Source organism: Flavobacterium plurextorum, assembly GCF_002217395.1.
Classification (GTDB): Bacteria; Bacteroidota; Bacteroidia; order Flavobacteriales; family Flavobacteriaceae; genus Flavobacterium; species Flavobacterium plurextorum.
In genome coordinates this window covers 60,860-102,273 of record NZ_MUHD01000033.1, presented here as the reverse complement: position 1 = coordinate 102,273, position 41,414 = coordinate 60,860, and the positions used below count along the sequence as shown (strand labels likewise).

29 protein-coding genes are annotated in these 41,414 nt (G+C 33.6%); 19 read left to right on the top strand and 10 right to left on the bottom strand.

What is annotated here, in order from left to right:
• The 9 genes from B0A81_RS17530 to B0A81_RS17485 form a co-directional block, all read left to right on the top strand.
• The coding region (locus B0A81_RS17530) for an Ig-like domain-containing protein (protein WP_123922205.1) at positions 1 to 4,323 on the top strand (4,323 nt) is incomplete at its 5' end.
• A gap of 59 nt (positions 4,324 to 4,382) precedes the next feature.
• On the top strand, positions 4,383 to 5,291 hold the full coding sequence (locus B0A81_RS17525; RefSeq protein ID WP_089059210.1) for a PorP/SprF family type IX secretion system membrane protein: 909 nt from the start codon (positions 4,383 to 4,385) through the stop codon (positions 5,289 to 5,291).
• Between the two features lie 2 nt (positions 5,292 to 5,293).
• On the top strand, positions 5,294 to 7,234 hold the full coding sequence (locus B0A81_RS17520; RefSeq protein WP_089059209.1) for an OmpA family protein: 1,941 nt from the start codon (positions 5,294 to 5,296) through the stop codon (positions 7,232 to 7,234).
• A 331-nt stretch (positions 7,235 to 7,565) separates the two neighbouring features.
• Positions 7,566 to 8,471 (top strand): carbohydrate kinase family protein, encoded by a 906-nt coding sequence (locus tag B0A81_RS17515; protein ID WP_089059208.1) that lies wholly within the window; start codon positions 7,566 to 7,568, stop codon positions 8,469 to 8,471.
• Between the two features lie 158 nt (positions 8,472 to 8,629).
• Entirely contained in the window at positions 8,630 to 9,733 is a 1,104-nt protein-coding gene (locus tag B0A81_RS17510) for a fatty acid desaturase family protein (RefSeq protein ID WP_089059207.1), read from the top strand.
• 964 nt (positions 9,734 to 10,697) lie between these two features.
• Positions 10,698 to 11,804 (top strand): efflux RND transporter periplasmic adaptor subunit, encoded by a 1,107-nt coding sequence (locus B0A81_RS17500; protein ID WP_089052784.1) that lies wholly within the window; start codon positions 10,698 to 10,700, stop codon positions 11,802 to 11,804.
• A 33-nt stretch (positions 11,805 to 11,837) separates the two neighbouring features.
• Positions 11,838 to 14,951 (top strand): efflux RND transporter permease subunit, encoded by a 3,114-nt coding sequence (locus B0A81_RS17495; protein WP_089059205.1) that lies wholly within the window; start codon positions 11,838 to 11,840, stop codon positions 14,949 to 14,951.
• Positions 14,952 to 16,463 (top strand): TolC family protein, encoded by a 1,512-nt coding sequence (locus B0A81_RS17490; RefSeq protein WP_089059204.1) that lies wholly within the window; start codon positions 14,952 to 14,954, stop codon positions 16,461 to 16,463. It begins immediately after the preceding gene.
• Between the two features lie 414 nt (positions 16,464 to 16,877).
• Positions 16,878 to 17,522: a M15 family metallopeptidase gene (locus B0A81_RS17485; RefSeq protein ID WP_089059203.1), complete on the top strand. Its 645-nt coding sequence runs from the start codon at positions 16,878 to 16,880 to the stop codon at positions 17,520 to 17,522.
• A 4-nt stretch (positions 17,523 to 17,526) separates the two neighbouring features.
• Here B0A81_RS17485 and B0A81_RS17480 read toward each other — a convergent pair whose 3' ends face one another.
• The 8 genes from B0A81_RS17480 to tsaD all read right to left on the bottom strand — a co-directional run bounded on the left by B0A81_RS17480 (position 17,527) and on the right by tsaD (position 24,493).
• Positions 17,527 to 18,093, bottom strand: coding sequence for a hypothetical protein (locus B0A81_RS17480; RefSeq protein ID WP_089059202.1), 567 nt, complete (start codon positions 18,091 to 18,093; stop codon positions 17,527 to 17,529).
• 1 nt (position 18,094) lies between these two features.
• Positions 18,095 to 19,279, bottom strand: coding sequence for a THUMP-like domain-containing protein (locus B0A81_RS17475; RefSeq protein WP_089059201.1), 1,185 nt, complete (start codon positions 19,277 to 19,279; stop codon positions 18,095 to 18,097).
• A gap of 2 nt (positions 19,280 to 19,281) precedes the next feature.
• On the bottom strand, positions 19,282 to 20,373 hold the full coding sequence (locus tag B0A81_RS17470; protein WP_089059200.1) for an AI-2E family transporter: 1,092 nt from the start codon (positions 20,371 to 20,373) through the stop codon (positions 19,282 to 19,284).
• Positions 20,374 to 20,484: 111 nt separating this feature from the next.
• The gene (locus tag B0A81_RS17465) at positions 20,485 to 21,435 is read right to left on the bottom strand and encodes a zinc metalloprotease (RefSeq protein ID WP_089059199.1); all 951 of its coding nucleotides are present in this window, start codon (positions 21,433 to 21,435) and stop codon (positions 20,485 to 20,487) included.
• A 158-nt stretch (positions 21,436 to 21,593) separates the two neighbouring features.
• Positions 21,594 to 22,088, bottom strand: a complete 495-nt coding sequence (locus B0A81_RS17460) for a TrmH family RNA methyltransferase (RefSeq protein WP_089059198.1) — start codon at positions 22,086 to 22,088, stop codon at positions 21,594 to 21,596.
• Between the two features lie 10 nt (positions 22,089 to 22,098).
• Complete coding sequence (locus B0A81_RS17455; protein ID WP_089059215.1) at positions 22,099 to 22,737, bottom strand: DUF4159 domain-containing protein; 639 nt, start codon at positions 22,735 to 22,737, stop codon at positions 22,099 to 22,101.
• A gap of 16 nt (positions 22,738 to 22,753) precedes the next feature.
• Positions 22,754 to 23,467 carry a 16S rRNA (uracil(1498)-N(3))-methyltransferase gene (locus B0A81_RS17450; RefSeq protein ID WP_089059197.1) on the bottom strand — a complete coding sequence of 238 codons (714 nt, stop codon included), beginning with the start codon at positions 23,465 to 23,467 and terminating at the stop codon, positions 22,754 to 22,756.
• A gap of 3 nt (positions 23,468 to 23,470) precedes the next feature.
• A complete protein-coding gene (gene tsaD / locus B0A81_RS17445; RefSeq protein WP_089059196.1) occupies positions 23,471 to 24,493 on the bottom strand; it encodes a tRNA (adenosine(37)-N6)-threonylcarbamoyltransferase complex transferase subunit TsaD in 1,023 nt (340 codons plus the stop codon).
• 207 nt (positions 24,494 to 24,700) lie between these two features.
• Between tsaD and B0A81_RS17440 the strand changes: the two genes are divergently transcribed.
• From B0A81_RS17440 to B0A81_RS17420, 5 genes are all read left to right on the top strand, one after another.
• Entirely contained in the window at positions 24,701 to 29,206 is a 4,506-nt protein-coding gene (locus tag B0A81_RS17440; RefSeq protein WP_244281440.1) for a translocation/assembly module TamB domain-containing protein, read from the top strand.
• A 306-nt stretch (positions 29,207 to 29,512) separates the two neighbouring features.
• Positions 29,513 to 30,499 carry a 6-phosphofructokinase gene (gene pfkA, locus B0A81_RS17435; protein ID WP_089059194.1) on the top strand — a complete coding sequence of 329 codons (987 nt, stop codon included), beginning with the start codon at positions 29,513 to 29,515 and terminating at the stop codon, positions 30,497 to 30,499.
• A gap of 96 nt (positions 30,500 to 30,595) precedes the next feature.
• Positions 30,596 to 31,600, top strand: coding sequence for a type I glyceraldehyde-3-phosphate dehydrogenase (gene gap / locus B0A81_RS17430; RefSeq protein WP_089052799.1), 1,005 nt, complete (start codon positions 30,596 to 30,598; stop codon positions 31,598 to 31,600).
• A 129-nt stretch (positions 31,601 to 31,729) separates the two neighbouring features.
• The gene (locus tag B0A81_RS17425; RefSeq protein WP_089052800.1) at positions 31,730 to 32,581 is read left to right on the top strand and encodes an N-acetylglucosamine kinase; all 852 of its coding nucleotides are present in this window, start codon (positions 31,730 to 31,732) and stop codon (positions 32,579 to 32,581) included.
• A 10-nt stretch (positions 32,582 to 32,591) separates the two neighbouring features.
• Entirely contained in the window at positions 32,592 to 32,966 is a 375-nt protein-coding gene (locus B0A81_RS17420) for a methylglyoxal synthase (RefSeq protein ID WP_089052850.1), read from the top strand.
• Here the strand turns inward: B0A81_RS17420 and B0A81_RS17415 are convergent.
• Both B0A81_RS17415 and B0A81_RS17410 read right to left on the bottom strand, forming a co-directional pair.
• A complete protein-coding gene (locus tag B0A81_RS17415) occupies positions 32,947 to 33,327 on the bottom strand; it encodes a Rid family detoxifying hydrolase (protein WP_089059193.1) in 381 nt (126 codons plus the stop codon). The two genes, B0A81_RS17420 and B0A81_RS17415, sit on opposite strands and share 20 nt — an antisense overlap.
• An 85-nt stretch (positions 33,328 to 33,412) precedes the next feature.
• A complete protein-coding gene (locus B0A81_RS17410) occupies positions 33,413 to 36,151 on the bottom strand; it encodes a putative LPS assembly protein LptD (protein WP_089059192.1) in 2,739 nt (912 codons plus the stop codon).
• A gap of 49 nt (positions 36,152 to 36,200) precedes the next feature.
• Between B0A81_RS17410 and B0A81_RS17405 the strand changes: the two genes are divergently transcribed.
• The 5 genes from B0A81_RS17405 to B0A81_RS17385 all read left to right on the top strand — a co-directional run bounded on the left by B0A81_RS17405 (position 36,201) and on the right by B0A81_RS17385 (position 41,190).
• Complete coding sequence (locus B0A81_RS17405) at positions 36,201 to 37,331, top strand: N-acetylmuramoyl-L-alanine amidase family protein (protein WP_089059214.1); 1,131 nt, start codon at positions 36,201 to 36,203, stop codon at positions 37,329 to 37,331.
• A gap of 50 nt (positions 37,332 to 37,381) precedes the next feature.
• Positions 37,382 to 38,347 (top strand): MlaD family protein, encoded by a 966-nt coding sequence (locus B0A81_RS17400; protein ID WP_089059191.1) that lies wholly within the window; start codon positions 37,382 to 37,384, stop codon positions 38,345 to 38,347.
• Positions 38,348 to 38,352: 5 nt separating this feature from the next.
• The gene (locus B0A81_RS17395) at positions 38,353 to 39,690 is read left to right on the top strand and encodes a (Fe-S)-binding protein (protein ID WP_089059190.1); all 1,338 of its coding nucleotides are present in this window, start codon (positions 38,353 to 38,355) and stop codon (positions 39,688 to 39,690) included.
• Positions 39,691 to 39,818: 128 nt separating this feature from the next.
• Positions 39,819 to 40,610, top strand: coding sequence for a (Fe-S)-binding protein (locus B0A81_RS17390; RefSeq protein ID WP_089052852.1), 792 nt, complete (start codon positions 39,819 to 39,821; stop codon positions 40,608 to 40,610).
• A gap of 97 nt (positions 40,611 to 40,707) precedes the next feature.
• Positions 40,708 to 41,190: an ABC transporter ATPase gene (locus B0A81_RS17385; protein WP_089052805.1), complete on the top strand. Its 483-nt coding sequence runs from the start codon at positions 40,708 to 40,710 to the stop codon at positions 41,188 to 41,190.
• Positions 41,191 to 41,414 lie beyond the last annotated feature (224 nt).

Here is a 41,414-nt window from a genome sequence, read left to right as displayed (position 1 = left end):
TACAGCGTCGATAATTCAGGAATTGTAACTTTTACTCCTGCAGCAAACTACAACGGAACGACAACTCCAATCAGTTATACTGTAAACGACAATCAAGGCGCAGTATCAGCATCAGCGACAATAACTGTAAAAGTTAAAGCCGTAAACGACAAACCAGTTGCTGTAAACGACAACGCTGAAACCGACGAAGACACTGTTGTAACCATTGATGTTACTGCAAACGACACCGATGTTGATGGAACCATAGATGTTACAAGCGTAGATTTAGATCCGGCAACAGCAGGAATCCAAACTTCATTCAGTGTAACAGGACAGGGAACTTACAGCGTAGATAATTCAGGAATTGTAACTTTTACTCCTGCAGCAAACTACAACGGAACAACCACACCAATTAATTATACTGTACAAGACAATCAAGGCGCAGTATCAGCATCAGCGACTATAACTGTAAAAGTTAAAGCCGTAAACGATAAACCAGTTGCTGTAAACGACAGCGCTGAAACAGACGAAGATACTGTTGTAACGATTGATGTTACTGCAAATGACACCGATGTTGATGGAACCATAGATGTTACAAGCGTAGATTTAGATCCTGCAACAGCAGGAATCCAAACTTCATTCAGTGTAACAGGACAGGGAACTTACAGCGTAGATAATTCAGGAATTGTAACTTTTACTCCTGCAGCAAACTACAACGGAACTACAACTCCAATCAGTTATACTGTAAACGACAATCAAGGCGCAGTATCAGCATCAGCGACTATAACTGTAAAAGTTAAAGCCGTAAACGATAAACCAGTTGCTGTAAACGACAGCGCTGAAACAGACGAAGACACTGTTGTAACGATTGATGTTACTGCAAATGACACTGATGTAGACGGAACTATAGATGTTGCAAGCGTAGATTTAGATCCGGCAACAGCAGGAATCCAAACTTCATTCAGTGTAACAGGACAGGGAACTTACAGCGTAGATAATTCAGGAATTGTAACTTTTACTCCTGCAGCAAACTACAATGGAACTACAACTCCAATCAGTTATACTGTACAAGACAATCAAGGCGCAGTATCAGCATCAGCGACAATAACTGTAAAAGTTAAAGCCATAAATGATAAACCAGTTGCTGTAAACGACAACGCTGAAACAGACGAAGACACTGTTGTAACGATTGATGTTACTGCAAACGACACCGATGTAGACGGAACTATAGATGTTACAAGCGTAGATTTAGATCCGGCAACAGCAGGAATCCAAACTTCATTCAGTGTAACAGGACAGGGAACGTACAGCGTAGATAATTCAGGAATTGTAACTTTTACTCCTGCAGCAAACTACAATGGAACTACAACTCCAATTAATTATACTGTAAACGACAATCAAGGCGCAGTATCAGCATCAGCGACAATAACTGTAAAAGTTAAAGCCGTAAACGACAAACCAGTTGCTGTAAACGACAACGCTGAAACAGACGAAGACACTGTTGTAACCATTGATGTTACTGCAAACGACACTGATGTTGATGGAACCATAGATGTTACAAGCGTAGATTTAGATCCGGCAACAGCAGGAATCCAAACTTCATTCAGTGTAACAGGACAGGGAACTTACAGCGTAGATAATTCAGGAATTGTAACTTTTACTCCTGCAGCAAACTACAATGGAACAACAACTCCAATTAATTATACTGTACAAGACAATCAAGGCGCAGTATCAGCATCAGCGACTATAACTGTAAAAGTTAAAGCCGTAAATGATAAACCAGTTGCAGATAATGACACGTACATTGTTGCGGAAGGAGAAACTTTAACAATTACGTCACCAGGTGTTTTAGTAAATGATACAGATGTAGAAGGAGATACTTTGACTGCCGTTTTAGTTACTGGTCCAACTCATGGAATTTTAACTTTTAATGCTGATGGATCTTTTTCTTATACTCACGACGGAACTGAAACATTAGCAGACAGTTTTACTTATAAAGTAAACGATGGAACAGTTGACGGAAATACTGTCACTGTGAACATAACTGTTAAAGCAGTAAATGATGCTCCAGTGGTAAGAAATGATATAAATTCGATCATTTCTTCGACATCAGAAGCAACGGGAATAAAAGCTTTACAGGCAAATGATATTGATGGAACTATTGCAAGTTATACTATTTTGACATTACCATCTCATGGCGTTTTGGCTGTTGGCGGAGTTCCAGTAACAGTAAATCAAGTATTAACACCTTTAGAGGCAGGAACTCTTACTTATGATCCAAGTGGAACATTTACAGGAATTGATACTTTTACTTTTACAGCAACTGATGACCTTTTTGCAACAGCATTAACAGCAGGAACAATTACAATTCCAGTTGGAAATAATGCGCCAATAGTAGAAGATATTATTACCGCAGGTATTCCGTCAAGAGCAGGAGTAACAGCTATTAGTGCTTTAAAAGGAACAGATACAGACGGAACTATAGCAGATTATACTGTTTTAAGTTTGCCATCAAATGGAATTTTAGCGTTAGATGGAGTTCCAGTAACAATAAATCAAGTTTTGACACCTTTAGAAGTCGGCAGGCTGACTTATGCGCCAAGTGGAGCATTTTCAGGAAATGACATCTTTACTTTTATCGCAACGGATAATAATGGTGCAATTTCAAGTCTAGGAAAAGTAACAATTAAAGTAGAAAAAACGATTCTAGATGCAAAGAATGATGTAATACCTTCTGTTGTAGGGATTGATAAGACAATAACAGTGGTTAACGTACTGGATAATGACCTTTTAAATAATAGACCAGTAGTAATTTCTGATATTAAGTTAGGCGTATTGACATCAGATCCAAAAGGGATGTTAACGCTTAAACCTGACGGCACAGTAGAATTGTCTCCTAATGCACCAGCTGGAGATTATTCGTTGACGTACGAAATTTGTGAGAAAGCCAATGCTTCAAATTGTACTTCAGCTGTAGTTTTAGTTACAGTTGAGGCACCAACAATGACAGTTACGACAAATAGCTATTGTTCAGATAATGCGCCATATGTTTCGTATACTGTTACAGGAGATAATTTTGTTCCAACAGGATTATTAACGATTAATTGGATAGACAGCGCGAACAAAATTGTAGCAACTCAAACCAATATGCCTTTAAACGGAAGCGTTTTATGGCCGGGTGCAATTGTTGATGCAAATAAAAAAGCAACAGATTGGCCGGGATGGATATTAGTAGGCGGACAATGGATTGAAGGAAATGATGGTTTTGAATTAACAAGACCAGCTGTTAAAATGCAGTTTAGCTTGAATCCTACTAAGACTGTTGTTGTAAACTATCCATCTGCAATATCTGGTTGTAATGCAATGCCTACGTTTGGAATTAATGCATCAAATGATGATGATGCAGCTTTAGCTAATGGACTTAACGGTTCATCAAAAGTAATTAATGTACTTGATAATGATAAGTTAAACGGCGTTCCTGTTAAACCTGCTGATGTTATTATAAAAGGTTTAGATCTTCCAAAAGGAATTACATTAAATGCCGATGGTACAATTGATGTAGCACCAAGTACAAAAGGAGGAAATTATACAGTAACATATCAAATATGTGAAAAAGCAAATCAGTCTAATTGTACTACTGCAACAGCTAAGGTTTTTGTTGAAGTTCCAGAAATTTCGATTATAAAAACAGTTGAGTTAAATGACAGCAATAATAATGGTTATGCCGAAGCTGGTGAAACTTTAACATACAATTTTACAATAACAAATACTGGTAACGCTGATCTTGAAAATATCCAAGTTTCAGATCCTTTACCTGGAATTTTAATGAATGGAGGCCCAATTAATTTGGCAGCTGGTCAAAGTGATATGTCTTCAATTAGTGGAACGTATACTTTAACTCAAGCCGATGTGAATTCTGGAAGTATCAGTAATCAGGCAACTGTATCGGGAAGTACAAAGAGCGGAATAACTGTTTCGGACAAATCAGATTCTAGTGATCTTAAAGGTGAGAAACCAACAGTTTTAGGATTAAGCGGCTGTGTTATTAAAGTTTATAATGCCGTTTCTTCAAATGGAGATAATAAAAATGAAAGATTCTATATACAAGGTATAGAATGTTATCCTGAAAATACTGTACAGATTTACAATCGTTGGGGAGTTTTAGTATTCGAAAGAGATCATTATAATAATAACGACATTGCTTTTAGAGGTGTTTCAGAAGGTCGTGTTACTGTTAAAGATTCAGACGGATTGCCAGAAGGAACTTATTATTACATCATTAGATATAAAGATAAGCAGTCTAACGCACAGCAAGAAGCGGGGTATTTATACCTAACCAAATAATATTCTGTACAATTTAAATGGCTTAGTGAACAGCTAAGCCATTATTTAAAATAAAATCAATGAGAAAATTAGTTTTAGTTTTATTGTTTTGTTCCGCTGCCAGTTTTGCACAGCAAGATGCACAGTTTACACAATACATGTATAATACCATTAATATAAATCCCGCATATGCCGGTTCACGTGGTGTTATGAGTGTTTTTGGATTATATCGCACCCAGTGGGTTGGATTAGATGGTGCGCCAGAAACCAGCAGTTTTTCTATAAATACTCCAATAGGCAGTAATGTAGGATTAGGAGTTTCATTAATAAATGATAAAATAGGTCCTACAAATGAAAACAACTTAGCTGCAGACTTTTCCTATTCAATACCAACATCTGCAACAGCAAAACTTTCTTTTGGTATAAAAGGATCAGCAAATTTATTTAAGCTTGATCCCACAAAACTAACGCCGGAAGATCAAGGAGATCCCCAGTTTCAGGATTTTGAAAATAAATTCACGCCCAATATTGGAGCAGGTGTTTACTGGCATACAGATAAAGCTTACGTAGGTTTGTCGATTCCTAACTTTATTCAAACGAATCGTTATGACGACAATGATGTTTCTATTTATAAAGACAGAATTAACTATTATTTAATTGCAGGTTATGTATTCAATTTAGATCGTTATGAGATGATTAAATTCAAACCCGCTGTAATGACTAAAATGGTCGAAGGTTCTCCGCTTCAAGTTGATGCATCGGCAAATTTTATGTTTAATGAGAAGTTTGTTATCGGATTAGCTTATAGATGGAGTGCTTCTGTAAGTGCATTAGCAGGATTTCAAATTACTGACGGCTTGTATTTAGGTTATGCATATGATCGTGAAACAACCAAATTAGTGAACTATAATTCAGGTTCACATGAGATATTTCTTCGTTTCGAATTTATAAACAAATATGGCCGAATTACTTCACCAAGATTCTTCTAATTATGAAAATTAAAAATATAATTTGCACCGTTTTTTTGTCTGCAATAAGTTTTAATGCCGCAGCACAAAAAGGAGTTTTAAATAAAGCCGAGAAAGATTACAATCAGTATGCTTATATAGACGCCATTTCTATCTATGAAAAAGTGGCCGATAAAGGGTATAAAGACGAAAAAATGTTTCAAAGATTGGGGAACGCTTATTATTTTAATGCAGAGCTTGCCAAAGCTGCAAAATGGTACGATGCCTTATTTTCTTTAAACAATCAGCAAGAACCAGAATACTATTATCGTTATGCACAAACACTAAAATCTATTGGTGATTATGCTAAAGCAGATAAAATGCTCGAAGCCTTTAATGAGAAAGTTAAAACAGATACAAGAGGAGTTTTATTTGAAAAAAATAAAAATTATTTAGAGCAGATTAAAGCCAATTCAGGAAGATTTATAATTGCTGATGCCGGTATTAATTCAAAACAATCAGATTACGGAAGCACACTTTTAAATAATAAATTAATATTTGCTTCTGCTCGTGATACAGGAAATGTAACACGATCAACATTTAAATGGACAAACAAGTCTTTTACAAATTTATATGCTGCACAGTTAAAAGCTGATGGAAGTCTTGAAGAGCCCGTTCGATTTGACAAAAAAATTAATTCGAAATTTAACGAATCTACTCCTGTTTTTACCAAAGATGGAAAAACAATGTATTTCACAAGAAATAATTTTTTAAAAGGAAAAAAAGGGAAGGATGAGAAGAGAGTTACTTTATTAAAATTGTATAAAGCCGATTTGGTCAATGATAAATGGACAAATGTTGTCGAATTGCCATTTAATAGTGATCAATACAGCACAGCACATCCCGCTTTAAGTACAGATGAGAAGAAATTGTATTTTGCATCGGATATGCCGGGAAGTTTAGGACAATCTGATTTGTATAGTGTTGCAATTAATAGTGATGGTACATTTGGGAAACCCGAAAATCTTGGCGCGGCAATTAATACCGAAGGCAGAGAAACATTTCCTTTTATAGCAGGAGATAATGAACTTTACTTTGCCACTGATGGACGTCCAGGATTAGGAGGTTTAGACATATTTACAGCAAAAATTAATGACAATGCTTCTTTTGGTCCAGTTCAGAATATCGGAGAACCTGTAAATACAAAATTTGATGATTTTGCCTTTGTAATAGACAACAATACCAGAAAAGGTTTTTTCTCATCAAATAAAGATGGAGGAAATGGCAGTGATGATATTTACAAATTTGTAGAAACTAGAAAATTAAATTGCGAAAAAGAGTTATCAGGAGTTATTAGAGATTCTCAAACCAATGAAGTTTTAAGTGGAGCAAAAGTAATTTTGCTTGATGATAAATTTCAACAAATCACAGCAGTAACTTCAGGTACTGATGGAAGTTACAAGTTTCAAGTAAAATGCAATACAACTTATCATGTAAGAGCAGCGAAGGAAAACTATGAAACCAGTGAAACACCAATTCTAATTCAGCCGACAGATGATAAATCAAAACTGGATATTAAGCTCGAAAAACAGATTAAAGAAATTGGTATTGGAACAGATCTAGCTAAAACCTTAAATATTCCTATTATTTATTTTGATTTAGATAAATCATTTATTCGCAAAGAAGCTGCTTTTGAGTTAGAGAAAGTTTTAGCCGTAATGAAACAATACCCAGCGATGAAAATTGATGTTCGCTCGCATACTGACAGCAGACAGACTGAAAAATACAATCTGACTTTGTCTAACAAAAGAGCAAAAGCAACTATTGACTGGTTGGTAAAACAAGGAATTTCCCCAGCTAGATTAACTGGACGAGGTTACGGTGAAAGTCAATTGGTTAATAAATGTTCCGATAATGTAAATTGTACCGAAGAAGAACATCAACTAAACAGAAGAAGCGAATTCATTATCGTTTCGATGCAATAGCTTTAGAAAAGTAAAAAAATCGATCCCAAATTTCAAGTTTACGTACTTATTAGATTTGAATTTTTGTTTAAAACCGCTCAATTGAGCGGTTTTTTTGTTCTATATCACTTTGTAATAACAGCTCTTTATGTCTCAGGATTATCATAATTATTTAGAGGTTGAGATCACTTTTTTAAAGATGCAGAATATAATTCATCCCAAAAAATATCTTATTTTTATAATATCCTTTTTTCATAAAAAGATAACGATTAATCGCAGTAGGAAAGAAAATCACATTTTCTGCGTTTTCGATTATACCACTTGAATAGTAGTAATAGTAAACAAATTTACAATGAGCAACATAAAAAAGCTTAAGGCAGTGGCCTATGGTGAAGTGCTTTGGGATGTTTTTGTCAATGAAAGAAAAATTGGCGGTGCACCTCTTAATGTTGCAATGCGAATGAAAACATTAGGATGCGAATCGGCCATGATCAGTTGTGTAGGAAAGGACGCAGATGGAGAAGCAATTATTGATTACGTAAAAAGTTTAGGACTTGAAACTGCGGCTATTTTTAAATCAGAAGAATTTGCAACAGGATTAGTAAACGTTACATTAAACGAGCAAGGATCTGCAAGTTATGAAATAAAATATCCATCAGCTTGGGATAAAATTGTATTGAATGATTCAGCCAAAGAATTAGCTGCTAATGCTGATGTTTTAATATACGGAAGTTTAGTTTGTCGAGATCAAGTATCGAGAAATTCGCTTGACGAACTACTGAAATCAAGTGTTTACAAAGTTTTTGATGTCAATTTAAGAAAACCTCATTATACATATGAAATTATAGAACACCTAATGAATACGGCTGATTTTGTAAAATTTAATGACGAAGAATTATTAGAAATTACTTCCGTAATGAATTCTCCTTTTTCAAGTTTAGAAGAAAATATGCAGTTTGCTGCCGAGAGAACAAAAGTAAAAGCCATGTGTGTAACTAGAGGTAAAGACGGTGCTTTATTAATGTGGGAAGGACAATTGTATGAAAACGTCGGTTATCCAGTAAAAGTAGCTGATACAGTAGGCGCAGGAGATTCATTTTTAGCAGCCTTAATTACATCACTGCTCACTGGTAAAGAGCCGCAAAATGCTATTGATTTTGCATGTGCAGTTGGTGGTTTGGTTGCCGAAGCTCCAGGAGCAAACCCTGAAATTTCACAGGCCCAAATTGAAGCAATAATGAAAAGAGTTAGAGCGTAAAATATAAAATCTGAATAATTAAAGCCGTTCAATAGAACGGCTTTTTTGTTTTCGATATAAAAAGACAGTCTTTTTTTTAGTTTTGTAATGCTTTGTTTTCGTGTGCTTTAACTTTTTTTTTATTAAATTTGATGTAAGAATTTCTAGTCAAAACCATTATGGAAAAATTAAAACGCCCGGTGTATCTTAAAGCCGGTACTGATGATTTTTTTAAGAAGTTGCGCACAGAAGTGAACGAAACGGTATTACAAAACTCATCTTTGTACCTATTCAACATTATTAAGTCGTTAGGACTTTTGGTACTTTTCTTTTCCTCTTATACTTGTATTCTACTGTTTGGAAATAGTACCCCTTTATTATTCTTTTTCTATATTTTGTGCGGTATAACTATGATCGTACTTTTTATAAATGCCTTTCATGACGCTGCGCATGGAGCTTTATTTAAAAAATCAAAACATAATGAATGGTTTATGTATGTGCTGGAGCTTTTTGGTGGTAATCATTGGCTTTGGACAAGGCGACATATCAATCTTCATCATGCATATCCAAATGTTCCCGATTGGGACATTGATATTAAGCAAAGTGATATCATAAGGATTTTTCCAAACAGTCCATTGTTCAATTATCATAAATATCAGCATATTTATATGTGGTTTATTTATCCGCTGTACAGCTTAAATTGGATTTATATTCGTGATTTCAAAGACTTTTTTGGAAAGAGAAATAATTATGTAAAAAAAGTAGTCGAGAACATTCCGCAAAAAGAAATATACAAACTGTTTTTAGCAAAAGCGGTCAACCTGATTTATCTGCTTTTTATTCCCATGATTGTATTAAAGCAACCTTGGTATATAGTTTTAGCAGGCTGGTTTTCGATGCATTTGTGCGGCAGTATGTTGGGAGTTGTCGCACTCGTGTCAACACATGTAGATGAAGATGCACATTTTCCTGAAACGGATGAAGATGGAAATTTATCAGCAACTTGGGCAATGCATCAAATGATTGTTACTAAAGATTTCAGTACCAATAGTAAATTGGCGAATTTTTTATACGGAGGCTTTACACATCATGTTGCGCATCATCTTTTTCCGGGTGTCGGACATACTTATTATCCTTATATAACACCAATTATTATACGTTACGCGCAAGAATATGATCTTCCTTATACTTCCTATCCGTTTTATCATGCAGTTCGGTCACACTTTAGAATGCTCAAAAATAAAGGCGTGAAAGAAAATATCATGATAACAGGAGAAATATAAAGATTCGTCTTAATTAATTTCTAGTCCTTTACATTGATTTTTAGAGAAGTTTATTGTGGCTGTAATGCTCTTCTGGGGCATTTTTAAGACTAATTTTTAAAGTCTGCATAAAAAATGATTACACCAAATGGGTTAATCCTATCTTTTTCATATAGAAATGGAGCTAAGAATGTAAATGAAAAGTTAATGATTTGTAAATAAAATAAACAACTAGAGGTTTATTCTTTAAAAAATCTGATTTGGCTTAGGTATTTTGCTTTTTTTGGAAAAATTTAAGAATCGGTTACTTTTCAAATTACTATATTTGGCCCACCATCAAGAAAAGTATACTCTTTTCAAACAACAAATATTGTAATCCTTCGCTTTGCGTTCATGAAACAAATTAAGTTCATAAGTGTTATTTTACTCTTTCTGCTCACTTTTACAAGTAGCGCGGAGTACTTTAAGCACCCTTCTGAGTTTTCGATTTGTCATGGTCAGGATTTCCTTTCAACATCAGAAATACCAGAGGTTTTACCTTCAGCACTAATTATATCCAAAGATCTGGATATACATTTTATAGTCAAAAAGAAGATGAAATCTCGTGCAGTCTCTTCAGACAGCAATATTTTAAAAAGCTTATATTTTACCAAATTAGTACATTTTAAGGTCTTCGAAGACAGCTTGATTTATGGTATAGCAAACATATATCAAATTCAGCGTCATACACACCTTCACTTGTACCAACTATTCTAGATTTCCCATTTCCCTTTTATTTTTATATACAGAAACAACTTTCTGCAATACTGCTTTGTATTTATTTTATAAAGGTATTTGCGCTATAAAAATATGCCATAAAACGGTGCTGCTTAAAACAATAAGCAGTATACGATAAACTCCCTATTTTCAGTATTTAACCCATTTACCACTCCCTATAAATCAATATAGGGAGCCAGTATATTTATGTAATTTTTAAAAAACAATTATGAGCATTAGTAAAAAACAATTCCTTTTGTACGCATTCTCTGTTTTATTTCTAGCTTCTTGCGGAGATAAAGCCGAAAAAAAATCCGCAAATATAAAAACACTGCCTGTATATAAGGTAACTGTAAAAGATACCATCGTTTCAAATCGATTTGTTGCTGATGTACATGCTAAAAATAATGTCGAAATTCATGTTCGCATCCCTGGATTACTAGATAAAGTTTATGTAAGCGAAGGACAAAGAGTAAAAAAAGGACAAATTCTTTTTAAGATCAGCGACGTAGAACTTCAAATACAACTTTTAAAAGCTGAAGCTGTTTACAAAAGCACATTAGCAGACCTTCGAATTGCTACAGTTGAACTGGAGCAAGCTCAAACTCTTTTTAATAAAAAAGTAATTGCTGATAAAGAATTAGAATTATCAAAAGCAAAACATGATGCAGCAAATGCTAAAGTTGCTCACGCTTCGGCAGAGAGAAAAGCGATAAAACAGCAAATTAGTTTTACAACGATAACAGCACCTTTTGACGGAACTGTAGATCGTATTCCATTTAAAGAAGGAAGCTTAGTAGAAAACGGCTCTTTGTTGACGACAGTTTCACAATTAGACGATGTATATGCCTATTTCTCAATACCTGAAAATATTTATTTTCAAATGATGGCAGATAAAAGTCTTAATACCAAAGGCGATATCAAATTAGTATTGCCAAATGGTATGGTTTACGGTCAAACAGGAGAATTAAAAACAGCCGATGGAGAAATTGACAGACAAACAGGTTCAATTCAGTACAAAGCCAAATTTCATAATCCGCAAGGCTTTATCAAACACGGAACATCTGGAAAATTGATTATTTCAGAGCCAAGAACCAATGTTGTTTTAATTCCGCAAAAAGCAGTTTTCTCTATCCAAGACAAGCAATTCGTGTTTGTAGTTGACAAAGGAGGAATTGTAAAAATGACCAATATTGTTATTGGAAGCACTCTTGATGATGTTTACATTTTGAAGAAAGGATTAAAAAAGAATGATCTTATTGTACATGAAGGAACCCAATCACTTCGAGATGGAGATAAGATTAATATTAGAGACGCACAAAGTGTAAGCTTATAAGCCATTACATAATTATTACTAAAAAAATATAAAATGATAGAGTTGTTTATCAAAAGAAAAATATTGTCACTTATTATATCCGTGATGATAGTACTTTTGGGGTTATTGGCTTTGTTTCAATTACCCATAACGCAGTTTCCCGATATTGTACCGCCGTCTGTAACCGTAACGGCAAAATATACAGGTGCCAATGCCGAAGTATCGGCCAATGCCGTGGCACTTCCTTTAGAACGAGCTATAAATGGTGTACCGGGAATGACTTATATGTCTACCGTTACCTCAAATGATGGTTTAACCCTAATTCAGGTTTTCTTTGAAGTAGGAACAGACCCTGATCTTGCCGCCGTAAACGTTCAAAATAGAGTAACAACCATACTAGACGAACTTCCCGAAGAAGTAATACGGGCCGGAGTAACGACCGAAAAGGAGGTAAATAGTATGTTGATGTACTTAAATATCACAAGTACTGATAAAACGCAGGACGAACAATTTATCTTCAACTTTACGGATATTAACATTCTTCAGGAATTAAAACGTATTGATGGAGTAGGTCGTGCTGAGATTATGGGACAGAAAGAATACTCAATGCGAGTATGGCTGGATCCGCAAAAAATGCTTTCCTATAACATTTCGGCAAACGAAGTGATAACTTCACTGCAAAAACAAAATATTTCTGCAGCTCCCGGTAAAGTTGGAGAAGGATCAGGGCAGCTTGACAATCAACTTCAATATGTAATAAAATACGGAGGGAAATTCTTCGAACCTAAACAATATGAAGAAGTACCGCTTCGTGCCAATTCAGATGGAACAATCTTACGATTAAAAGATATTTCTAATATCGAATTTGGAGCAATGAGTTACGGAATGGTTTCTAAAACCGACGGTAAACCTTCGGCTTCAATTATGTTGAAACAAAGACCAGGTTCAAATGCCTCTGAAGTAATTGCCAGTGTAAAAGAAAAAATGGCAGAGTTGAAAATATCGTCTTTCCCTCCAGGAATGGATTATAACATTGCTTATGATGTATCTCGTTTTCTTGATGCCTCAATAGATGAAGTTTTAAAAACATTAATAGAAGCCTTTATTCTAGTTGCTTTTGTTGTTTTTATATTTCTGCAAGACTGGCGTTCTACATTAATACCAGTATTGGCAGTGCCAGTAGCCTTAATTGGTTCATTTGCTTTTATGTCGATGATGGGATTCTCTATAAACCTGCTTACCCTTTTTGCCCTAGTACTTTCCATAGGAATCGTTGTCGATAATGCCATTGTAGTTGTAGAAGCCGTCCATGTTAAAATTTCCGAAGAACATATGGCGCCTCTGCCCGCAACAATTAGTGCGATGAAAGAAATTACAGGAGCCGTTATTGCGATTACCATTGTTATGGCAGCCGTGTTTATACCAGTTGCATTCTTGAGCGGTCCTGTTGGAGTTTTCTACAGACAGTTTTCGCTTACTATGGCAATTAGTATTGTAATTTCTGGAATTAATGCCCTTACATTAACACCAGCTTTGTGTGCGATAATGCTTAAACCGCATGATCCAAATAAAAAGAAAACATCATTATTAGATCGTTTCTTTGTTCGTTTTAATGCGTGGTTCGACAACATTACTTCAAAATACATCAGAGTATTGTCAAAATTTGCAGACAGAAGTTCGATGACTATCGGTCTTTTAGTTTTGTTCTGTTTCCTTACTTGGGGAACTTCGAAGTTCTTACCTTCAGGATTCATACCTTCTGAAGATCAGGGAATGGTATATGTAAACGTAACTACACCGCAAGGAGCTACTGTAGAACGTACCGAAAAAGTGCTTGATGAAGTAACTCGCATCGCCAAACAAATTGATGGAGTTGACAACGTAACAACTCTTGCAGGTTACAGTATCGTTACTGAAATTGCAGGAGCTTCTTATGGTATGGGAATGATAAATCTGAAAGACTGGAAAGATCGAAACATTTCTGTAAATGAGTTTATTACAATGCTTACGCAGAAAACAAAAGGTATTGCAGATGCTCAAATCGAAGTTTTTGCACCGCCTACAGTTCCTGGTTTTGGTAATACCAGCGGTTTTGAATTGCGTTTATTGGACAAATCAGGCGGAACGATTAATAATACCGATGCAGTTACGAAAAACTTTATTAAAGAATTGAATGCTTCGCCAGAAATACAAAATTCATTTACAAGTTTTGATGCTACATTCCCGCAGTATTTAATACATATTGATTATGATCTTGCGGCCAAAAAAGGAATATCTGTAGACAACGCCATGTCTACCCTGCAAACCATGCTGGGATCGTTTTATGCCACAAACTTTATTCGTTTTTCTCAAATGTATAAAGTAATGGTACAAGCAAGTCCGCAGTTTAGAAAAAATCCAGAAAGTATTCTAGACATGTATCTTAAAAATGATGCAGGCGAAATGGTGCCATTTTCAACATTTATAAAACTAGAACGAGTTTACGGTCCAGAGGTTTTAACCCGTTATAATATGTATATGTCAGCTATGATCAATGGTGAACCAGCAGATGGATACAGTTCTGGAGAAGCTATTGCTGCAGTAGAAAAAATCGCAGCCGAAAAGCTGCCAAGCAGATTTGAACTTGAATGGTCAGGAATGACACGTGAAGAAATTTTATCAGGAAACCAGACCATTTACATCTTTGCATTATGTATCCTTTTCGTTTACTTATTACTTGCCGCACAATACGAGAGTTTACTGCTTCCGTTTCCGGTGCTTTTAAGTTTGCCTGTAGGAGTTTTTGGTTCCTATCTCGCATTGCTGGCAGTGGGCTTAGACAATAATATTTATGCTCAGGTCGCCTTAGTCATGCTTATAGGACTCCTCGCCAAGAATGCCATTTTGATTGTAGAGTTTGCGATTGCCCAGAACAAGCTGGGGCAGGGAATTACCGAAGCTGCAATTGAAGGCGCAAGATTACGTTTCAGACCTATTTTGATGACCTCATTTGCTTTTATTTCTGGGCTTATACCATTGTGTATTGCCTCTGGAGCTGGTGCAATTGGAAACCGATCTATTGGTACTGCAGCTGCAGGAGGAATGTTAATAGGAACTGTTTTTGGACTGGTAATAATTCCGGGGCTTTACATCCTGTTTGCAAAAATTGAAAAAGCTTGGAATAAATAAATGAAAACAATGAAAAATAATTTTAGAAAATTTCTTAAACATACAGAGTCAATATATCTCACCACGAATAAATCAAAATATGTACTTGTAGTTGTGTTTTTAATGTTACTTTCTGCCTGTTCTGCCCCGAAAGAGGCAGAGCAGCAGAAGGTAAAAACACTGCCTGAAAATTTTGCCTCAAATCCAAAAACAACAGACAGCCAGCAGACATTTACACCGCTAAAAACAGAATCGTATTTTAAAGATCCAGAGCTGGAAAAACTGTTAGACATAGCAGTAGCTCAGAATCCTGATTATTTAGCAATGCAGCAGAGAATTCTAATTGCAAATTCGCATCTAAAAGTGGCAAAATTAGCTTTACTGCCATCATTTGATATTGGTGCTGATGTTTCAGGAACACATTACGGTAAATACACTATGGATGGTGTAGGGAACTTTGATACTAATTTCTCGCAGAACATATCAGAAAAACAAAGAATTAATACAGATGTAACTCCCAATTTGTTTTTAGGAGGAAAAGTATCTTGGGAAGCTGATATATGGGGAAAACTGAGCAATAGAAAAAAAGCTGCCCAACAAAGATTTCTTGCATCACAAGAAGGAGTAAGATTGTTGCAGACAAGATTATTGAGCGATGTTGCTGAGCTTTATTTTAAGCTTATTGCCCTCGACAAGCAAAAAGTAATTTATGAGCGAAACTTAAAAACGCAGCAGCGTGCCCTTGATATTGTTTCGGCACAGCGCGCAGTTGGTAAAGCAACAGAATTAGCTGTGCAGCAATTTAATGCTCAAAACAATAGTATTTTGGCTGAAGCCGAAGAATTGAACCTTAGTATAGATCAAACCGAAAAAGCTTTGTTGACTCTTTTAGGTGAATATGGAGGTAAAGTAACCAGAAGCAAAGATTTTCTATCAGGACATCTTGAAGTGCTGAATCAAAAAATGAGTGTTGATTCAATCATACATAATCGACCAGATGTGTCACAAGCTTATTTCGAATTACTGGCTACAAAAGCAGATGCAAAATCAGCGAGAGCTGCTTTTTTTCCAACAGTAAACTTAGGTGGTTATGTTGGTCTTAATTCATTTTCTTTTGCAACATTCTTCGACAGCGGATCATTTGCGTGGCAGTTATTGGGCGGAATTACTGCGCCAATATTTAATAAAGGACAAATTAAACATGAATTTTTTACCGCCAATCGCAGACAGCAGATTAGCTTTTTAGAATATCAAAATTCGATCACGACCGCTTACAATGAATTGAGTGCGTTGTTGTATCGCACAAAAGCGTTTGAAGATGTTTTAAAATACAAATCAAAACAAGTTGAACATCTTGAAATTGCAGTAAATGTGTCAAATGATTTGTATTTGAGCGGTTATGCCAATTATCTGGAAATAATAAACGCACAAAAAGACATGCTTCAGGCAGAACTTGATTTTGTAGACATACAATTTAAAAATGTAAGCTCGCAAGTGTTGTTGTACAAAGCTTTAGGAGGAGGAATAAACTAAAAACTTCTTCAATACTATCTCTAATAAAATGCGTAAAGGTCTCTGACTTTTACGCATTTTTTTGTTGTTTAAATTCATATTTATCTTGGAATTGTATTCATGTTTAATCCGTTGGGTGAAATTAATTTTAACACATAGAAACATAGATTTTGTACTCTCAAAAGAGGCGTTTCACTTATTTTAAACACACAGAGTTGGCTATGTTCAAGGAATATATTTCTCTTTTACATTCTTTGTTGTGCAAGAAGAATCTATGTTTCTATGTGTTGGTTTTTTTTTTATCACCATACTAAGCGAACAGGCAAAGTAATTACATCCAATGTGTTCATCTGTAAAATATTTTAGGAAGAAAACCGATTAAATAGGAGATTGGCAATTTTTTGAGTAATTTCATTTTTTCAAAATTTAAAACTCATGGTACAATTAACCAAAACTCTTTTTGTAATCGCTTTTTTTTCAATAATCTCTGCAAATGCTCAAAACGAAACATATGCAAGTCCCAAAGAAGTTGCGGATACAACTTTTGTAAACTTAAAAGACTACAGTAAAGATTTTGTGTACGATATGAAATATGCAACCGAAGACAATTTTTTGAAAGCAAAAGTATACGATTGCGCGGAGTGTTTACTTCGCTACAAAACAGTTAAAGCTTTAATTGCCGCCAATAAAGATTTTATAGAAAAAGGCTATAGAATTAAGCTTTTCGACTGTTACAGACCTTTATCAATTCAGAAAAAAATGTGGGAGATTGTTCCAAAACCAGAATATGTTGCAGACCCGAAAAAAGGATCTATACATAATAGAGGAGGAGCTGTAGATATTACATTGGTAGATTCTAACGGCAAAGAGCTGGAAATGGGAACTTCTTTTGATTACTTTGGATTTGAGGCAAGCCATAGCTTTCCAACACTTCCTAGAAAAGTAAAATCGAATAGAAAATTTCTAAAAAAAATAATGATTCAAAATGGATTCAACCCGTTTGATTCAGAATGGTGGCACTATAATTTAAAAACAGGGCTCAAAGACCCTGTTTCTAATCAAAAATGGAACTGTGAATAATTAATTATTCAACACATCTTATGTTTTGCATAAAGTAAGTATTAGGTTGGAACGTCTTGCCGTTCATTTCAGAAACCAACTCGCTTTTTACAATATAATCATCTATATCAGTCAAGTACTTAATTCTCATGATCGAAACAGGGGATTTTTTCAATTCCTCAAAGTTATCTTTCATGAACATAAAAATTCCTGTATTTACACGGTTGTCAAAACCTTTATCATCGCGAAGTAAAGTGCCGCAGTTTTCTTGATTGATATGTAGTAAAGTAACAATTTTACCATTTTCTAACTGCAAAAATATTTTTGAGTTTTTATCAAAACAGTTGGCTTTCATAAAGTCTTTACTTTTTTGAATCAACTGCACGTTCAAAGTTGGAAGACCATCCGTTTGTGCCAGCGAAAAGAAAATGTAGCTGGAAGTACCTCCAAAGTTTTTCTCGCTTACTAAATATTCATTAGTTATTTTATAAGTCCCAATAGAATCGGTAACATTAGTACTGTATTCACATGGTTTTTGTGCAAATCCGGTAAAGGTTAATAAAAAAAAGGTTAGCGTAATTAAGTGTTTCATTTTAAATTATTTTTGTGCAAATTAAAACTATTTTGTTGTCATTTTTATCAGTTGTAAAAAAACAATATTTATTACCTCCATTTTTTATTTTCCATTTTTTTCGAATGTTCTCTACCGTTTCAGGAAAATTTCGCGTGGTAATATTTGCCTGCTCATTTACAAGCTCCGTTTTCATATCATTTTTACTATACGGAATCACTTTCTCAATTTCGAAAGTGCGCCCTGGAAAATCAATTAATTCGTCAGATGTATATAAATGCGAATGTTTATGCAGTTTACCAATTTTAAAAATCGAGCTTACTTCATCAAATCCGCCAGATTTCATTATTGCCGAATTAGGTTCGTAAATATACTTTTTAGGCAATTCATATGGTATAAAATCCATTTTATCATCCAAAACAAATTCAAAAGTTTCAATTTTATCCTTTAGAATATTAGCCGTTTTTAAAGTGATGGTGCCTTTATAATGATTGTGAATTTCAAAAAGTAATTCCTTAACCTCATTTTCTAGAGCAATTATATGAATGTTTTTTACAAATTTTAATTCAGATAAACCTGCAGAAATATCCAGTAAAGGAGCCGTTTTAATTAAAATAGAATTCGATTTTTCAAAATAGAAGTCTAATGATTCTGGAACATTTGGCAAACAGTCTTTCAACATAAAAACCTTGCCTTTGGCATCATTTCGGCGAGAAGGATCAATATAAATCCAATCCCAAACATCAGCATCTGATTCTTTTAAGATATTGGCAGAATCCGTTGCATAGCAAAAACAATTTTTAATTTGTAATTGCTGTAAATTATGTTTTACGATATTGGATAAATCTTCATTAATTTCGCAATGCGCGACAACTTTAAACTTTTTAGAAAAGTAATAATCATCAACACCAAAACCTCCAGTAAGATCAATTAAACATTTACCAGAAATTAAAGAAGCTTTATATTCAGCCGTTTTTTCTGATGAGGTTTGTTCAACAGAAACTTTACTTGGATAAATAATGTTTTCAGTAGAGAACCAAGTAGGCAGTTTATCTTTAGCTTTAGTTCTGGCTTCGATTTGATTTAAAACTGCTATCCAGTCAACCTCAGGAAAAGGATTTTTCTGAAGTGCAAGTTTACTAATAGAAACACCAGTATTTTGAGTAATAAATTCTTGAATGTTTTTGTTTAAAATCGAAAAGTTCAATGCTAAATTCTTTCAGTTAATACGGAGACAATTTTGTTGTCAGGGAAAAATTCTTTTAAGATTACTTTTACCATCGTAAAAAATGGAATTGCAATAATCATTCCTACGATTCCAAAAGTGATACCACTGATTACCGTAATCAAGAATATCTCTAACGGATGCGAATTTACACTTTTTGATGAAATTATAGGCTGGCTGATATTATTATCAATAGCCTGAACAAGTAAAAAGCCTATGACTACATAAATGGTCGTAGGTAAAATCTCCGATTGAAAATCTTGACCAATTAAACTGATCATAGTTAATAACGCCGCCAGTATAGTACCGATAATTGGTCCTATATAAGGTATGATGTTTAAAATTGCACATAAAAAAGCAATTACAAATGCATTTTTATTGCCAAAAATAAGAAGCACAATAAAATACAAAATAAATACCACAGTTAATTGAAGTAGTAAACCGATAAAATAACGGGTTAAAAAATGATTTATCTTGGCAACTGAGTTTAATATTTTGTCTTCATTAGTGTCAGGCAGAATTTTTCTAGCGGAAAGTTTAAAAGCATCTTGATCTTTAATGAAGAAAAAAGTAATGAAAAATACCGAAACGAATCCCATACCCATATCAGCCATAAAGCTGAAAATAGAATTCAAGAATCCTGTAAAGTAAGTTAAATCCAGCATGGAAGTTATCTTTGATTCTTTCAAAACTTTATTCAAATCTAAGTGCTGAATATTAAAATAACTTTCAATACTTTTTTCTGTTTCAATAAATTGCTGCTGTAAGGCGTTAGTGTCCAGCAGTGATAAGTTATTGGCTTGAGAGATAATTAATGGAACAAATAGTAAAATAAAACCCACTAATGCTAATACAAAAAGTACAAGTGTTGTAGTGGCAGCTAATGAGTTGCTGAATTTTAATTTGTTTTTCAAAAACTGCACTAACGGATTTGCAATTAGGCATAATATTAAAGAAATGCATAAGTAAACAATAACACTTTGAATTTCATATAAAAAATAGAGTCCCGCGCCAACAAGTAAGATTGTAGTTAAAGCTCTTAAAATTCCGTTTGAAATAGTTTTTGACGTCACCATATTTAAATTTTAGATGATAAATATAGGAAAAAGCTTTTGAAAATTTTGGATAAACAAAAAAAAGCGAGATGATATCATCTCGCTCTTTGTTTTATAAATGCTGTACCTGTTCTAGATTCCAAAAGCAGCTCTTGGTCCTCCCGAAAGGAAAATTGCAGCCATTCTTGTTTTTTGGCCTTCTGTAAACATATACATAGCATTGTCATCAACATAATCCATGTAATTCATTGTCATTTCTACCGGAGTTCCAGTACATGTACTGTAATGAGGATATGCTGGAACACCATAGTTTTCTGCATTGTGAGTAGGTGTATCAGAAACTAAGTCATTTCCACAAGTTGCATCTCCCCAAATGTGGCGTAGATTCATCCAGTGACCAACTTCGTGAGTTCCAGTTCTGCCAAGGTTAAATGGTGCATTTGCTGCGCCTGATAAACCAAAGTATTTAGAATCAATTACAACTCCATCAGTAGCCGAAGCACCGCCGGGAAATTGTGCATAACCCAAAATTCCGCCTCCAATAGCACAAGACCATAAATTTAGTTTTGTTGTTGGAGAAGTTGGTGCAATACCGCCTTGAGCCGTTTTTTTCATGGCATCATTTGTACCCCAAGAAGTTTTGGTAGTTGATTTTCTGATCACTTGATCTAAAACAAATGTAATTCCTACATTGGCTTTAACTCCTGAAAATAAGGCAGGAACATTTCCAAAATCAGAATTTTGTGCGTTGAAATCTTTGTTTAAAACATCGATTTGCGTTTGAATTTGAGCATTCGAAATATTCTGTGCTGCAGTTTTGTATAAAACATTCACAACAACTGGAATTTCGATTTTGCCATTCACTAAACGATTTGTAAGTAATTTTTGACTGGTAAAGGCTTCAATTTCATTCATCCTAATGGCTAATGTAGGATCGGCCTTTAATTGTGCTTCTAAAACTTCCTGTGAGGCACAAGCACGACGAGTTATTGCACTTGTGTCTGAATTTGACGGTTCAGATTGGTCGTTTTGACATGAAAACAGCACTAATGCTGTAATTGCGGTAATAATAACTTTTTTCATAATACTTGGGGTTTTTGTTATAAAAAATTAAATTTGGTTATTTATGTCGCAATTTTATAACAAAATGATCTTTTGACCAAAAAAATATAACAATTTTTTTGTCAGAATTTTACAAGCCCTTGTATAGTCTAGTTCTTACAAAAATGTTAAATATTTTTTTATGAAGTAAATTCGTATAAAGCTATACTTGCAGCTTGCACAACATTCATGCTGCTGTTTTTTCCAAACATATTTATGTGCACAATTTGATGTGAAATTTTTAGAAGCTCATCAGAAATTCCATTAATTTCATTGCCGATAATAAGTGCAATTTTTTGGTTTTTAGGAATTTGAACTTCTTTTAAAGGTTTGCTGGTGCTTGTGATTTCAAGCGAGATAATCTCGAAATTGTTTTCTTTCAGAAAAGTGATTAAGTCAGAAGTTTCTTCAATAATACTATGAGGCACATGAAGATGTGTGCTGCGTGAAGTTTTATTTATTTTTCTTGGAGTTAAAGGAATATCCTTGCCTAAAAAAATAATGCTCTCAACTCCTAAAGCTTCACCAATTCTAAAAAGCGAACCAATATTTTGCTGAAAATAAATATGATCGCAAACCAAAGTTATTGGAAATGTTTTTCTTTCAAATTGATTTTCTTCGTGAGTAAGCTGCACTTTTTAGTCTTTAGTTGGTAAAAATATAGTTGATGATATTAGCGCCCATTTTTAACGCTTTATCTCGAACATTTGCGGGATCATTATGTACTTCTGGATCTTCCCATCCGTCACCTAAATCACATTCGTAAGTGTATAATAAAACTAATTTATTTTCGACGAAAATTCCAAAAGCCTGCGCACGAGTTCCATCATGCTCATGAATTTTAGGAAGACCGTTTGGAAAAGGATAAGGTTTTTGAAAAATTGGGTGATTGGAAGGAATTTCAATTAAATCATTATTTGGAAATATTTTTTTTATTTCCTTTCGAATATATTGATCCATTCCGTAATTGTCATCAATATGTAAAAAACCTCCACCAGTTAAGTAATTTCTAAGATTAGTAACATCAGAATCGCTGAAAACAACATTTCCATGACCGGTCATATGCACAAACGGATACGAAAGTAAATCTGGATTACTAGGTTCAACAGTTGATGGTTTTGCTTTTATTCTAGTATTAATGTTCGCATTGCAAAATCGTATTAAGTTTGGGAGCGATGTTGGATTTGCATACCAGTCGCCGCCGCCGCTGTATTTTAACAAAGCAATTTCTTGAGAGAAAGAAGAAATAGAAACGAATAAAAATAAAAGAAATATTTTTTTCATAGTTGTTGAATAACAATTAGTTTGAAACTTCATTAAAAAATACAACACTATGACAAGCTGCAACTGCAGCAGTTTCAGTTCGCAATCGAGTATTTCCTAAAGTTACCGGCTGAAAATTATTTTCAATAGCCAACGCAATTTCCTTATCCGAAAAATCTCCTTCAGGACCAATTAATAAAGTTACATCTTCGTTCGGTTTTAAAGCACCTTTCAAAGATTTTTTGTCTGTTTCCTCGCAATGCGCGATGAATTGCAACCCTTTATTTTTTTGTTTAATGAATTCTTTAAAAGAAACAGCGTCGTTTAGTTTTGGAAGAAAAGTTTCATTTGACTGCTTCATAGCCGATAAAATGATTTTTTCAAAACGCTCTAAGTTGATAACTTTTCGTTCAGAACGATCGCATATAATTGGCGTAATTTCCTGAATTCCAATTTCGGTGGCTTTTTCTAAAAACCATTCAAAACGATCATTCATTTTAGTTGGCGCAACTGCTAAATGCAAGCGAAATTTTGGTTCTGGTGATTTTTTTATAGAAAGTACTTCAACAATACATTTATTATCAGAAGCCAAAGTTATTTCGGTTTCAAACAATAAGCCTGAACCGTTTGTAACATGAAGAATATCTGAATCTTTCTTGCGTAAAACTTTTATAATATGTTTGCTTTCTTCTTTATCAAAAGAAAAACTTTTTGTTGTTTCGTCTATATCAGGATTGTAAAATAACTGCATAATTTAAAATTGAATTCTCGCTTTTGAAACAACCGCAGAAGTTTCAAAACGTTTTGATAAATATTTTTGATAACCTACAATTCCAATCATTGCAGCATTATCTGTGGTATATTCAAATTTAGGAACAAAAGTTTTCCAGCCGTATTTAACTTCACTTTCTTTAAGTCTGGTTCTAATACCTGAATTTGCCGAAACACCTCCGCCAATTGCAATTTGCTTAATTCCTGTTTCTTTGACAGCAAGTTTTAATTTGTCCATCAAAATTTCAATAATAGTATATTGTATTGAAGCACAAATGTCATTAAGATTCTCTTCGATAAAATTTGGATTTTCTAGTTTATTTTTTTGAATAAAATATAGAATTGCCGTTTTTAATCCTGAGAAACTAAAATCTAAACCTGGAACTTTTGGTTTGGTAAAAGTAAATGCTTTTGGATTTCCTTCTTTGGCATATTTATCAATTAAAGGTCCGCCGGGATAAGGAAGGCCAAGAATTTTGGCACTTTTATCAAAAGCTTCTCCTACAGCATCATCAGTTGTTTCTCCGATAATTTCCATATCAAAAAAGCCGTTTACTTTTACAATTTGAGTATGTCCGCCGCTAATTGTTAAAGCCAGAAATGGAAATTCTGGTTTGTCAAAGCCTTCTTCATCTATAAAATGCGCCAAAATATGAGCATGCATATGATTTACAGCGATTAACGGAATTTTTAATGCTAATGCTAATGATTTACTGAAAGAACTTCCTACCAATAATGATCCCATTAAGCCTGGACCTTGTGTAAAAGCGATCGCAGTTAGCTGTTCTTTTTGTACATTTGCCTTACGAAGTGCAGCATCAATTACAGGCACAATATTTTGCTGATGCGCCCTTGAAGCTAACTCAGGAACAACACCGCCGTATTGGTTGTGAATTAATTGGTTGGCTACAACATTTGAGAGTACTTTGTCGTTATGTAAAACTGCGGCCGCAGTATCGTCGCATGAACTTTCGATGGCAAGAATAAAAACCTCTGGATTTTGCATATAAAGGCACAAATTTTGAATTATATTTGACAAATCAAATTTTCAATTTTCTTTGATTGTAAGGAGAAGCCAAAATTAAAGAATTTTTATCAAAACAGTCGTCCTTTGTCTGTTCAAAATAAATTAATACAAAAACAATAATAAAAAGCAGTTATCAAACGAATTAAGAAAATAGTATCCAGAACCCTGATTGGCTTAATTTTACTTTTGCTGGTACTTGCTATCACATTGTCGCTGCCTGTTGTACAAACAAAAATTGCACGATATATAACTGAAACTCTGAATACTGATTTTAAAACAAATATCAGTGTAGAGAAAACGGCAATCAATATTTTTGGGGGAGTAAAACTTAAAAAAGTCCTGATTTTAGATCATCATAAAAAGACTTTAATCTATTCTGACCTTATTACTACAGATATTTTAAGCATTAAAAGATTGCTTGATGGTGATTTAATTTTTGGTGATCTTCGTTTAACGGGTTTGATTTTTAATTTGAAAACCTATAAAAATGAAAATGAAAACAATATTAATAAGTTTATTAAATTGTTTGAAACTGGAAAAAAAACACCAAAATCTGCAAAGCATTTTCTCTTAACTGCACGAAATGCTTACATCACTAATGGTAATTTTTCGGTTATTGATGAAAATAAAAACACACCAAGATTCCTGGATTTTAAAAAACTGAATGCTTATATCAGCGATTTTAAGTTGTATGGTCCTGATGTAAATACTACTATTCACAGATTTTCTTTTTTAGACCATCGAGGTTTATATGTTTCAAACTTTGCCGGTAAATTCAGTTATACCAAAAAACAAATAAAAGTCGAAAACTTAGCCATAAAAACAAAAAGATCGTGGATTTATGGAAAAGCAATTTTAAATTATAAAATCACGGATTTTCTTGATTTTACAGATAAAGTTCAGTTTGATGTAGCTCTAGATTCGTCTTCGATTGCTTCAAATGATATTCGTTATTTTTATGACGGACTTGGTAAAAATCAACATTTTAGAGTTAGAACTAAGATAAAAGGACCTTTAAATAATTTAAATTTAAATCATCTTAGACTTAGCGATTCTAACGGATCGAAGATTTTTGGAAATATTAATTTTAGAAACCTGTTAGGAAGTAAAACGCAAAAGTTTTCTATGAACGGGAAGTTCGATAAATTAATTTCAAGCTATGATAATCTAGTAGTTTTACTTCCAGAGGTTTTGGGTAAAAAACTGCCAAAAGAACTTAAAAAAATTGGAAAGTTCAATATTGTTGGTAAAGCCAAAGTTTCGACTACAGATTTAGAAGCTGCTTTCAAAATGGCAACAGATCTTGGTAATGGTGTTGTAGATCTGCATATGAATAATATGGATTTTATCGACAAAGCATCATATTCAGGGAATATTGTACTTGATAATTTTAATGTAGGAGCATTATTAGACCGAAAGGATATTGGCAAAACAACCTTAAACTTAGATGTTGACGGTGTAGGTTTTACAGAGAAATATCTAAACACTAAGATAAAAGGTGATATTGCAAAACTAGATTATAATAAATATACCTATAACAATATAGTAGTAAACGGGAATTTTAAATTGCCTTATTATAAAGGACAGGTTTCTGTAAATGATCCAAACTTGAGTTTGTCTTTTGACGGTATGGTTGATTTGAGCAAACGCGAGAGTAAATATGATTTTCATATAAATGTAGAAAATGCCGATTTAAGAAAACTTAGATTTGTAGACGATTCAATTTCGCATTTTCAAGGTGATGCTGTTGTTGAAGTGACCGGTAATTCAATTGAAAATCTTAAAGGGAACATTTTTATTAAAGATGCTGTTTATCAAAATCCAAAATCGACTTATATCTTTGATGAAGTTACTATAAATTCTGGTTTTGACGAAAATAAACTGCGTACCATAACAATTAATTCTACCGACGTTGTTAATGGCGAAATAGTGGGTAAATTTCGTTTCGATCAGTTAGATAAACTGGTTATGAATTCCGTAGGAAGCTTATACACCAATTATAAACCTTATAAAGTAAATAAAGGCCAGTTTTTACGCTTTAATTTTCATGTATATAATAAGGTAGTCGAAATGCTGTATCCTGAAATGAAAATTGACTCAAGTACAGTTGTGCGAGGTAAAATAGATGCTGATCAGAATGAGTTTAAATTTAAGTTTAATTCGCATCAAATTACAGCAGCCAAAAATACGTTTGATAATATTAGAGTTAGTGTTGATAATAAAAATGCACTGTATAATGCTTTCGTAGAATTAGACAGCATCAAAACTCCTTATTATAAAATACGTGACTTTAATTTGATTAACGTTACTGCAAAAGACACTCTGTTTGTTAGATCTGAGTTTAAAGGAGGAGAAAAAGGCGAAGATTACTTTAATTTGGATTTGTTTCATACGATTGATAAAAACAAGAATAACATTGTAGGGATTAAGAAATCTGAAATGAAGTTCAAAGATTATCTATGGTATTTAAATGAAAATTCAGAACAAGACAATCAGATTATTTTTGATCAGTTTTTCAAAAATTTCACCTTTGATAATATAGTTTTATCACATGAAGATCAGAAAATTGATTTAAATGGGGTGATAAAAGGTAAGGACTATAAAGATCTGGTTTTGAATTTTGAAGATGTTGATATTAACAAGATTACGCCTTTAAATTCCAAGTTTGTTTTTAAGGGTAACTTGAATGGAAATATAAATTACAAGCAAAATAAAGATGTTTATCAACCCACCGCAACAATTTCAATTGATAAGCTGAATCTAAATGACATAGATTTAGGGACTTTGAAATTTGATATTGCCGGTGACGAAAGTTTTAAAAAGTTTACCATAAATTCCTCTATTGTTAATGGTTTTGCCGAGTCGTTTAGAGCAAATGGTACTTTTGCTATAGAAAATAAAGAAACGTTTTTAGACTTAAGTTTAAAGTTAGAAGGATTTAATCTGGCAACTTTAGGGAAAGTTGGCGGAGATGTTTTATCGAATGTGCGAGGAACAGTTTCAGGAAATGCAGCGGTAGTCGGGAATTTGAAAAAACCTGAAATCAACGGAAGACTTTATGTTGAAAAAGCAGGAATGACAATTCCGTACTTGAACACAGATTATGAACTTAGCGATCGAACGGTAATTGATTTAACAGATGAGAAATTCTTGTTCAGAAACAATCAATTGACGGATACCAAATTTGGAACAAAAGGGTTGCTGAATGGTACAATTGAGCATCATAATTTTGGAGATTGGAAATTAGATTTAACCATAACTTCTAAACGTTTATTGGCGCTGGATACAAAAGACAGCGAAGACGCGGCTTATTTTGGAACGGCTTTTATAAATGGAACTGCAAGTATAAAAGGACCTACAGACGGTTTATTTATTAAAGTAGATGCTAAATCTGAAAAAGGAACCGAAGTCAAAATTCCGATAAACAATTCACAAAGTGTTGGTGAAAGCAACTGGATTCATTTTGTAACGCCAAAAGAGAAATACAATTTGGCAAATGGTATTGTGGAACGAACAAAAAACTACAACGGATTAGAGTTGGAGTTTGATTTTGATATTACGCCAGATGCAGAAGTTGAAGTAATTTTAGATAGAAATTCCGGACATGGTATGAAAGGAAAAGGTTACGGATCGCTGTTGTTTAAAATTAATACACTTGGTAAGTTTAATATGTGGGGAGATTTCCAGGCATATGAAGGAACTTATAACTTTAAATACGGCGGTTTAATTGATAAAAAATTCTCCGTTAAAAAAGGAGGATCTATTATTTGGGAAGGAAACCCAATGAAAGCACAGTTAAATCTTGAAGCAGTTTATAAAACATCAGCAAATCCTGCGGTGTTGCTTGATAATACTTCTTCATTCAATAAAAAAGTACCAGTAGAAGTAGTTATTGGTTTAAGAGGAGATTTAACAAGTCCGGAGCCTAACTTTGATATTCAGTTTCCATCTGTAAGTAACGTGCTTAAATCTGAAATACAGTATAAGTTAGACGATAAAGATATTCGTCAAACACAAGCGCTTTATTTATTGTCTACAGGTTCGTTTATGAGTACAGACGGATTTAGTCAAGGCGATTTGTCTGGAACATTAACAGAAACGGCTTCCAGTTTATTAGGTGGAATTATAAAATCAGATAATGATAAGGTTAATATCGATTTAAATTATATCTCTGCAGATAAAAGGCTGGGACAAGAAGCGGATGGTCAGTTTGTGGCTAATATATCTTCTCAAATCAACGAACGTATTACGATCAATGGTAAATTAGGTGTACCGGTCGGCGGTGTTAACGAATCAGCAATCGTGGGTGATATTGAAATTTTGTATCGCGTAAATGATGACGGATCAATGAACCTTCGTTTGTTTAATAAAGAGAACGATATTAATTATATCGGACAGGGAATTGGTTATACACAAGGAGTTGGTATTTCGTACGAAGTAGATTTTGATACTTTTAGCGAATTGGTAAACAAAATGTTCAAAAATCATAAATTAGAAAGAGCAATTAAAAATTCAAATGATTTTCAAGATTCTAATTTAAATCCTGATTTTGTTAATTTTACCAATAAAAAAGAATCCGAGAAGAATAAGAAAGATGCTGAGAAAGATAAAAAGAAATCTCAGAAAGAAGAAGAGAAAAAACCGCAGCCTAGAAATAATAATGAAGGATTAATTCCGGATAACGATTTTTAGTTGATTGTTAAAAAAATGCTATTTCAACCCATTATTTACATAATGGGTTTTTTTATGCGTATTTTAGTCAATTCATAATTTTTCAGCGTAATACGATTTATGTGTTTTTTGTAACACTTCATTCGGCTATTGTTAATTTTAAAGAATTAATTAAAAAAATAGAGTTTTATTATTTTAAATGAAATTTTTATAGTCAAAAAACTTATTAACGAAAACGTTTGAATTTAACATATTTTATTAATTTATTATAAACAGAACCCGAAAAGTGGTGAACGTTTGCTAATTTTACACTTTAATACTTAAATAATGTCAAAAACAATAAAAAAAGTAGGTGTTCTTACCTCAGGAGGAGACTCACCAGGAATGAACGCTGCAATACGATCAGTTGTTCGAACATGTGCTTATCATAATATAGAATGCATAGGAATTTATAGAGGTTATCAAGGAATGATCGAAGGCGATTTTAAAGAAATGGGCCCTCGAAGCGTTAATAATATAGTAAATAAAGGAGGAACGATCCTGAAATCTGCTCGTTCCGTTGATTTTAGAACACCAGAAGGTAGAAAAAAAGCACACGAAAATTTAGTAAAAGCTGGAGTTGATGCTCTAGTAGTTATTGGAGGAGACGGAAGTTTTACTGGAGGTCTAATTTTCAATGCAGAATATGGTTTTCCTGTAATGGGAATTCCTGGTACAATTGATAATGATATTTTTGGTACAAGTCATACATTAGGTTATGACACCGCATTAAATACAGTAGTAGATTGTATCGATAAAATTAGAGATACTGCAAGTTCACATAACCGTTTGTTTTTTGTAGAGGTTATGGGTAGAGATGCAGGACATATCGCTCTTAATGCCGGAATTGGTGCTGGTGCTGAGGAAATTCTTATTCCTGAAGAAGATTTAGGTTTAGATAGATTATTAGACTCTCTTCAAAAAAGTAAAGCATCAGGAAAATCATCAAGTATAGTTGTTATTGCTGAGGGAGATAAAATTGGTAAAAACGTTTTTGAATTAAAAGACTACGTTGAAGCTAATTTACCGGAATACGATGTTAGAGTATCTGTTTTAGGACATATGCAGCGTGGTGGTTCACCATCTTGTTTTGATCGTGTACTGGCAAGTCGTCTTGGTGTTAAAGCAGTAGAATCTTTAATCGAAGGAAAATCAAACTACATGGTTGGTCTTAAAGAAGACAAAGTGTCGTTGACTCCGCTTGAACAAGCAATTAAAGGTAAATCTGAGATTGATAGAGAATTATTGAGAGTGTCAGACATCATGTCGACATAATTATATAAGACAAAGTTTAAAAAAGAAATGAAGTTTATTGTGAGGAAATTAGACTTTAAATTAGTGTAATAAAAACAAAAGCAAAAAATTAGTAAAATGTCAAAAGTAAAATTAGGAATAAACGGATTTGGACGTATCGGAAGAATCGTTTTTAGAGAAACTTTCAATAGAGATAATGTAGAGGTTGTAGCAATCAATGATTTGCTAGACGTAGATCACTTAGCTTACTTGTTAAAATATGATTCAGTTCACGGTCGTTTCAACGGAACTGTAGAAGTTAAAGAAGGGAAATTATATGTAAACGGAAGAAATATCCGTATCACTGCAGAAAGAAATCCAGCTGACTTAAAATGGAATGAAGTTGATGTTGATGTTGTTGCAGAATGTACTGGTATCTTTACAACTATCGAAACTGCAAATGAGCACATTAAAGGTGGTGCTAAAAAAGTAATCATTTCTGCTCCTTCAGCTGATGCTCCAATGTTTGTAATGGGAGTAAACCACGAAACTGCAAAAGCTACTGATTTAGTTGTTTCTAACGCTTCTTGTACTACAAACTGTTTAGCGCCTTTAGCTAAAGTTATTCACGATAATTTCGAAATCGTTGAAGGTTTAATGACTACTGTTCACGCGACTACTTCAACTCAAATGACTGCTGACGGACCTTCTAGAAAAGACTGGAGAGGTGGACGTGCTGCTGCAATCAATATCATTCCTTCATCTACTGGAGCTGCAAAAGCAGTTGGAAAAGTAATTCCTGCTTTAAATGGAAAATTAACTGGAATGTCTTTCCGTGTTCCTACTGCTGACGTTTCTGTAGTAGATTTAACGGTAAAAGTAGCTAAAGAAACTACTTACGAAGAAATTTTAGCGGTATTGAAAAAAGCTTCTGAAAACGAAATGAAAGGTATCTTAGGATATACTGAAGATGCAGTTGTATCTCAAGATTTTATTTCTGATAAAAGAACTTCAATCGTTGATGCTGGTGCAGGAATTGGATTAAATTCTACTTTCTTCAAATTAGTATCTTGGTATGATAATGAGTACGGATACTCAAGCAAATTGATCGATTTATCTGTACATATTGCAGGTTTAAAATAATATTATATATTTTTGCAGAATCCCGTTCGACGCGTCGAACGGGATTTTCTTATTTTGTTTCGTCTTTAATTATTGTAAAAAACACACTTATAGTTTATTGAAGAAAAACTAATCCAAAAACTAAATAAAATGAAATTAATAGTTGATAGTGGATCTACTAAAGCCGATTGGATTGCAATTGATGATAATGGAAAAGTATTATTCACCACACAAACCTTAGGATTAAATCCTGAAATTCTAGACGCTCCAGAAATCATTGAAAGATTAAACGATCGTTTTGATATTTTGCAAAATAAAAAAAATGCAACCCATTTGTTCTTTTACGGAGCTGGCTGTGGAACTGACAGAATGAAAGAAGCTTTAAAGCTGATCTTTCAGGATTATTTCACTAATGCAATTATTGACGTACAAGAAGATACTTATGCTGCCGTTTATGCAACAACACCAAAAGGTGAAGAAGCAATTGTTTCGATCTTAGGAACAGGTTCTAACTGCAGTTATTTTGATGGAAAAGTATTGCATCAAAAAGTGCAGTCATTAGGTTATATCTTAATGGATGACTGCAGCGGAAATGTTTTTGGAAAAGAATTAATTAGAAAGTACTATTTTAATAAAATGCCAAAAGAATTAGCGGTAGAACTTGAAAAAGAGTACGACGTTGATCCTGATTTTATTAAAAACAAACTATACAAAGAACCAAATCCAAATGCTTATTTGGCAACTTTTGCAAAGTTTTTAATCAAACACAAAGACACAGAATTCTGTAGAAAAATTATTTTCAAAGGAATGAAATCTTTCGTTAAAAACTATATCAAACAGTTTGATAACTGCAAAGAAGTTCCTGTACATTTTGTAGGTTCTATTGCATTTTATCTAAAAGATGAATTACAAGAAACTTTTGATAAATATGAACTTCAATTAGGGAACGTTTTAAGAAGACCTATTGATGGATTAATTGCGTACCATGTTGCTAACCAATAGTTCTGGATTTATGGAAATTGCAATCATTGCTCACGATGGCAAGAAAGCTGATTTGATCGACTTTTTGATTAAAAATAGTGATGTATTACATCATGAGTCAATAAAACTTATTGGAACAGGAACTACTGGAGGAAAAGCCGAAGCTGCGGGATTTAAAACCCAAAGAATGCTTTCTGGACCTTTAGGCGGTGATGCTCAGATTGCAGGCAGAGTAGCGGAAGGAATTACGAAAATGGTTTTCTTTTTTAAAGATCCTTTATCAAGTCATCCGCATGAAGCCGATATTAATATGTTAATTCGCGTTTGCGATGTACATAATGTGCCGCTGGCAACAAACGAAGCAACGGCACAATTATTATTAGATGCTATTGCGCTGCGATTATAGAAATCTCAACATTTACATTTTTTGGCAGACATGCCACTTGAACCGTTTCACGTGCTGGAGCGGTTTTTTCGTTAAAATAAGAACCGTAAACAGCGTTTATAGCGCCAAAATTATTCATGTCCATAATGAAAATAGTTGCTTTAACCACATTCTCAAAAGTCATATCTGCGGCTTCTAGAATTGCTGCAATATTTTCCATTACTTGTTTTGTCTCATCATTGATGTTTTCAGTTACAAGCTCTCCTGATGCTGGATTTATAGCAATTTGACCAGATGCATAAAGTGTATTTCCTGATAATACAGCTTGATTGTAAGGTCCAATTGGAGCAGGAGCCTTATCTGTAAAGATTATTTTTTTCATATGTAGATACTATTTGTTTTTAAACAATTATGATATAATAATTATTACGATCTTCTAATCATAATAAAACAGTTAAGCAAATGGATTATCGATTTGAAGTACTTCGCTTATTCCATTTAATGTCACTCAACATACCAGATTTAATTCCGATGAAGAAATTCCAGTTAGAATTTGGTCCAATAGGTGTCCAGTTAAAAGCCATTCTCCAGCTTAACAAATCCCTTTCAAAACGAAATTGAGTAAAAGTCACCCCTTTTTGAACAAAATCAAATCCAGTCGAAACCCCGCCTTTCCATTTAGGCGTAATATCCATGTTCATAGAAACCATGATTGAGTTTCCGGTTATTTTGTTTTCTCTGTTAGCATTCGAGTATGTCAAGGAATAAGCAAGCGTCATATCCCAAGGTAATTTTGAGCTGAAGAACTCCGTAATTACATCTTTATCGTCGTCTTTTTCGTTTGCAAATTGGCTGTTTCGGCTGTCGTTTAAGTCTGTATTTGTACCAAATAAATCATCATTACGACCACCATTCCGCTGACTTTGATTGTTTTTTTCTTTATTATCCCCTCCTTTATTCGAAAAAGAGTAATTCATAGTAACATTCGCACTGGTCATTCTAAATAAACTTCCGCCATTGTCAATGTTGTACATATTCATTACGTTACCTGCATTGTCAATTGCATATGGATTTAAAACAGCTCCAAAATTGACATTCATTTTGTTTTGAAAAAGCTGTGTTCCACCACTCACGAGAATAGGCTGAAAAGCCAATGTTTCTTTACCGTTTGCATTAAAATTATAACTTGTGCTGAAGTTTAAATTGTTTAACAGCATTATCTTTTTAGGTTCCGTTTTTGTGCTGTCACGATCTCTTACTTTAGCTTCAAAAGTATTGCTTAAAGAAAAACCAACAATGTTAGAATTGTCTTTTCCAGGTGCACCGTAAATACCGTTTGCAAAACGAGAATATTCATCTGTAGAAATCTTTCCTGCAGCATCAACAGTATAATGATCGTAGTATCTTTCGAAACTCGGCGTATAAGAGTAAGTAATACTTGGTCTCATGACGTGACGAATAGACTGGATTCTTTTATCAGCTCCAAAATTAAATGTACCATAAATTGTAGTACCTAAATTAGTGCTGAAATTATAAGTTCTATAAGAGTCAAAACCATTTACAGTTTTATCTACAACCGCACTTTTATCTACATCGTAATTCTTTTCAATTGTTTTGGTCACCCAAGTTTCTTGATAATTTGTAGAAGCTCCCGCACTAAAGTATTTGAATATTTTGAAATTGGTGCTTATTGGAATAGAATGCTGCATACCAATTTGAGCATCTCTAAACATTTGCGGTTTAAAGAATAAAGAATCCGTTGTTTTAAAGTTATTCTTTCCAGTTACGTTATACTGTAGGTTTATGTTTTTTATAAAACCTTTTTTTACACCATCTTTTCCAACAAATGGATAAACACGATCAATACTTCCTTGAAGATTAGGAAGTGTCATTAAGATTTCTTCGGTTTGCGTATTTTGTTGGTGCGTAGCAGACAACGATATACGTGAACCTGGAATTGTATTGAATGTTTTGTTGTATGAAATAGACGAACTTAAAGTATTATTTAAGTTAGATCCAATGTTGGCCTGATTGATAGATCGCTTAAAATATTTACTGCTACCCATATTTACAGAAGCAGAAAAACTCGAGTTAGGATTTGATTTTGTATCCTTTGAGTGTGACCACTGAATGTTGTAGATATTTTGTTTGGAGTAGTCTGGATATCCTCTTTCGCTGTTTATCAGGTTTTCGAATCGAATATTGACATTCCCTCGATATTTATACCGTGTTGCATACGCCGATTCAAATCGCATGGCGTAACTCCCATTTGTATAGTAATCTCCTAAAACTGTTAAGTCGTAATTATCGCTCAAAGCAAAATAGTAACCTCCATTTTGTAAAGAGAATCCACGAGTGTTTGAATCGTTGTAACTTGGAATAATAATACCAGAAACACTTTTTTCCTGACTCATCGGAAAATAAGCGAAAGGTAAGGCTAGAGGTGTAGGAACATCTGCAATAACCATGTTTGTTAAACCTGTAATAACTTTTTTACCAGGAATAAATTTTACTTTATTAGTTTGAAAGTAGTATTCAGGATTATCGATATCTTGAGCAGTTGTAAAACGAGCACCTCTTAAAAAGTAAACAGAGTCATTCTCTTTTTTAGTTACCGCTGCTTTTATTTTAAATTCGCCTTGCTCAGTTCTTGAGTTGTAAATTAAGGCCTTTTTTGTTTTAAAATTAAAACGTATAGAGTCGGGTTGAACCTCGCTTGCGCCTTGTTTGAAGTTTGGGTATTGTGTTAATACACCTGCAGAATCTTTTATTCGGCCGGCATAAACTTCGTCTTTTTCGTAATTAAGTACAATTATACCAGATTTTAGTTCAACATCTTTATAATATAATTCAGCTTCATTATAAAGAGTAATGATTTTTTTCTTCTGATCTATTTTGGCGTAATCCTTTGCTTTGTATTTTACTTTCCCGTCTAAAAAAGTCTTCGTTGGCTTAATGCTGTCTACTTTAATAGTGTCAATAGGTTTAATTTGAGGCTTATCTGTTTGTTTTACAGCGGGCAAAGACTTTTTTTTGGATTTTATCTCTTGTGAATATAATTTACCACATCCTGCAGATAGGAAAAATGATAATAAAACGATATTAAATAAGTTTGTGTGCAAAGGTTTAAATGCTATTTTTGTAAAATTATGGCTTGTTTTTTGACATGTCAAACTTACATATAATTTTTTGGCAAAAATAATCAATTATAAAAATTATAGCAGTTGCGTTTTATTAAAATTAACTTTTAGATTTATGAATAGATTGAGCAAAATTAAGGTAATCTTTACTTTTTTTCTAACAATAATGTCTTTTTGTGCTTACAGTCAAGCTAACGTTTTTAAAGTTACACTTGATGCTGGACATGGAGATCATGATTTTGGCGCTGTTTACAGCGGACGGATCGAAAAAAATATCGCCTTAGCAATTGTTCTAAAAGTTGGAAAAATTTTAGAGCTTAATCCTAATGTTAATGTTATTTACACGCGAAAAACAGACGTTTTTGTTGATTTGATCGAAAGAGCAAATATTGCTAACAGAGCAAACTCTAATATTTTTGTTTCCATTCACTGTAATGCTAACAAAAATACAGCGGCATTTGGTACAGAAACCTATGTAATGGGTTTGAGTAAAACAGCTTCAAATTTGGAAGTTGCAAAAAATGAAAACTCCGTTATTATTCTAGAGAAAGATTATAAGCAGAAATATGATGGTTACGATCCAAAGTCGCCAGAGTCTATGATTGGAATGAATCTAATGCAAGAAGAATATCTTGATAATAGTATCTCTTTGGCTATTAAAGTAGAGGAGAATTTTGGTAAACTGGGAAAAGTTCGCAGAGGAGACGGAGGAGTAAAACAAGCTGGTTTTATGGTTTTGCATAAAGCTTATATGCCAAGAGTATTAATTGAGACAGGGTTTATCTCTAATCCAACGGAAGGAAATGTTTTAAATTCTGAAGAAGGACAGGATGAAGTCGCTAAAGCAATTGCAGAAGCTATTTTAAGTTATAAAAGAGAGTATTTTGGTTCAGGGACACCAGAAATAATTGAGGCGCGACCAGCTAGAGATACATCTACTCCTGCAAAGAGTAAAGTGGTAGAATCTGCTGCAGTGGCAAAAAATGCTCCAAAAGGCACTTTTTTCAAAGTTCAGTTAATTGCCAGCATTAAAAAAACACCTTTGGATGCTAAAAACTTTAAAGGTTTAAATAATGTGACAATGTTATATGAAAATAATATTTATAAATATTTCTACCAAGAAACTTCAGATTACGAAACTGCAAAAAAATATTTGCAAGAAGCTAAAAGTAAAGGTTATGGAGCAGCTTTTTTAATTGCGAATCGTGATGGTCAAAAAATCAGCATTCAAGACGCCATTAAATAATAAGCCCTAGTTCGAATATTTATATTATTTTTGTACAAACACTTAGAATTTTGAAACTAACAAGAGAAATTAAAACGGCTATTTTAGTCATCGCGTCAATCTTATTATTTATTTGGGGCTACAGTTTTTTAAAAGGCAGAGACCTTTTTACGAATTACAAAACATTATATGTCGAATACGACAATGTAGAGGATTTGTCAGCATCAGCACCTGTTACCATTAACGGACTTTCTATTGGTAAAGTAAATAAAATCACAATTAATGAAATAACAGGAAAATTATTAGTTGAATTACAATTAAAAACAGATTTTCCAATTTCTAAAACTAGTACAGCTGCTTTGTACTCTCCAAGTTTAATTGGAGGAAAACAGATAAAAATTGTTCCAAATCTTACAGATAAAGATCCTGTAGAAGATGGTCAAAAATTAGCAGGAACTGTTGAATTAGGTTTGACAGAATCTTTAGGCGGAAAAATTGAGCCTATTCAGATGAAATTAGAAAAAATGCTTCTAAATATTGATAATCTTGTAACAGGATTAAACAATGTTTTAGATAAAAAAACGCAAGACGATTTAAAGAAAACTTTGGCTGAGTTAAGTCAGACTATGGAGCAATTTCATAAAGCTTCAGGAAGTATTAATAATATCTTAGATACTAATAAAGGTCAGATAAATGGAGTTGTGACAAACTTTAATAAAATGTCAAGCAACTTTAATAAAATTTCAGATTCTTTAAACAAAGCCGATTTAGGAAAAACGGTTAGAAACCTAAATCAAACTTTGGCTAAAGTTGATGGTATTATGGCTAATTTAAATTCTGGAAAAGGTACTGCAGGTAAATTATTAAATGATGATGCTCTTTATAATAACCTTGCAAAAACTTCAAAGGAACTTGAATTGTTGTTACAGGACGTTCGTTTATACCCAACACGATATGTAAATGTTTCTCTTTTTGGAAAGAAAAACAAACCTTATGTAGCTCCTGCTGAAGATGTAAATTCAACTGATAAAAAATAATTGTAATGAGTTATTTAGATAATATTTTGTTCGCCATACTTCTTATAGTTGGTTTTGGTTTTTTTGCAGCGAGCGTGAAAAAAATCATCCGAAACATTAACTTGGGAGTAGATGTAAATCGAAAGGATAATTCTAAAGCGCGCTGGAAAAACATGGCAATGATTGCTCTTGGGCAGTCAAAAATGGTGAGACGCCCTGTAGCTGGAATACTTCATATCTTTGTATATGTAGGTTTCATAATTATTAATATCGAGTTACTTGAAATTATTATAGATGGGTTATTTGGAACTCATAGAATTTTTGCGCCTTATTTAGGTGTGGTTTATGATGTTTTAATAGCTTCTTTTGAAATACTGGCAATACTTGTAATTTTTGCTGTTGTAGTTTTCTGGATTAGAAGAAACGTTATTAGACTTAAACGTTTTATAAATCCTGACTTAAACGGATTTCCTAAAAGCGATGCAAATTATATTTTGTATTTTGAAACCGTTTTGATGCTTTTGTTTTTATTGATGAATGCTTCCGATTTGCATTTGCAGAATGTTCCAGGCGGATTTTCTCATTTTCATAAAGCAGGAAGTTTTCCAGTAAGTCAGTTTATTGCTCCAATTTTTAATGGAATGTCAAACGAATTAGTTTCATTATTGTTTGAAGCTTTTTGGTGGCTGCATATTGCGGGTATTTTAGTTTTTATGAACTATTTATACTTCTCAAAACATTTGCACATTCTTTTAGCTTTCCCTAATACTTATTTTGCAAATTTAAATCCAGAAGGTCAGTTTGATAATTTAGCTTCTGTAACAAAGGAAGTTAAGTTAATGATGGATCCAAATGCAGATCCATTTGCAGCTGCTCCTGTTGATGAAAATGCAGCTCCGAGTAAGTTTGGAGCGAGCGATGTTCAGGATTTAAATTGGGTTCAATTGTTGAATGCTTATACTTGTACAGAATGCGGACGCTGTACATCATCTTGTCCAGCAAATCAAACAGGAAAGAAATTGTCTCCACGTAAAATTATGATGGATACAAGAGACCGTTTAACAGAAGTAGGAAATAATATCGACGCTAATAAAGGTGTTTTTGTACCAGATAATAAAACCTTATTAAACGATTATATTACACCGGAAGAATTGTGGGCTTGTACTTCATGTAATGCCTGCGTAGAAGAATGTCCTGTTAATATTAGTCCGTTGTCTATTATTATGGATATGCGTCGTTATTTAGTGATGGAGCAGAGTGCTGCGCCAATGTCATTGAATGCAATGATGACTAATATTGAAAATAACGGTGCTCCTTGGCAATACAGTCAGCAAGACCGTTTAAATTGGAAAAACGAAAATTAGAAAAGTTTAATTGGTTATTTCTTTAACTGTTTAAGCGATTTGAATAAAAATAGTAAGGTTTTTAGTAGGTAATAGCAAAGAGTGCGATTAACCAAATAAACGATTAACCGATTTAACAACAAAAAAAGATGTCAGAAAATTTAGTAGTGCCAACAATGGCTGAAATGCTAGCTCAGGGAATACAGCCAGAAGTTTTATTCTGGGTAGGTTGCGCTGGGAGTTTTGATGATAGAGCAAAAAAAATCACAAAAGCATTTGTACGCATATTAAACCGTACTAATGTTTCATTTGCAGTTTTGGGTGCAGAGGAAAGCTGTACTGGTGATCCTGCAAAACGTGCTGGAAATGAATTTTTGTTTCAAATGCAGGCCATGATGAATATCGAGGTTTTGAATGCCTATGAAGCAAAAAAAATTGTTACCGCTTGTCCGCACTGTTTTAATACTTTAAAAAATGAATATCCAGAATTAGGTGGAAACTATGAAGTTATTCATCATACAGAGTTTTTAAAATCATTAATTGATGATGGAAGACTTACTGTAGAAGGCGGACAATTTAAAGGAAAAAGAATCACTTTTCACGATCCTTGTTACCTAGGAAGAGCAAATAAAGTTTATGAAGCTCCAAGAGATTTAATTCAGAAGTTAGATGTTGAATTAGTCGAAATGAAGCGTTCTAAAGCTAATGGATTATGCTGTGGAGCTGGTGGCGCGCAAATGTTTAAAGATGCTGAACCAGGAAATAAAGAAGTTAATGTATTACGTACAGAAGACGCTTTAGAAGTGAAACCAGATATTATTGCGGCAGGATGTCCTTTCTGTAATACAATGTTGACAGATGGTATCAAGCATCAAGAAAAAGAAGGGCAGGTAAAAGTGCTGGATATTGCAGAATTAATTGCTAATGCACAAGATCTATAGTTTTAAGGTGCAAAGTGGAAAAGATTCAAAAGAGCAAAGGTTTATTCAAAACTCTTTAAAAATCTAAAATTTATAATTTAAAATCTAAAATTTAAAAATGTATATACCTTTTGAAAATTTACCTGGTGAATCTAGAGTTTGGATTTACCAATCGAACAGAAAATTTTCTGAGGAAGAATTTTCTGAAATCGAAACCGATTTGAAAGCTTTTGTTGAAGAATGGGCCGCACACGGAACAAGTCTTGAAGCTTCATTTTTACTTAAATACAATCGTTTTATCATATTAGCAGTTAATCAAGAAGTGCAAGCTGCTACAGGTTGCTCGATTGATAGTTCGGTTGAGTTTATTCAAGGTTTAGAAAAAAAATATAACGTTGATTTGTTAGATAAAATGAACGTTACTTTTAAACTTGGAGAACATATCGCACATAAACCATTAATTGATTTCAAGAAAATGGTAAAGGATAAATCAGTTTCTGAGAACACAATTGTTTTCAATAACTTAGTCAACAATATTGAAGAATTTAATGAATCTTGGGAAGTTCCTGCTGCCGACAGCTGGCACAGCAGATTTTTCTAAGAGTAATTTGTAAAATATTTAAAAGGCATGAAACTTTAAGTTTCAGGTTTCAGGTTTCAAGTTTCAGGTTTTTGCGAAAGTTTGTCAAAGTTGGTTTAAGCATGTTCTTATAAAAACAAAACGTCTAATCTAGCCCCGATGGAAGCGATATCCTTTTTCTGGCTTCTTTAGACAGGAAAAGATAGAGCGTACAGCGGGACTGAAGTTTCTTCCGGCCGATATGG

What these genes read in the sequence shown, in the direction of transcription:
- B0A81_RS17465 (WP_089059199.1), bottom strand. Translation starts at nt 21,435, where the DNA reads ATGAAAAAAGTTATTATTACCGCAATTACAGCATTAGTGCTGTTTTCA.
- B0A81_RS17525 (WP_089059210.1), top strand. Translation starts at nt 4,383, where the DNA reads ATGAGAAAATTAGTTTTAGTTTTATTGTTTTGTTCCGCTGCCAGTTTT.
- B0A81_RS17390 (WP_089052852.1), top strand. Translation starts at nt 39,819, where the DNA reads ATGTCAGAAAATTTAGTAGTGCCAACAATGGCTGAAATGCTAGCTCAG.
- B0A81_RS17450 (WP_089059197.1), bottom strand. Translation starts at nt 23,467, where the DNA reads ATGCAGTTATTTTACAATCCTGATATAGACGAAACAACAAAAAGTTTT.
- B0A81_RS17470 (WP_089059200.1), bottom strand. Translation starts at nt 20,373, where the DNA reads ATGGTGACGTCAAAAACTATTTCAAACGGAATTTTAAGAGCTTTAACT.
- gap (WP_089052799.1), top strand. Translation starts at nt 30,596, where the DNA reads ATGTCAAAAGTAAAATTAGGAATAAACGGATTTGGACGTATCGGAAGA.
- B0A81_RS17510 (WP_089059207.1), top strand. Translation starts at nt 8,630, where the DNA reads ATGGAAAAATTAAAACGCCCGGTGTATCTTAAAGCCGGTACTGATGAT.
- B0A81_RS17425 (WP_089052800.1), top strand. Translation starts at nt 31,730, where the DNA reads ATGAAATTAATAGTTGATAGTGGATCTACTAAAGCCGATTGGATTGCA.
- B0A81_RS17515 (WP_089059208.1), top strand. Translation starts at nt 7,566, where the DNA reads ATGAGCAACATAAAAAAGCTTAAGGCAGTGGCCTATGGTGAAGTGCTT.
- B0A81_RS17520 (WP_089059209.1), top strand. Translation starts at nt 5,294, where the DNA reads ATGAAAATTAAAAATATAATTTGCACCGTTTTTTTGTCTGCAATAAGT.
- B0A81_RS17385 (WP_089052805.1), top strand. Translation starts at nt 40,708, where the DNA reads ATGTATATACCTTTTGAAAATTTACCTGGTGAATCTAGAGTTTGGATT.
- B0A81_RS17490 (WP_089059204.1), top strand. Translation starts at nt 14,952, where the DNA reads ATGAAAACAATGAAAAATAATTTTAGAAAATTTCTTAAACATACAGAG.
- B0A81_RS17415 (WP_089059193.1), bottom strand. Translation starts at nt 33,327, where the DNA reads ATGAAAAAAATAATCTTTACAGATAAGGCTCCTGCTCCAATTGGACCT.
- B0A81_RS17395 (WP_089059190.1), top strand. Translation starts at nt 38,353, where the DNA reads ATGAGTTATTTAGATAATATTTTGTTCGCCATACTTCTTATAGTTGGT.
- B0A81_RS17495 (WP_089059205.1), top strand. Translation starts at nt 11,838, where the DNA reads ATGATAGAGTTGTTTATCAAAAGAAAAATATTGTCACTTATTATATCC.
- B0A81_RS17485 (WP_089059203.1), top strand. Translation starts at nt 16,878, where the DNA reads ATGGTACAATTAACCAAAACTCTTTTTGTAATCGCTTTTTTTTCAATA.
- B0A81_RS17405 (WP_089059214.1), top strand. Translation starts at nt 36,201, where the DNA reads ATGAATAGATTGAGCAAAATTAAGGTAATCTTTACTTTTTTTCTAACA.
- B0A81_RS17500 (WP_089052784.1), top strand. Translation starts at nt 10,698, where the DNA reads ATGAGCATTAGTAAAAAACAATTCCTTTTGTACGCATTCTCTGTTTTA.
- B0A81_RS17455 (WP_089059215.1), bottom strand. Translation starts at nt 22,737, where the DNA reads ATGAAAAAAATATTTCTTTTATTTTTATTCGTTTCTATTTCTTCTTTC.
- B0A81_RS17420 (WP_089052850.1), top strand. Translation starts at nt 32,592, where the DNA reads ATGGAAATTGCAATCATTGCTCACGATGGCAAGAAAGCTGATTTGATC.
- tsaD (WP_089059196.1), bottom strand. Translation starts at nt 24,493, where the DNA reads ATGCAAAATCCAGAGGTTTTTATTCTTGCCATCGAAAGTTCATGCGAC.
- B0A81_RS17480 (WP_089059202.1), bottom strand. Translation starts at nt 18,093, where the DNA reads ATGAAACACTTAATTACGCTAACCTTTTTTTTATTAACCTTTACCGGA.
- pfkA (WP_089059194.1), top strand. Translation starts at nt 29,513, where the DNA reads ATGTCAAAAACAATAAAAAAAGTAGGTGTTCTTACCTCAGGAGGAGAC.